This window comes from Vibrio sp. 10N.261.52.C11 (assembly GCF_041471405.1).
Lineage (GTDB): Bacteria > Pseudomonadota > Gammaproteobacteria > Enterobacterales > Vibrionaceae > Vibrio > Vibrio crassostreae_C.
Genome location: NZ_JBFROI010000035.1, coordinates 59287 through 116957 on the forward strand (window position 1 = coordinate 59287; position 57671 = coordinate 116957).

Genomic DNA, 57671 nt, shown 5'->3' on the forward strand with positions numbered 1-57671 from the left:
TGCGAGATGCGAGATGCGAGATTGATGTGCTTGTGTAGTAAAAAGCTCAGGCAATAAAAAACGGAGCCTTAAGCTCCGCTTCTTATTGTATTCGCTAATTAAAAATTAACGAGCACGGAAGACGATGCGGCCTTTAGAAAGGTCGTATGGAGTCATCTCAACAGTTACTTTATCACCAGTAAGAATACGGATGTAGTTCTTACGCATTTTACCAGAGATGTGTGCTGTCACTACGTGACCGTTTTCAAGCTCAACACGGAACATTGTGTTTGGTAGAGTATCAAGGACAGTGCCTTGCATCTCGATTACGTCTTCTTTAGCCATCTAATCCTCTTTCGAAATTTGGCGGTTTTCAACGGCTTGATTGTGCCGTTAAAATCAAAATATGTAAAGTTGTCGCGTATTCTACCCTTGCCACCGCTGATTTACTAGCCTTTGATGACGTTGAAATCGTACTTTATAGTTCATCGCAGGGCATTCATCGATTTGATAACCCAAATATAACCATTGTTTTTGTTCTTTCTGGGCATGTTGGATCTGAAATAGAACGCCAAGTGTTCCCATCGAAATGTCTATATCAGGAGCGAAGAAGGTATAAAACGCGCTCGTACAGTGAGCCATGATGTCGGTTACGGCGATACCAACCAACTTGTTCTCATCATAGATGTGCATGAACTTTGTAGTAAGCCACTCATTTTTAGAGAATTGTAGAAACTCTTCTTTCTTGGGTGGGTACATGGTTCCCGAACGGTGACGAGCGGTGATATAGCGACTGTATAAGTCAAACCAGTTGTCATCCATCTCATCTTTCAGTTCCCAACGTAGTGATTTTCCTTTGTTAAGGATCCGTCGTTGGCTTTTGGAAAGCTTAACCTCAGGAATTGAAAGCCGAATCGCTTGGCATGCTGAGCAATTATCGCAATGTGGCTTATAAATGGTTGAACCACTGCGGCGAAATCCATTCGCAAGCAGAACTTCATAGTTATCTGAGGTGTGCATGTGTTCGTCAAGCGTGACCGCCACTCTCTCTTCGAAGTGAGGTAAGTAGCTGCAAGCGTGATTGTCTGTTAATCCAATTCTGATTTGTTGTAAATCTGGATTCATTAAGGCATTTCCTTTAGCCATTGGGTTTTAAAGCATGCATCGTCAACGGAGAACTCTTTGAGTAATTGCAGAGAGCCTAGGAATTCATCCCTATCAACCTCGATAGCGCCCAAGGATTCCAAGTGAGGGTTCATGACTTGGCAATCAATCAGTTGTCCGCCGAATCGGGTAAAGTGTTTACAAAAGTACCACAGCGCAATTTTAGAGGCATTGGTCTTTAGGCTGAACATCGATTCACCGCAAAAGACTTGGCCTCTTTGTAAGCCGTAAAGTCCACCGATCAGTTCATCATCTTGCCAAACCTCAACCGAGTGGCAGAAACCTAATGAAGCGAGTTTGCGGTAGGCTGACTGCATGTCGCTGTTTAGCCAGGTTTCTTCTTCGGGTCTTAGTGAAGAGCAATAACCAATTACTCTGTCCGTCGCTTGGTTGATGCTGACTCGGTAATTGTGCTTTCTTTGAAACTTTTTAAGACTTTTTGACGGTTCGAATGTCTTAGGATTAAATACCGCTCGCGGTGCAGGGCTCCACCAAAGTATAGGCTCACCTGGGCCATACCATGGAAATATACCTTGGCTATAAGCGTTTAAAATTCGCATTGGTGATAAATCACCACCGAAGGCGAGCAGACCGTTGGGGTCATCAAGCGCGTCGAAAGGCGAAGGAAACTCTATACTAGTAGTATCAAGTTCGGTTAGGTATATAGTCATAAGTACCGCATTACAGATTAATCACTGACCAAGAGGTCTTTAGGAGTTTTACCATGAAGAAGTTGCTTTGGATTTTACTTGTTTTGCCCATGTTGGCAAATGCAGCTTACAACAGAAACCAAGCTCGACCAGTAAACGAGGTGGTTTATGGTGAGATTGATACGGTCAGATACATCACTCAGCAAGAGATCGTTGAGTCGAAAGCGAATGGTTGGGAAACCTTGTTAGGTGCGGCGATTGGTGGCTTGATTGGTAACCAGTTTGGCGGCGGCACTGGTAAAGAAGTGGCGACAGCTGTAGGTGCAGTAGCAGGTGCGGGTATTGCTCGTAACCGAGGTAACACACAATATAAAGTAGAGTACAAACTGGTCGAGTTATTGGTCAAAACCAAAGACGACAAGTTGGTCAACATTATCCAAGATGTCGATAACTCGATGCTGTTCAACCGAGGCGATGATGTACGAATTCTCTATTTTTCAGATGGTGTTCGAGTTGATCTCGTGTACTAGTATATAAATACGATTGATTGGCTAATTAATCACCGGTTTGGGCCGGATTAGCTCTGGAGTTCGTTGGAAAAGTTCGTTAGTCTGCAAGTACGAAGAATTATTCATCACCCGAAAATAAATACGCACCAGTGACTTCGGGTGGTACAAGGACTATAAGATTTAATGGAAAGCCTTACGTTACAACCAATTCAAAAAGTGAACGGGGAAGTTAACCTACCTGGTTCAAAAAGCGTTTCCAACCGTGCACTTCTTTTGGCTGCACTTTCTACGGGAACCACTCGCCTAACAAACTTGCTAGACAGTGATGATATTCGTCATATGTTGAATGCATTGACTCAGTTAGGTGTTGATTATCAGTTGTCTGCAGACAAAACCGTTTGTGAAGTGACAGGTGTTGGTGGTGCATTCTCAAGTGACAAAGCCCTAGAGCTTTTCTTAGGTAACGCGGGTACGGCGATGCGTCCGTTGGCGGCTGCACTATGTTTAGGTCGCGGTGAATACGTTCTTACTGGTGAGCCTCGCATGAAAGAGCGCCCAATTGGCCACTTAGTAACAGCACTACGAGAAGCCGGTGCCGACGTTGAATATTTAGAGAACGAAAACTACCCGCCATTGAAGATCACAGGTACCGGTTTGAAGAGCGGTACGGTTTCTATCGACGGTTCGATCTCTAGTCAATTTTTGACGGCATTTTTGATGGCTGCGCCTTTAGCTGAAGGTGAAGTGACCATTAAAATTGATGGTGAATTGGTTTCTAAACCTTACATCGATATTACGCTGCACATCATGAAGCAATTTGGTGTGGACGTGATCAATAATGATTACCAAGAGTTTGTGATTCCTACCGGGCAATCTTACTCGGCACCGGGTGATTTCTTGGTTGAAGGTGATGCATCATCTGCGTCATATTTCCTTGCAGCCGCTGCTATCAAAGGTGGTGAGATTAAGGTCACTGGTATTGGTAAAAACAGTATCCAAGGTGATATCCAATTCGCTGATGCGCTTGAGAAAATGGGTGCGGAAATCGAATGGGGTGACGACTACGTTATTTCTCGTTGTGGCGAGCTGAAAGGCATTGATATGGACTATAACCATATCCCAGATGCTGCGATGACTATCGCGACAACCGCATTGTTTGCGAAAGGCACAACGGCAATCCGTAATGTCTACAACTGGCGTGTGAAAGAGACAGACCGCTTGGCTGCAATGGCAACAGAGCTACGCAAAGTCGGCGCTGAAGTGGAAGAGGGTGAAGATTACATTATTGTTAACCCTGTGGCTGAACTGACTCATGCGGCGATTGATACTTACGATGATCACCGTATGGCGATGTGTTTCTCGCTGGTTGCTTTGAGCGATACGCCTGTGACGATTAATGATCCAGGTTGTACGTCAAAGACATTCCCTGATTATTTCGACAAGCTGAAAATGCTAAGTCTATAAAAATGCTTAGTATGTAAAGGTTTAGGAACAAAAAAGCTTGCCTAAGTGGCAAGCTTTTTAATTATTGCTGAATTGTAAATTCTTTCGAAAGGTGGTGCGCTAAGTATTTAAACATGTTAAATACCGCGGTTGTATTCTCTGTCGGCATTCCATTGCTGTCTAAGAAGTATTCACCTTTGAAGACGAGTACATCGTCTTTTTCTACTACGCTGTTTGCGCGCATGCCTTCAATGTAGTCATCATGTGATTGGATAATTTGGTTTGCGATAAGCAGTAAATCAAATTCTGCTATTACTTTCTTTGTCATGAGTTTATCTCTGATAACTGAATATAACGTTGAGTTTATGGTGTCGAACTAGAAATTCAATGATTTCACAACCGATTAAGAGAGTCTTTTCAAACATCCACAATTTATTTTGTGATTTACGGCAAAAATAATTGAATGGGGCTCGCGTTAGATTCGCGGACAAGCTTAGTATGAGCCCGTTTAGACGTAATGCCTGATGAATAGGCTCTTGCAAGTATTCTTAGTGAGTACTTTATAGCTTCTTTATATTGTGACCCTTTTATCTATGAGTCGTCGAATTGTCGAGCGATCAGATCCAATTTTGAAAAAAGCGGTTGATCTTCTAGTAATCTCGCACAATAGTAAAAAAAGAAGCAATGAATTTAGAATATCATGCGTAAAAGCCCACAAGCTAAATTGTTGGTGCTGAAGCATCGTGATTAAGGACGTTAGAGTCAATATGGGTAAATCGCTCGTTATAGTGGAGTCGCCAGCCAAGGCTAAAACTATCAATAAATATCTTGGCAAAGACTTTGTCGTTAAGTCGAGTGTAGGTCACGTACGTGATTTACCAACGGCAGGTCAAAGTACTGGTCAAAAGGCTGCTGCAGTTTCAACCAAGGGTATGAGCCCAGAAGACAAAGCTCGTATCAAGAAAGAAAAAGATCGCAAAGCTCTTATCAAAAAGATGGGTATCAACCCGTATAAAGAGTGGGAAGCGAACTACCAAATCCTACCTGGTAAAGAGAAAGTCGTCGCTGAATTGCAAAAACTGGCTGAGAACGCAGACCATGTTTATCTCGCAACCGATTTGGACCGCGAAGGAGAAGCTATCGCATGGCACCTTCGTGAGATCATCGGTGGCGATGAAACGCGATACAAGCGAGTGGTTTTTAACGAAATCACCAAGAATGCTATTCAACAAGCTTTCGAAACTCCAGGTGAGCTAAATATTGATGGCGTAAACGCACAACAAGCACGACGTTTTATGGACCGTGTTGTTGGCTTTATGGTGTCACCTCTGCTTTGGAAAAAAGTAGCACGAGGCCTGTCCGCTGGCCGTGTTCAATCAGTAGCGGTAAAACTACTGGTAGAGCGTGAGCGCGAGATCAACGCCTTTATCCCTGAAGAGTTCTGGGATGTGCATGCTGATACTAAAACAGCAGAGAAAACCGACTTTAGACTGCAAGTTGCACAGAAAGACGGTGTTGCGTTTAAACCTGAAAATGAAGCGCAAACACAAGCTGCTGTTAGCGTTTTAGAAAAAGCGCAATACGAAGTATGTAAACGTGAAGACCGCCCAACAAAGAGTAAGCCGTCTGCACCTTACATCACGTCGACGCTGCAACAAGCGGCGAGTACGCGTCTTGGTTATGGCGTAAAGAAAACCATGATGCTGGCTCAACGCCTGTATGAAGCGGGTTACATCACTTATATGCGTACTGATTCAACCAACTTGAGTTCAGAAGCTGTAGAAGCCGCTCGTGAATACATTGGTTCTGAGTACGGCGCGCAATACCTTCCACCTAAAGCTCTTGCATACGGCAGCAAAGAGGGCGCTCAAGAGGCCCACGAAGCGATTCGTCCTTCAAGTGTAGATGTTAAGTCGGAAGATCTAAACGGCGTAGACGCAGACGCACACAAGCTTTACTCGCTAATTTGGAATCAATTCGTAGCGTGTCAAATGACGCCAGCTCAATACGATTCAACGACAGTAAGCGTTAAAGCAGATGAGTACACGTTGAAAGCGAAAGGTCGTATCCTTAAATTTGATGGTTGGACTCGTGTTCAGCGTCCAATGGGCAAGAACGAAGATACGATCCTTCCAGCAGTACAGATCGGCGATAAGCTTGATCTGATTGCGCTAGACCCTAAACAGCACTTCACTAAGCCACCGGCTCGTTTCACTGAAGCGGCGCTAGTTAAAGAGCTTGAGAAGCGTGGTATTGGTCGTCCTTCAACATACGCATCTATCATCTCGACGATTCAAGATCGTGGTTATGTAAAAGTTGAACAGCGTCGTTTCTATGCTGAGAAGATGGGTGAAATTGTTACTGACCGTCTAGACGGCAGCTTCAACGACCTAATGAACTACGACTTCACTGCTCGTATGGAGCAGAAGTTGGACCAAATCGCAGAAGGCGAAGCAAGCTGGAAAGGCGTGCTAGATAACTTCTTCGAAGACTTTACTGGCGATTTGGAAAAAGCAGATTTAGACGAAGACGCTGGTGGCATGAAGCCAAATCATATCGTGGAAACCGATATTGAGTGTCCGACTTGTAGTCGTAAAATGGGTATTCGTACTGCTTCGACAGGCGTATTCCTTGGTTGTTCTGGCTATGCACTTCCACCAAAAGAGCGTTGTAAGACAACAATCAACCTTGGTGATGAAGAAGGCATTATCAACGTGCTTGAAGAAGACGTTGAAACAGCAGCACTTCGAGCTAAAAAGCGTTGTCCTATTTGTGAAACGGCAATGGATGCTTATCTAATCGATGATAAGCGTAAGATGCACGTATGTGGTAACAACCCGAACTGTGAAGGTTATGTGGTTGAGCACGGCGAATTTAAAGTGAAAGGCTATGATGGTCCACTTGTTGAGTGTGACAAGTGTGGTTCTGACATGGTTCTGAAGAACGGTCGTTTTGGTAAATACATGGATTGTACCAATGACGATTGTAAGAACACTCGTAAGATTCTAAAAAATGGCGAAGTTGCGCCACCGAAAGAAGACCCGGTACATTTCCCTGAACTTCCATGTGAAAATTCAGACGCGTACTTTGTTCTTCGTGATGGTGCTTCTGGTCTATTTATGGCTGCGAGCAACTTCCCTAAATCACGTGAAACACGTGCACCATTAGTGGAAGAGTTGGTTCGTTTTAAAGACCGTATCTCACCTAAGTTCCAATACCTAGCATCAGCGCCAGTTGCTGACCCTGATGGTAAGCCGACAGTGGTTCGTTTTAGTCGTAAGACTAAAGAAAACTACGTTCGTACTGAAGTAGATGGAAAACCGTCCGGTTGGACTGCGTTGTACATCGACGGTAAGTGGGAAGTTACGGATAAGCGTAAAAAGCCTAAAGAGAAGTAACTGAACGTTATTGATGAAAAAGCAGCCTAATGGCTGCTTTTTTTTGATCTCAATATGACTAATTATGCAACTTGTTGACCTGGTGTTTCGTCGGTGGGGATTTATTAAATTCAAACCGCGAAATTAATGGCGGCAATTAATCATATCTTCTTATGCAACTTTAACGAAAATGTAACTTAATTAAAATATTGTAACTCACAGATCAGCGTTTAGTTGTATACCTGATGTGTGTCGGGTGTTAATGTAATGTTTCGTCTGGACGGTGTAGTGTGAGCTGCTTTAAGTCTTAGGAAAGCAATCAGCTTACGTACCACAGAATGGCGTATTAAAAATTGAATTCGGCCGAAAAGTCGATAACGTATATAAAACCAAGTGCAAAGAATAGTGCACACATAACAACGTTTGGCTTAGGATATTGTCACTGTATGTGAATGGATATTCGCTAAATACCGAAATAAGTGTTGGTGCTCATCCCCCAGAGGAAGATACCTCTACGAGTACTAACATCGACAAGCTATAGATATATGGAGAATAAAATGGCTGGTGTATTGGGAATGATTCTTGCTGGTGGTGAAGGCTCTCGCTTAAGACCTTTAACTGAATCTCGCAGCAAACCCTCGGTTCCTTTCGGTGGTAGTTACCGCTTAATTGATTTCGCTTTGAACAACTTCGTTAATGCTGATCTAATGAAGATCTACGTATTAACACAATTTAAGTCACAGTCACTGTTCCACCATATGAAAAAAGGCTGGAATATCAGTGGCATAACAGACCGTTTTATCGACCCAATTCCTGCGCAAATGCGTAAAGGAAAGCGTTGGTATGAAGGCACAGCAGATGCTATCTACCAAAACATGGGCTTTATGGAGTTGGAAGAACCTGATCAAGTATGTATTTTTGGTTCAGACCATATCTATAAGATGGACATCAAACAGATGCTTGATTTCCATAAAGAGAAGAAAGCGGCTCTAACAGTATCAGCATTGCGCATGCCGCTAGCTGAAGCATCAGAATTCGGTGTTATTGAGGTTGATGCTGACGGCCGTATGATTGGCTTTGAAGAGAAACCTGCAAATCCGAAGTCGATCCCGGGCGATCCAGAATCAGCGCTCGTTTCAATGGGCAACTACGTGTTCGAAGCGAAAGAGCTTTTTGCCGAACTAACGGAAGATGCTGATAGAGAAGGTTCGACACACGATTTCGGCAAAGACATTATTCCAAACATGTTCCCACGTGGTGATGTGTTTGTTTATGATTTCAGCACCAACCGTATTACTGGTGAGAAAGAAGAAGTTTACTGGCGCGATGTAGGTACGATTGACGCGTACTGGCAAGCGCACATGGACCTTCTTAAGAAAGATGCGCCATTCTCGCTATACAACCGTAAATGGCCTCTACACACTTATTACCCGCCACTACCACCAGCTACGTTTACTGATTCGGCAAATGGTCGAATTCAGATCATTGATAGCCTTGTGTGTAGCGGTAGTTATGTACGTGGTTCGCGTATTGAAAAGAGTGTATTGGGCTTCCGCAGCAATATCGCATCAGCGTGTGATATCAGCGAAAGTATCTTACTCGGTGATGTAAAAGTGGGTGAGGGTTGTATCTTGCGCCGCGTTATCATTGATAAAGATGCAGACATCGCACCGGGTACACAGATTGGTGTGAATCTGACAGAAGACAAAAAGCATTACCACGTATCTGACGATGGTGTTGTAGTGATTTCTAAAGGAGCACGAGTTGGTTACTAAGACTCTCTCGGTACTTTTTGTAGCGTCTGAAGTTGAAGGCTTGATTAAAAGTGGTGGCTTGGCTGATGTAGCCAAGGCACTGCCGAAAGCGTTGCAAACACTCGAACAGGACGTTCGAGTGACTATCCCCGCATATAGAAACATTCCAAACATTGATTCAGCAGAAGTTATTTTATCGACTGAACTCGATCATTGGCCTCATACGGCTTATCAAGTTAAAAAACTGAGCGTAGAAGGCGTTCCAGTTTTTGGTATTGAATGTGCCAAGTATTTCGACCGCCCGGAAATGTACGCAGAAAACAATCAAGCTTATGCTGATAACGGAGAGCGCTTCTCGTTCTTTAGTGCAGCCTGTCTTGATATGCTTCCTAAGCTTGGTTTTCAACCGGATATCATTCATGCAAATGACTGGCATACTGGTTTCGTTCCTTTCTTGCTTAAATCGCGTTATCAAGAACACGATTTCTTTGAAAATACGCGCAGTGTTATCTCGATCCACAATGCGGTTTTCAAAGGTGTGTTCGCATACGATGAACTTCAATTCCTGCCAGAGATGCACAGTTACCATGCGCCTGAAGCTTCAGTGAGTGACACTCATGTCACTATGCTAAGAGCTGGTGTGATGTGCGCGGATAAAGTGAACGCAGTAAGTCCTACCTATGCAGAAGAGTTGAAAACGGAATTAGGTAGCCACGGTATGGCTGCAGAATTCCAACACAGATCGGCTGATCTGTTCGGCATTTTGAATGGGTGTGATTACGGGGCTTGGAATCCGGAAACTGATGCTTTCCTGCCTCGTAAATACAAAGCGACCAAGCACAGCATGGCTCGCGGAAAATCAGCTTGTAAGCAAAAACTGCAACAAGATGTAGGTTTACCCGTTGCCGACTGCGCGGTTTATGGCATGGTTTGTCGCTTGACGAATCAAAAAGGTGTTCATTACTTACTGCCTATCATCGAACAGTTTTTGAAAAATGATCTGCAGATCGTGATTGTCGGTACTGGCGATCCGGTTTTAGCGAGTCAATTGAAAGAGCTATCAGCGCTTCACTCAGATAAGTTCTCGTTCGTGGAAGCGTACAATAATGAACTTGCGCACTTGGTTGAAGCAGGCTCTGATTTCTTCTTGATGCCTTCGGAATTTGAACCGTGTGGCTTAAACCAAATCTACAGCATGGCTTACGGTACTTTGCCGATTGTTCGTTCTGTGGGAGGTTTAAAAGACAGTGTGAATGATTACGATGAGGATCCTGAAGTCGCGACTGGGTTTGCTTTTGAAGAGCCAACACCGCAGGCGTTATTGGCTGTGTTACATCGTTCATTACTGCTTTACGCACAAAACCCATCTGAAATTAAGCGTGCTCAGCTTTATGCTATGCAGCAAGATTTTAGTTGGGAAGATGCGGCTAAAGAATACTTGGATATGTACCATTCAGCACTTTAACTTGTTGACTTAGTCTTAAAATTAGCTGGCGAGCAACAACCGCTCGTAATAAATGAAGGCGCTCTAATTGTAGAGTGCCTTTTTGTTTCCTGGTCAGAGCACATCACGTTTACGAAGACAAAGCTTGCAAACTCATTTTAGTCAGGTAGAAAAGGTGAGGTAGGTATTCACATGACTAATGATAGGTTTGACACTATTATCACTTAAAGTTCTTAATAGCGTGATATCCTTAGTCATCGCCTCGTGATGAGGCATAGCTCCATTCCAATAATTAAAGCGATAGGTATGTCTGAGAGTTTACTATTTCATAAAACATTTACTCACCCTACGAGCGATGAGTGGGTTGTATTTGTGCATGGCGCAGGAGGCAGTTCCTCCATCTGGTTCAAGCAGATCAAAGCGTATAAACAGCATTTCAACTTACTTCTCATTGATCTGAGAGGGCACGGTAAATCAGACAATATACTTAAAGGGCTGATTTCGAATCGCTATACGTTCAAATCGGTGACGCTTGATATTCTTAAAGTGTTAGACCATCTTAAAATCCGTTCTGCACATTTCGTTGGCATGTCTTTGGGCACGATTATTGTGCGTAACGTTGCGGAACTAGCGGCTGGCCGTGTACGTTCAATGGTACTGGGTGGCGCTGTCACCAAGCTAAATACTCGCTCTCAAGTGTTAATCAAGTTGGGTAACCTCAGCAAGCACATCATTCCTTACATGTGGTTATACAGCCTTTTTGCTTATGTTGTGATGCCACAAAAGAGCCAAAAAGAGTCTCGTCATCTTTTTATCCGCGAAGCTAAAAAGCTGTGTCAAAAAGAGTTTAAGCGTTGGTTTATCTTAACGGCTGATGTAAACCCATTGATGAAGTATTTCAAAGACAGAGAATTGCCGATCCCAACCCTTTATTTAATGGGAGAACGTGACTACATGTTCATCAAGCCTGTAAAAGAAATGGTCGCAGCGCATGAGTCGAGTGAGCTAGTAGAAATTCCGAATTGTGGACACGTGTGTAACGTGGAAAACCCTGAAGAGTTTAATCAGCGTTCGATTGCGTTTATTCAAAAACAAATTCAGTGATTTTCTAGGCGTGAAATCAAAGATGATGAGTTAATCGAATTGAAATAAAAACGGGAAGCTAACTTTAGCTTCCCGTTTTTAATTGGAGGAGGTATCTGACCGAATCGTTCTATCAGGTCACTGAAACCCTGCTATTCAGGTGAGGCAGCACCGCACTGCCAGCAAGAGCCGAATTGCGCTTCGTTGACTTCATGACACTCACCACAACGCCACTCTTCATAGATGATCGAATCTTGCTGCTTTTGGTAGTCATTGACAAGCATGCGAGCTTTACTGGCCAATTCTGGCTCATATAACCATACGTAAGGGTCAGTTTCTTCAGTGAATGGGATTTCCCCTTTCAATCCGAACAACCCCTCGCCACGGACTTCACAGGCAATATTCTCGCTTTCTAACAACCCACAGATGATATGAGCTTCTGTCGGATTCGATGCACTGAAGATTTTCATTGAATTAGAACCTTATTCGGCTATCTGTGTTATTTAGTTATTATAAATTATTCAGCTACGGGCGCTGAACGAAACTTACCCATCAACCATTTAGCCACTATTGGGAATATACCCAATAACGCAAATGACAATAGTACTGAAGGGGAGACGATGCCCGAAAGTGAATCAATTTCTGCGAGCTGAGTACCAGCATTCAAGAAAACCGCCGTCCCCGGTAACATCCCGATTTGACTCGTAAGGTAGTAACGACTCACTGACATGGGTGTTAGACCCATCAATAGGTTGATAAGGAAAAATGGGAATACAGGAATCAGACGCAGAGAAAACAGGTAAAATGCGCCGTCTTTTTCAACCCCCTTGTTAATCGTCGCCAATTTGTCACCAAACTTGGTTTGAATCCAGTCACGCAACAGGTAACGGCTACTTAAGAAGGCTAAGGTCGCACCGATCGCACTTGCGAAAGATACCAGCAGCAAGCTGTTCCAGAAGCCAAATAGCGCGGCCCCTAATAGGGTCACAACAGCGGCACCGGGAATGGAGAAAGCTGTAATCATTACATACGCGACAAAATAGATAGCGGCAGCCGCAATAAAGTTGCTGTCAATGTAGTCATTTAACACAGCTTGTTGGGCCTTAGCATTTTCAAGCGTTAAGTACTGGCCGAAATTGATGCCTAACAAGACGATGGTTACGACCAACACAATACCCAATATCATTTTCTTACTCATTGATACTTCCTCTAAATTTTCAATGCATACCGATAGTATAGATAGACAGGCAAAGCATAGATTAACTTTCAGCAGATATAAAAAAAGCCGCAGTAAATGCGGCTTAGTTATGTATATAGATTGCACTGACAATGTTAATTGACGCGATTGATAAGCTCTTCGCGACGCTGCTGCGGTATAACAGACCAATGTGTACCATTAATCGCGCCTTCTAGCGCCCAAAGTAGTTCAATACTGACAGAAGACGCATGCGATTCTTTGATGGCGTTAAATGCGTTTACAGAGCCAGATTCATATAAACGTTCTACAGAATCGATCCCTGCCTTTTTCAACATACGCTCGGTAGCGAGTCGAAGATTAGGCAGATCTTTGAGTCGGGTCGGCTTAGCAGAAGACTGCTCAGCTTTTTCTTCTTTAGCAAAACCTAGAGACGTGGTTGCAAGCTGCAAGATTTTCTCTTGGTCTTGCCAGAGGCCTTCAGGTAAAGCGAAATATTTAGTAACGACAGGGAAACCACGTTTTTTGTAGACGTACGGTTGAAACCCTTGTTGTTCGAATTGTTTCGTTGTGCCTTTGTCTGCGCGTATGTGCAACTGGTCATTTACAACCAGAGCAAACATAGTGTCATCAGCAAAAAGACCGAAGCCACCAAACATTGAGCGTGATTTTATTTTTCCTAGGGACTCAAATAACTTCATCGAGTCCTTTAGTATCGGTTTATCCATGTTATTTATCTCGGTGTATTTGAACTACGCCACCAAATAAGCAGGTCCGAGAGATTAGCAAAATGTTGCAATTAAATTGTCAATAAGCCGTAAATTACTAAATTATTAGTAGTTACTGCATTTTGCCATCGGTAACCCCGCTACCATACCAACGAGTGGTTTAGGCCGGAAGCTTTGCGTCTCACTCTTTCGAGTGGTTTGCCCTGTGCGTGACTGATTGGATAGAATAAAGTTTTTGTTGAATGAAGCTCACAGTTGATATTTCAAAATGTGACATTGCTTCAATTAATGATCTTTCATTTATGCATAAGGGTTCATTATAGTTGCTGATAAAAAAAGCGCACCTAAAGGTGCGCTTGATGAAATTAAACTCGAATTATCAACTAATTTAACGTTTTAACTGTACTTCGTTCAACAATTTCAGGGTGCATTTCGAAGACGCGTTTTTCGTGGTCTTTGTCTTTGATGCGCTCTAATAGAATTTCGAATGCATTCTTACCAACACGACGTTTTGGTTGGTGAACGGTCGTTAGCGGCGGAGAGAAGTATTCAGCCAGTTCGATGTTGTCGTAACCTATCACTGAGATATCTTCTGGAATGCGAATGCCTTTTTCTTGCAGGCGGCTCATTAAGCCGAGTGCCATTGTATCGTTAAAGCAGAATACCGCTGTTGGACGATCTTCCATCTCAACGATTTGTTCTGCAGCAAGAACAGCCGTATCACACTCAAAGTTGCCTTCGATGATCATATTTTCATCAGCAGCAATCTTTGCTTCGTTGAGTGCGCGCTTGTAACCGGCAATACGTTCAACACATGCTGCTTTGTCTAAGTGGCCACTTAAACATGCAATCTTAGAGTGACCGCGTTCAATAAGGTATTTGGTCGCTAGGTAGCCACCTTCTTCTGAGTTATCGATGATCTTATCAGCCTGAGAGCTCTCAGGGCCCCAGTCCATGATAACTTTAGGGATGTCAGCGTGACGGTCTAACATCTCTCTTAGTTCTTCAGTTAGGTCTGAACACATAACTAAGATGCCATCTACACGTTTCTCTGCAAGCATTCGAATGTAGTCACGTTGCTTCTCATAGATACCGCCCGTATTACACAGGATCAAAGTGTAACCTTGACGGTAGCAGTAGCTCTCAACACCATCGATAACTTCAGAGAAGAATAGGTTAGTTGATTGAGTCACTAGCATGCCGATGGTGCGTGTTGTATTACACTTCAAACTACGAGCAACAGCACTTGGTGCATAGTTCAGTTCATCTACGGCTTTGTTTACTTTTTCTTGAGTTGCTTCTGCAACAAAGCGAGTTTTGTTGATTACGTGAGAAACGGTTGTTGTTGATACGCCGGCTAAGCGAGCGACATCTTTTATAGTGGCCATGGTTTTATCCTATTAGAAGCTACTTTCCCAAAGTACGGAATAAAGTAGCCGTTAAGCTACCTAACTAAGAGCTTAAATTTGTAGGGCTCTTTGGGTACTAAAGTGCTAAAAAACAAAAAACCGCTATTGAGCGGCTTGTCTTAACACCGAAATGCTCTGAACTTTAATAAGCATAGCATTTCGTGAATGTTTCATATTTTATCGTTTGCGGTCACAATTTTAGACTGACTAGAAATTACTCGCAATAAAATTCACCCAGAAATCCGGGTGAATTGTCACATTCTACTGAATTTATTTACCTAGTCATCCAAGAAGCTATTCACCAGCTAAATATTGAGTGTCTAATTGACAGAATGCGAGTAGCAAAGATGAGACACTAGCGTAGAAACCGAATTCATCAACGTCATGACATTTTACGTTGAACTTTGGTACCCAAGTCAGCAGTTGTTGTTCGATAAACTGCTGTTGAACGGCAAATAATTTCTCTAGCTCTTCTTCAATATCTGTTTCGTTTGAACGAATGATCAAGTTACCAAGGAAATCGAGTTCAATAGCAATGTGGTCTGCTGGCTCTTTTAGATCTTGGTTCACGATTAAGTTGTGCTTAGCCATGATCTCTTCCATATCTTTTGCTGGCTTATCATTCAAAAGGCCAGTTTCGCCGATATACATAGAAGCGTAAGGAAGAGCGCCGTGCTTATCTGTCTTTAAGAAAAGATCGCAAAAGTCTGCAGACAGTTCTAGCTGAGCATCTTCACGAGTTTGTAGGCGGTTCAGCGCATCCACTAACTTATCAATCGCTGGCTTTAGTGTCTCATTTTCGCCTAAACCAGTTAGGAAAGAACGAATTTCAACAGAGTGGTAGTGATCGAGTTCTTCTTGAGTGAGCTCTTTGGCAAATAAGCTTGATAGCCACCAGTATATTTCTGCTCTTTGCTCGTTGAACGCTTTCGTATCTTTCATTTGTTAGATCCTGACTTAGTCTTGTGATGTTGCTTATATGCATCTTGAAGTCACTTGGGCATAAGCACACCAAGGCTGAATAACAAGGTTATTTGCGAAACGCAAAGTTACTCGTTAGTAGTAATGCCTATATTGAATTGCGATGGACGATAAATAGCAAGGTTTAAGATTGTCTTGTATCAAAAAAAATCCATGTTTCTGGCTTTTATCTTCTGTACCACTAGAATTGTTACTAGTTATGAATAGAATAGTCACTGAAACTATTAAATAAGAAAAGTGGTGTAGATGAGCTATCACGTATTAGTCGTAGAAGATGATGTGGTAACCCGCAGTAAACTGGTTGGATACTTCCAGAACGAGGGTTACACAGTGAGCGAAGCAGAAAGCGGCGCTCAAATGAGAAACGTGTTAGAAGAAAACAACGTTGACCTCATTATGCTGGACATCAACTTACCAGGCGAAGATGGATTGATGCTAACTCGCGAATTACGCAGTCAATCAGACATTGGAATTATTTTAGTTACTGGACGCACGGATAGCATCGACAAGATCGTAGGCCTTGAAATGGGCGCTGACGATTACGTTACTAAACCCTTCGAACTTCGCGAGTTATTAGTTCGAGTTAAAAACCTACTTTGGCGTATCTCTGCTGCTCGTAAAACAGCAGCGGGCGCTGTAGAAGAAACATCAGATGAGTCTGTGGTTCGTTTTGGTGAGTGGACATTTGATATCCCTCGTCGTGCGTTAAGCAAGAACGGCGAACCAGTGAAACTGACCAAAGCAGAATACGAACTGCTAGTGGCTTTGTCTTCTTACCCTAATCAAGTATTAAGCCGCGAACGTATTTTGAATATGATTAGCCACCGAGTGGACGCGCCTAATGACCGTACTATCGACGTGCTGATTCGTCGTATGCGTGCAAAAATGGAGTTCGATCCTAAGAACCCACAAATCTTTGTGACGGTTCACGGTGAAGGTTACATGTTCGCTGGTGATTGATTTCCTTCGGGAGTGATTAATTAACAACGACATTTAAACGTAAAAAGCCGAGACATCATTGATGTCTCGGCTTTTTTATTACTCAGCTTTTACTGTTAACAACCAGAGAATCTACAAATACTTGGCGACTCTGTATGCTTAAGATGAGTTTAAAGATTCAATGGGCTTATTGAGGCTGAGCCGCGGAAACTTCACCGTCATCTTCAATTAAGCTGGAAGCTTCTGGAATAACAGGCTCTTCAACAATGTCATTGCTTGTATCTAGCCAATCACGCAGGCTTTGCCAAACCAATCCCATGGTTTCGTGCCAGTAACGCTCAGTCTGCTCAAGGTATAGCGCTTTCGGCATGTACTTTTCCCACGGCTCAACTATACCTTCTTGTGCAAGGTAGTTAGTTGGTGCCGGCAGTGGTTTCATTCCAGCAGCATTGAATTCGTTCAGTGCGCGAGTCATATGGCTCGCTGAAGTCACCAACACCATTCTTTTATTCTTAACGAACGCAGCGGCTTGGCGGGCTTCTTCCCAAGTGTCTTTTGCGGTTTCAAGCAGAATGATGTCGGGCTTTGCTACGCCAAGTGCTAAAGCCACTTTAGCCATCATTCTTGCGTTACTTACTTCAGTGCCTGCGCCATAGCCAGACAAAATGAGTTTTGCACCAGGGTAGAGGCGTAGAATACGAATCCCTTCACTTAAACGCATCAGGCCGGTGCGGCTAAGTTCTGATGTCGGTGGAATTTGGTCGTCTACGACGTGACCACTTCCAAGAACCATCACGTAATCGACGGTTTCATCGACAGGTAAAAATGCGGTGTGTTGCCTTTCCATTGGCATTAAAAGTTGACTAGAAACTGGCTGGAAAGCGATTAGGAAAATACCACATAGGGCTGAGAGGGTGATTAGGCAACCAGTCTTCCTTTTGGTAGTAAACATCACTAGGGCTAAACCCAGAAAAGCGAGAATTAACATTGCTGGCAGTGGCATCAATAGCGAAGACACTACTTTTTTCAGCTCAAACATATCCGAATAGTCCGAAAAAACATCACTTAGTAGTAAAAAGAGACATCGCCTCTTTATTCCTGAAATTCCTGTGACAGAATAGCAGGCACGATAGGACATAATAACTCAAGTAGCCGTGACTGAAGACCGTAATTTCGACGATATTGCCCACAAATTTGCAAAAAATATTTACGGCTCTGACAAAGGAGAGATCCGTCAGATCATCGTATGGGAAGATTTAGAACAAGCTTTGAGCAAGTTTGAGCAATCAGCTTCGCCGCTGCATGTGCTTGATGCTGGAGGCGGCCTTGCGCAGATGTCGCAAAAAATTGCGTCGCTTGGGCATAACGTTTCTCTGTGTGATCTCTCTTCTGAAATGCTGAAGCTCGCCGAAGAAAGTATCAGCGAAGCGGGTTTGCTAGAGCAATATCGATTTATTCATTCACCGGTACAAAAAGTCGCAGAACATCTCGATGAGAAAGTCGATTTTGTGATGTTTCATGCCGTAATGGAATGGTTAGCCGATCCTAAAGAGGCGCTTGATTTATTGCTTGAACAAGTTAAGCCAGGTGGTGTTGCCTCGATAATGTTTTACAACCACCACGGATTAGTCCTGAAAAATGTGATTTGTGGCAACATTCCTCATGTATTGAATGGGATGCCACATCGAAAACGGTTTAAGCTGCAACCACAAAAAGGCTTGAAGCCGGAAGAGGTTTATCAATGGATAGAAGACGCTGGTCTAGAAATCTGTGGTAAATCAGGCATTCGCTCTTTCAGTGACTACATAGGTAATATGGAGTACATGGGCGATTACCAATTTGAAGATGTATTGGAACTGGAAAAACAGCTATGTCGTCAAGAGCCATATCTGTCACTAGGCCGTTATATTCACGTTTGGGCTCAAAAACCTGCGCAATAACAGCGGTGAATGTGGTAAAAGAAGCCACAACATGCGCTATGCAATCGTAAGAAGCCCGCGTCATAAAGAAATAGGCGTCATATCTAATACATTCGATATGACGAAGAACAGTAACAGGAACCACAATGAGTGAAATGACTCAAACTGCCGAAGAGCAGCCAATTGATGAGTTGGTGGGCTGGGTCAAGCAGCATGATTTTTCATTAAACTTGCCACCAGAGCGCTTAGCATTTTTGATTGCTATCGCAGTACTAAGCAATGAAAGGTTCGATGAAGAGTTGGGCGAGGGTGAACTGCACGATGCATTTACCATCGTCACTCGACTGTTTGAAGATACTGGCGAAGCGTCCGCGTTTCGTGCCAACAATGCCATCAACGAGTTAGTTAAACAGAAGTTGATTAGCCGCTTTACCAGCGAAATCACCGATGGTGCGAGTATTTATCGCTTATCACCATTGGCGATTGGTATTTCAGATTATTACTTACGCCACCGTCAGTTCTCTAAGTTAAAACTGTCTATCCAGCTTTCTATGGTTGCGGACGAGATGGCAAAAGCCATTGAAGCAGCACAAAAAGGCGGAACTCCAGGACATTGGAGAAAGAATGTTTACGGCGTGCTCAAGTATTCTGTTGGTGAAATTTTCGATCAGATTGATCTTAACCAACGTGTTATGGATGAGCAGCAGCAAACCGTTAAACAGCAAATTGCCGACCTTTTAAACAAGGATTGGCGAGAGGCGATTAACAACTGTGAAACCTTGCTTTCAGAAACCTCGTCCACACTAAAAGAATTGCAAGACACCTTGCAAGCGGCGGGGGATGAACTGCAAACACAGATCCTCGATATTCAAGAAATTGTTTACGGTGACGATGAACTCGAGTTCGTTGGCGAAACCCTGTTCGGCTTGCAGATGAAGCTAGACCGAATCACCAGTTGGGGCCAACAAGCCATCGATTTATGGATCGGCTACGACCGCCATGTTCACAAGTTCATCCGTACCGCGATTGATATGGATAAAAACCGCGCCTTTAGCCAGCGCTTGCGTCAGTCAGTCACTGACTACTTTGATGCGCCTTGGTTATTGACCTACGCCGATGCTGAGAAGCTGACGGATCTTCGTGATGAAGCGCTCGTGCTTCGTGATGACGAAGTGATGGGACAAGCACCAATCGACGTAGAGTACGAAGAATTTGAGCAAGTAAATGACCTGCTTTCAGATCGAATTGCAGAGATGTTAAAAGCTCACAAACAGCAAGGCGCGCCAATTGATCTTGGCCTTGTGTTACGCGATTACCTCGCTGCACACCCTCGCACACACCATTTTGATTTAGCCAGAATTGTTGTCGACCAAGCCGTGCGCTTAGGTTACTCAGAGTCTGACTATCAGGCTATTCAGCCAGATTGGCAGGCAATTAACGATTTCGGTGCAAAGGTACAAGCAAATGTCATTAACAAGTACTGATGATTACATGCCAGAGAAACTGGTAAAAGCGATAGCGAACCCACTGTTCCCTGCGCTAGATAGCATGCTGCGTTCAGGTAAGCATGTTTCAACAGAAGACCTAGATAACCACGCGTTGCTGTCTGATTTTGAAGTTGAGCTTCAGCATTTCTATCAACGCTACAATACGGAATTGGTAAAAGCGCCGGAAGGTTTCTATTACCTGCGTCCGCGTTCTACGTCTCTGATTGGTCGTAGTGTGTTGTCTGAGCTCGACATGTTGGTTGGAAAGGTGTTGTGTTTCTTATACCTAAGCCCAGAACGTCTTGCTCATGAAGGTATCTTCACCAACCAAGAACTGTTTGATGAGTTGATGTCGTTAGCGGATGAGAAAAAACTCATGAAGCTAGCAACCAACCGTGCGTCTGGTTCTGACCTAGATAAAGAAAAGCTGTTCGAAAAAGTACGTACTTCTCTACGTCGTTTACGCCGTATCGGCATGCTGATTGCGATTGGTGAAACCGGCAAGTTCCGTATCAGCGAAGCGGTATTCCGTTTTGGCGCTGACGTTCGTGTTGGCGATGATATGAAAGAAGCGCAGTTACGTCTTATCCGTGATGGTGAAGCTGTGGTGCATACCCAAGAGCCTAACCAAGGTAGCTTGTTGAATGAAGAACAAGCGGAAGCCACATCAGAAGTAGATGCAGACGTAGACGAAAACGGTCAACAAGACATTTTTAACGATCAAGCTGACTTTGACCTTGAGTCAAATGCTGGCGAACAAACAAAAGTAGAAGGTGAAGCATGATTGAAAGAGGTAAGTATCAATCATTAACCATGGTCAACTGGAACGGCTTCTTTGCGCGTACTTTTGATATTGATGGATTGGTTACAACGCTTTCTGGCGGTAACGGTGCGGGTAAGTCGACCACAATGGCGGCATTCATCACAGCACTGATCCCTGACCAAAGCCTTCTGCATTTCCGTAACACAACGGAAGCGGGTAGCTCACAGTCATCTCGTGATAAAGGCCTTTACGGTAAGCTTCAGCCAGGCGCATGTTATGCCGCACTAGATGTTGTGAACTCTCGTAATCAGCGTCTATTGTTTGCAGTAAAACTGCAGCAAGTCGCGGGTCGTGATAAGAAAGTCGACATTAAACCGTTCGTTATCCAAGGCCTTCCAAGCCATGTGAAACCAACGGATGTGTTGATTCAGAACGTTTCAGACAGCCACGCTCGCGTATGTCAGTTGAACGACGTGAAAGCGGCGGTTGCACAATACGAAGGCACGCATTTTAAGGCCTTCTCTTCGATTGTTGATTACCACTCGCAAATGTTTGAATACGGTGTGGTACCGAAGAAACTACGTAACAGCAGCGACCGTTCTAAGTTCTACCGCCTAATTGAAGCATCACTTTACGGTGGTATCTCAAGTGCGATTACGCGTTCTCTGCGTGATTATCTGTTACCGCAAAATGGTGGTGTGAAGAAAGCGTTCCAAGACATGGAATCAGCACTACGCGAAAACCGTATGACGCTAGAAGCGATCAAAACGACTCAGTCGGATCGTGATTTGTTTAAGCACTTGATCACTGAATCTACGAACTACGTGGCAGCAGATTACATGCGCCATGCTAACGATCGTCGCAACAAGCTTGATCAAACCATGAAGTTCCGTGGTGAGCTGTTTGGTTCTCGTGAAACCTTGCTTGATCAAAACAACTTGTTGAACCGCGTTCAAGAAGAACTAGAGTTACTTGTCGATCAAGAATCAGCACTAGAGCAAGATTACCAAGCGGCTTCGGATCATCTGCAATTAGTTCAAACTGCACTTCGTCAGCAAGAGAAAATTGCCCGCTACAGCGAAGATCTAGAAGAGCTGAATGAGCGTCTAGAAGAGCAGATTATGGTGGTTGAAGAAGCTCAAGAACGAGTACTTCTTGCTGAAGAGCAGGCAACCATCACTGAAGAAGAAGTGGATAGCCTGAAAACTCAGCTTGCTGATTACCAACAAGCATTGGATGTTCAGCAGACTCGTGCACTTCAATACCAGCAAGCGGTTCAAGCATTAGAGAAAACTAAGCAGCTACTTGGTGATGAGTCTATTACGGCAGAAAGCGCACTAACTCTGGTTTCTGAGCTAAAAGCACAAGAAGAATCAAGCACTCAAACGCTGCTGTCTACTAAACATAAACTAGACATGTCTTCTGCTGCTTCTGCGCAGTTCGACAAAGCGCTCGCTCTTGTTAAAAGTATTGTGGGTGACGTTGAGCGTAAAGAAGCGTCTCAAAGCGCTAAGCAAGCTTTAGAAAAAGGCCGTAACGCAAAACACGTTGTTGAAAATGAACAGCAGTGGCGTGCTCAGCACCGCGATATGGCTCGTGATGTGGCTCAGCAGCGTCAAGCAAAAGAGCTAGCGACTGAATACCAAAAGCAACACAACATCTCACTGACTGACGAAGCGGTTTTCGATGAAGAACGTGAACGTCATGCTATGCAGATCGAGTCTCTTGAGTACGCTCAAGAAGAGCTGCGTGAAGCGAAGAGTGAGCAACGTCGTGTACAACAAAACCACGATCAAGAGATTCAAAAACTTGAGTCTATTGCTCCAGCATGGATCACGGCAAACGATGCGCTTGAAGCATTAAGAGATCAAACCGACGCTGAGCTAGAAGATAGCCAAGCGGTGATGACTCAAATGCAACAAGTGCTTGAAGATGAGAAATCTCAAGCGGTAGCAAAAGATCAGTTGGCTACGCGCCGAGCTGAACTTGAGCACGAAATTGAGCGTTTAGCGTCTCCAGGTGGTTCTAACGATCCTCGCCTCAAAGGCCTAGCGGATACGCTTGGTGGCGTGCTGCTTTCTGAGATCTACGATGATATCACTATTGGTGATGCGCCGTACTTCAGTGCGATGTACGGCCCGGCTCGTCACGCAATTGTGGTTTCTGATCTTGATGGTATTAAAGAGAAGCTGGTGGATCTTGATGATTGTCCAGAAGACCTTTACATCCTAGAAGGCGATGTCGACGCGTTTGATGACAGTTCATTCAATGCCGATGAGCTTGAAGGCGCAGTGTGTGTTCAGCTGAACGATCGCCAAATGCGTTACTCTCGTTTCCCTGAGATCCCACTGTTTGGCCGTGCGGCTCGTGAACAACGTCTAGAGAAATTGCGCGAAGAGCGTGACGTTGTGGTTGAAAACCACGCGAAGGCAGCGTTTGACTCTCAAAAACTGAATCGCCTATACCAAGCATTCAACAGCTTTGTTGCGAAGCACCTGCACGTTGCGTTTAACGCAGACCCAGAGCAAGCACTTGCTGCGATTCGTGATAAGCGTAATCAAATTGTTCGTTCTCTGGCTGAGCTTAACTCTAAAGAGCAGCAGCAACGCAGTCAGCTTCTACAAAGCAAGCAGGCACTTGGTGCGCTAGATAAATTAGCACCAATGGTTCGTATTTTAGAAGACGAAACATTGGCTGAGCGTTTAGCTGAATTAGAAGCGCAACTAGAGCGTTTAAGTGAAGCGAAATCTTACTTGAATACGCACGGCAAGGCGCTTACTTCTCTAGAACAGTTCGTATCTGCACTAGACGCTGACCCAGAGCAATTCGAAGCTTTGGAAGCAGAGTACCGTCAAGCAGACAACGCGCTACAAACGCTAAAAGGCAAAGTGTTCGCACTGTCTGATCTGATTGAGCGTCGTCATTACTTTGCTTACGCGGATTCTGTTGATTTGCTTAATAAGAGCAGTGAACTGAGCGAGCAACTGAAAGCGAAGTTGGTTCAAGCTGAACAAGCAAGAACCAAAGGCCGCGATGGCTTGAAGCAAGCTCGCGAACAGATGAACCAATACAACCAAGTATTGGCGGCACTGAAGAGCTCACATCAAGCGAAGCAAGAGACGGTTCAAGAGTTCAAACAAGAGCTACAAGAGTTCGGCGTAAACGCTGACGAAGGCGCTGAAGAGCGTGCTGTACGTCGTCGTGATGAACTTCAAGAACGTCTGCACACATCTCGCAGCCGTAAGAGCGAATACGAGCGAACGATTACGTCAACAGAACTTGAGATGAAAGCCTTGGCTAAGCGTCTTAAGAAAGTTCAGAAAGAGTACACAGAGCTTCGTACTTTCGTTGTTGCAGCAAAAGCAGGCTGGTGTTCAGTACTTCGCTTAGCTCGTGAAAATGATGTTGAACGTCGTCTTCATAAGCGTGAACTGGCTTACCTAACGGCGGGCGAGCTTCGTTCTATGTCGGATAAATCACTGGGTGCTTTACGTCTAGCTGTAGCTGACAATGACGACCTACGTGATTCGCTGCGTCTATCTGAAGACAACGCACATCCAGAGCGTAAGGTTCTGTTCTATATTGCGGTTTACCAACATCTTCGCGAGCGTATTCGCCAAGACATCATTCATACGGATGATCCGGTAGAAGCAATCGAAGAGATGGAAGTTGAGCTAGCCCGACTAACAGAAGAACTGACGCAGCGTGAAAACCGCTTGGCGATCAGCTCTGAGTCGGTAGCAAGCATCATCAAGAAAACGATTCAGCGCGAGCAGAACCGTATTCGTATGCTGAACCAAGGTTTGTCGAACATCTACTTTGGTCAGGTTAAGGGCGTACGTCTGAACGTTAAGATTCGTGAAAGTCACGAGATCTTGCTATCAGGTCTAGCGACTCAGCAAGAGCAACACAAAGACTTGTTTGAATCAACGCGCTTTACCTTCTCAGAAGCGATGGCGAAGTTGTTCCAACGTGTTAACCCACATATCGATATGGGTCAACGTTCTCCACAAGTTCTAGGTGAAGAGCTACTGGATTACCGTAACTACCTAGAGCTGAGTGTTGAAGTTAACCGTGGTTCAGATGGTTGGTTACAAGCTGAATCGGGCGCATTGTCTACGGGTGAGGCGATCGGTACGGGTCAGTCAATCCTATTGATGGTTATTCAGAGCTGGGAAGAGGAATCTCGTCGACTTCGCAGTAAAGACATCGTTCCATGTCGTTTGTTGTTCCTTGATGAAGCAGCACGTTTGGATTCTAAGTCTATCTCTACGCTGTTTGAACTGTGTGACCGTTTGGGTATGCAACTTCTGATTGCAGCACCTGAAAACATTAGCCCAGAGAAAGGTACAACCTACAAACTGGTTCGTAAGGTCTTCAAAGACCACGAACACGTACATGTTGTTGGCCTGCGCGGTTTTGCTCAAAACAAACCAGCATCTCCGGTGCAAGAGCTTATCGAAGAAACTGAGCAATAACTTTGATAGCCGAATTATAATCTTGATAGCCGAGCAATAACCTTGATAGCTTAGCTATAAGCTCGAAAGCGACTCAATGATATTTGTTCAAAGCCCCTAATCATTAGGGGCTTTTTTGTACCTTGAATCTAATTTCTTATTTCTTACTTCTTACTTCTTACTTCTTACTTCTTACTTCTTACTTCTACAGCAGAACCCCTCCCGCTTAATCCTTTCGTCGACACTGATAAGACCACTCATACATTATGGTTATTATCAATGGAACTTGTTTGAGGTCACACGCACAAAACCACAAATAATGTATGGTAATGACATAGATTTAATAATATTAATAATATTGTATTACTTAAATTTTAATTGTTGATAACTCGCGTGTGCGAAAGGTAAAGGTAGGACTTAGGTATGATTCAAATCGTTATTGATGGGAAATATCGAATCGTCGAGCAAGGACAAACCGTTCTTGAAGCGGCAAAAACATGTGGTTTGGAAATCCCATCTTTATGTGGTTTGAATAAAACAGCGGATAAAGTGCCGTGTGATTTGTGTGTTGTGGAAGTTGATGGCGTTGGTGTTACTCGCTCTTGTGAGCTTGAAGTGTCTAATGGGCTGAATATTACCACTCAGTCAAAACAGTTAACGAATCATCGACAAGAAGCGTTGAATCGCATCATGACCGATCACTACGCTGACTGTGAGGCGCCATGCCAAACAGCCTGTCCTGCTGGGGTCGACATCCAATCTTACCTGCACCATATTGCTCAAAATGATCACATTAAAGCGATTGAAGTGATCAAAAAGACATTGCCAATGCCGCTTTCAATTGGTCGTGTGTGTCCTGCTTTCTGTGAAACCGAATGTCGTCGTAACTTGGTCGATGAATCCATTGCGATTCGCCAACTCAAACGACACGCTGCCGATGCGGATCTAGCGGCTCAAGAGAGCTACATGCCAGCGAAGAAACCAAATAAAGGCAAGAGCATTGCTATTGTTGGTAGTGGCCCCGGTGGGCTTACGGCGGGTTATTACCTATCTAACGAAGGCTATGAAGTCAGTGTCTATGAGTCGATGCCCAAAGCGGGTGGTTGGCTGCGTTACGGTATCCCTGAATATCGCTTACCTAAGTCGATTCTAGATAAAGAAATCGAGTTGATGTGTCGCAACGGAATGGTGGTTGAGTGCGGTAAAAAACTCGGTGTTGATTTTACACTGTCTGATTTAAGTAACGATTTTGATGCGGTTTGTTTAGCCGTTGGCGCATCACAAGCGGTTGAAATGAATTACCCGGGTAGTGAACTCGGCGGTTGTTATTTGGGTGTCGATTATCTGAAAGATTACGTGACCGATCAGCAGTATGTCACAGGTAAAAAGGTCGCAGTAATTGGTGGCGGTAATACCGCGATTGACTGCGCTCGAACAGCGGTGCGTGATGGCGCGGATACTACGCTGATTTATCGTCGTACTCGAGATGAGATGCCTGCAGAAGATTACGAAATCGAAGAAGCTGAGCATGAAGGTGTGAAGTTCCATTTCTTAACCAACCCGGCAGCAAACATAGCCGATGAAAATGGTCATGTATCAGAAATACGATTAGAGCGTATGGCTTTGGGTCCGGCTGATGCTTCAGGTCGTCGCAGCCCTAAACCAACGGGCGAGTTCTTTGTTGAAGCGTTTGATACGGTTATTGCTGCCGTGTCACAAAAGCCTGATCTGAGTTTTATGGACAATGAAGCAATTGATATTCCTCTTACTCGTTGGAATACCGCAGATGCTAATCCACAAACCATGCATACCGGAACCGGAAATATTTTCAGTATTGGTGATTTCCGACGCGGCCCTGCAACTGCAGTCGAAGCGGTTGGGGATGGGCGTATTGCTGCACAAGCGATCGATCGCTTCTTCCATGGTGATATGGAAAATATTCCGGCTAAACCGTTTAACTCAAGAAAGCACAAACAGCTCAAAGCGGTGGATCCTGAGCAATACAAATCTATACAACGCATGGCGCGCAAGATCATGCCTGAGCTAACGCCCGAACAGCGTGAACAAAGCTTCGATGAAGTAGAAACAGGGTTTGATAATGCCGATGCAATCGCTGAAGCTGCAAGATGTCTAGAGTGTGGCTGCCAAGCTAATACAGATTGCGACCTACGAGACTACTCGACTGAATACAAAGCAACGCAAACCCATCCTGAATACAAAATCGATGTGGCTTCGAATGAGAGTTGGCAGGCGATTCGTGCTGAAGAAGCGAAGGTCGGGTTAACAAGACAAAAATTTTCGGTCGATGACAGTTCTGAGTTCATTATCTTTGACGCTAACCGCTGTATTAGTTGTGGCCAGTGTATCCAAGCGTGTCGAGAACAGAATGTTCATGGCGTTCTAAGCTTCATGAACCAATCGGATGGCAAACCTGCATCAAGACCAGAATGTCGTCCTAACTTTGGGGCGGACAAGACCTTAATGGGCGACTCAAACTGCGTTCAATGCGGATCGTGTATTCAGGCGTGTCCAACCGGTGCAATGGTCGATGCTCGCGACAGAAAGCAGGGAGACACAGACGTACTCAAGAAAGTCGATACCATCTGCACTTATTGCGGTGTGGGTTGTAAGTTAACCATGCATATCGATGAGCAGAAAAACAAAATTCGCTATATCGAAGGCGGAGACTCTCCGGTTAATGAAGGCATGTTGTGTGTTAAGGGACGATTTGGCTTCGATTTTGTGGGCAGCGATGCGCGTTTAACCACACCATTAATTCGTAAAGATGGCTGGTTGCAACCTGCAAGTTGGGATGAGGCAGTTAAGCTTATTGCCGAGAAGTTTACTGCGATTAAGCAAGGCTTTGGCAGTAACGCTTTAGCGGGGTTCTCGTCGGCGAAAACCACCAATGAAGATAACTATGCCTTCCAAAAATTCATACGTCGTGAACTCGGTACCAATAACGTCGATCACTGTGCGCGCCTTTGTCACGCATCTACTGTTACTGGTTTAGAGGCTTCGCTAGGTAGCGGGGCGATGACCAATGATATTCCAAGCATCAAGCACTCAGATGTGATCTTTATTATTGGCTCCGACACCACGTCAGCACACCCAATTATTGGCTCGCATATCAAGCAAGCTGTGAGACATGGTGGAGCGAGATTGATCGTTGCCGATCCAAAACGAATCGATATTGCTGACCATGCTGAACTTTATTTAGCGCACCGACCGGGTACTGATGTAATGTTGATCAATGGTGTGATGCAGCAAATCATCAAACACGGTTGGTACGACCAAGAGTATATCGAAGACCGTGTGGATGGCTTTGATACCTTGCTTCAAGAGGTAATGTCACCAAGTTATTCACTAGACAAAGTGGAGCTGGTAACTGGCGTTAAAGCGGAAGACATCTTCGCAATGGCGCGATTGATTGGTACTGCAGAGCGTACAGCGGTGTACTACTCGATGGGCATTACGCAACATACCACTGGTCACGATAACGTTCGATCAATCGCTAACCTACAGCTCTTGTGTGGCAATATCGGAATTGAAGGCGGCGGTATCAACCCATTACGTGGTCAATCCAATGTTCAGGGTGCGTGTGACATGGGCGCATTGCCAAATAACTTGCCGGGTTATCAGAAAGTGTACAACCCAATGGTTCGTCAAAAGTTTGCGATGGAGTGGGGCGTTGCTGATTTGCCTGCTGAAACAGGGTTAACGCTGACCGAGATTATTGATGGGGCGTGTAATCGAGATGTGCGTGGTTTATATGTGATGGGTGAAAATCCTGTACTAAGCGATCCGAATCAAGCACACGTGATTGAAGGGCTTGAAGCGTTAGATTTCCTTGTGGTGCAAGACATCTTCTTAACCGAAACGGCGCAGTATGCCGATGTGGTTCTACCGTCTTGCTCGTTCGCCGAGAAGTCTGGTCACTTTACCAATACCGAGCGACGCGTTCAGCGTATCAACCCTGCGGTATTACCTCCAGGTGAAGCGAAAGAGGATTGGGTGATTATCCAGTTACTTGCGAATGCAATGGGTGGTGGTTGGAGCTACGATTCGGTTGCGGACATTACCAATGAGATTGCTCGCGTCACGCCACAATATGGTGGTTTACGTTGGGAAAACATCACGGTTAATGGCGTGCAATGGCCAAGCAATAAAAACAATCCTGATGGCACTCGTATTATGCACCAGACTCAGTTCACTCGTGGACGTGGTCAGATGGAAGCGATTCCGTTTCGATATGCAGCAGAGCTTCCGGATGAAGAGTATCCGTTAGTATTAACGACTGGGCGTATTCTAGAGCAGTTCCATACCGGAACCATGACGCGTAAAACTAAAGGGCTGGATAACTTAGCTGGGCCACGTGCGATGGTCAGTGTTCATGATGCTGAAGCGTTAGGGATCTCGAATGGTCAGATGCTTAAGGTCTCAACACGTCGTGGTGAAATCGAAATCGCGGCCTTTGTGACTAAACGAATGCAAAAGGGTGTGGTATTTATTCCATTCCATTTTGTTGAATCACCAGTTAACCGTTTGACTACCACAGCGACTGATCCACACGCGAAGATCCCTGAATTTAAGGTGGCGGCTGTGCGTATTGATCCTATTCGTGAGCCTGAGAGTGAAGTAACAGAGGCTTAATCATATTAGCTCGGTGAAGACGGCTGGCATTAAAAAGCCGCGTAACTCTCAGAGTTATGCGGCCTTTTTATCGAGCTAGATTCAGTATCAATAACTGAGTCGTTTCGCTTTAATTTAGATGAGCTTAGTTTTGAACAATTTCGCTACCGTGAACACCAAATTGCTTAGCAGCGTAGGCAACGCGCTCTGCTGGTTTTGGGTATTCAGCCGGTGTGCCCAGGTTTTCAATATGATGCAAGCGAGGTAATAAACCTGCGCCGTTTGCAATCTGTATTGCTAATCCAGGGCGAGCGTTTAGCTCCAGTACCATCGGGCCTTCTTCTTGGTCTAAAACCATGTCCGTACCCATGTAACCAAGGCCTGTCATTTCCCAAGCACTTGATGCCAGTGTTAGCAGTTTTTCCCAATGCGGCACTTGAAGTAGCGCCAACTCTTTACCCGTATCTGGGTGGTGAGTGACTGGGTGGTCAAACTGAACCGCACGAACGGCTTTACCCGTCGCAATACAAATACCTACACCTACAGCCCCTTGGTGCAAGTTAGCCTTGCCGTCTGAAGCTGAAGTAGATAAGCGCATCATCGCCATTACAGGGTAGCCCTTGAATACGATGATTCGTACATCTGGCACACCTTCGTAACTGAAGCCATCGAAACACTCATCAAACTTAATGAGGTTTTCAACTACCGCTACATCGTTCTTACCACCAAGTGAGAAAAGGCCTGCAAGAGCGTTACTGATGTGACGCTCTACGTCTTCTTCATTGATAGTCGAACCTGATGGCTTGGTATAAACCCCATCCTTGTGAGATGTCACAACAAGGATACCTTTACCACCACTACCTTGAGCTGGCTTGATTACGAAACCCGGCCACTCTTTTACCATCTTGTGGATTGTTTTTACTTCAGCTTGATGACCAATCACGCCAATCAGTTTTGGTACAGTAGCACCAGCCTGTTCAGCAATGATCTTCGTCTTAAGCTTGTCATCAACGAGTGGATACTTGGAACGATCATTGTAGCGACCAATATAACTATGGTTACGCTTGTTCATTCCCATTATGCCTTTGTCTTTCAACCTAAACGGTGAAGTAAACTGATCAAACATAACTTAGTCCTCCGCTAGCGGTTTAAAGCGACGAAGCTCGGTTAGACGGTATCCTGTGTAGTTACCTAGTAGCAAGATGGTCGCTAGAATAACAAGCTGTAAACCAATAAAGTTAAACGTTAAGTGCTGAATGAACGGGTTAGTCATGCCTAAGTAAACAAGAACCGCAGTGAATAGAGAACCACCACCTTGTAGCATTACTTCTTTCGCGCCTTCTTCTTCCCATAGGATAGACATACGTTCGATAGTCCAAGATAGGATGATCATTGGGAAGAACGTAATAGATAGACCTTCAGTCAGACCGACTTTAAACGCGACCACGGTAAACACGGAGATAATCATGATTACCGTAATGATTACGGCGGATATCCTGGCTACCAGTAGCAAGTTGAGTTTGGATAAGTAACTTCGAATAATAAGACCCGTACCGACGATCAGTAGGAAGCCAACAATACCCGTTACCAGTTGTGTTTGAACAAAGGCCACCGCAATCAGAACTGGCATGAAGGTACCAGACGTTTTCAAACCGATGATGACACGCAAGAACACAACAATAAGTGCACCGATAGGAATCAGCATGATGGTTTTAAACATCGCTTGCTCTTCTAGCGGTAGGCTATGAATCGATAGGTTTAACAGCTGGTCAGCCGAGACTTTACTGTTGGTTGCTTCAGTTGGTGAAACCTCTTGAGCAATCATAGAGAAGTGAACTTTACTGTTTTGACCGCCAACTACATCCAGTAGAGAAACGTTTGACTCGTCCCAGATAAGTAGGTTTGGTTGAACTTGCTGTTCGCTGGACTCAGGAGAGAATAGGATCCACTCATCGTTATCCCAAATCTGAATCATGTTCTGAATTGATTGACGACGACGGCCATCTTCTAGCTCGATAACACCAACCACTTTGTTGTGTATTTTCGCTGCTGAAAGTAGCTTGTGTGTCGCTTCCACTTTGGTCATGTTGTTCAGAATCAGCGCAGAGTTTTGACTGTCTGGATCATTAAGTGTTTTGATGAGCTCACGAGTGAACGTTAGATTGTCTGCAGAACGCTTTGTTGCTCTGTCAATAAGAGCTAGAGACGCCGCTTCTTCCGGGCCGTCGAAGCTTGGTTGAACCACTTCACCTTCTGGTGGTGTGTCGTTCACTTTAGCTTGGTTGTCGACTAGGAATTGTGTCTTGTAGTAGATGGTTTGAGGGCCATCTGCGTAACGAATAGACCACTCTGCACGACGACCTGACTCAGTATTTAAGTAAGAAATACCGTAACCTGGTGATGAAGCCGATTCGCCGATAAGTGTGTAGTTAGACTGAGTATGAGGAGCCGCTAAGGAAACTTTTGCTTCTTTGCCTACTGCGTTGAACTCAATACGAGCTTCAACGTCCCAAACCTGCCTGGTTTCCCCTGGAGTCCAAGGTACACCGTAGGTCGTATGTCTGAACATACTCAGTGTTATGCCTGCCACGATAAGCAGGAATATAGAGATATAAAATGGAATTCTTGACGTCATAGCTTACCCTACTATTGTTATTTAACTTCCGTTTGTACGTACTTTTTACTTACATCTACTAGCGCTATGTCTTTGATAAATTCGCGCCCTAGTAATACAGGGTGACTCATTTGAGAGCGATCCGCCAATGTAAATTGCGCTTTTTCATGGATTTTTCCAACTTTAACCCATAATTCAATCACAGCTCGACGTTCTGTCTGATCATTCGTTGATTGGCGGATTTTCACATAACGTACAACAGGCGCTTCAATCCATTTCTGGTCTTCTTTAGCTTGGGCTTTGTCGTCTAGGTGAAATTTAACCCAGTTCTTACCATTTCGTTCGAATTCTTTAATATCGACGGCATTCAAAGAAGAGGTTGTTGCGCCGGTATCCACTCGCGCATCAAAGCTTTGTTTGATTGAGTCGATAGACACTTTTTCGATTCCGCCAAGGATAGTCGGTTGTGAGGTAGGAGCGATAGGAGCCGCTGCAACTGCCACGGGTTCTTCTTCCTCTAGCTCTTCAATGACTTTGTGTTCCATGCTTGTTAGATGAACATCTAACTGATTTGAAAGGGTGATGATTTCGTCTTCTAAGCTTTCAATGTAATCACTTTGATTACTGACTTGCAGTTCAAGATTTTGAACCTTATTTGCGATGTTTGTCTCTGAGCGGGCAATAGCATCGAGAGTTTCTTGGTGGTAGGCAGCACCGTTAGTAAGGGTACAACCAGAGAGCAAACCAACCGCCACAATAGGCGATAATCGCTTAAACATAAAAAAACCTTTGGAAATTAGAGAATAGTTCAGACTATTTAGAAGTTTAGCCCACAAAAAAGGATGCGTGAAGCATCCTATTGTAAGAGTCTGGTCATATTGAATCGCAATGTGAGCGCTACGCCAATTATTGTAATTTTAAATAGCTCACTTATTAAGCATAAGTCAATTTTTGTTCAATTTGCGCGCATTTTTGTGAAAGCTCACAGCGAAGCAAAAGGTGGCGCTGTAGCCACCAAAAAGCCATTACTCTGTTATCGGCTAAATAATGGCTTTCGGGCATCACATTTATGGCTTGGTCGCCACAAGAATGGCACGTCTTGGTGCTGGGTGACCTTCAACCGTTTTACTTGGATCATTCGGGTCTAAGTAATCTGGTAGAGAGTTGTGTGTCATCCATTCTGTCGTGCGTTGCTCGCCGATTGTCGTGACATTCTCATCCACGATGCGCACGTCTTCAAAGCCGACCTGTTCAAGCCAGCGTTTCAGAGCTCGAGCAGAGGGGAAGAAGTACACGTTTCTCATCTGCGCGTAACGGTCAACAGGAACCAGAACTGCATTTTCATCGCCTTCAATCACTAAGGTTTCAAGCACTAATTCACCGCCAGACACCAATTGGTCTTTCAGTTGAATCAAGTGATCAAGCGGAGAGCGACGGTGGTATAGCACGCCCATGCTGAATACAGTGTCGTACGCTTCCAGTTTTGGTAGTTGTTCAATACCTAGAGGTAAAAGGTGCGCACGTTGGTCATCGCCCATCAACTTACGGATCGCTTCAAACTGAACCAAGAAAAGGTGAGAAGGGTCGATACCTACTGTAAGACGAGCGCCTTGGCCAAGCATGCGCCACATGTGGTAACCATTGCCACAACCTACATCGAGCACAGAACGGTTTTTAAGTGGTGAGATATGTGGAAGCACACGATCCCATTTCCAGTCACTGCGCCATTCTGTATCGATATGAATGTCGTGAACCGTGTAAGGACCTTTTCTCCACGGGTGGAAAGTCTTCAATAAGCTTTCTAGCTTTTTCAGTTCGCCTGTGTGGTATGGCGTAGAACTACCAATCGTCACTGAATTTTTCAGGTCAACTTGATCTGGCACGTCTTGTGGAATCTTGTTTAGTGCACGTAGCCAGCGGTCAAAGTCACCGTGCTCTGCATTTTGCCAATCGGTCAGTTGCTGTGGCAGGACATTTAGCCACGGCTGAAGGCGAGTATCTTGGGCAATAAGTTGATAAAAATTGGCAAAATTAAACATAGGTTTTCACTGAGTTGGTGGTGTAGAAATTAAATTTGTCACTCCATTAAGAGTGTGGACAAACATGCTAGGGAATCTCGTTTATCGTGTTTGATAAGAGATCCCCAATTCGTTTGTTCCTCGCTCTTGAGGATGACATTTTAGTACGTGCTAACGGTGTCGCGACGGTTACGTAATCTAAAATGTTTACTTTATCGCGAACATTGAACCAAAGTTGAAACATTGGAACCAGACTTCGCTGCTTGAGAAGCCAATCTTATCAAATCGCTCTCTGTGAACAGGGATCGAATCCGGGCGCATCACGTTTTCAATTGCGCTACGTTTCTGACTTACTTCTAGCTCGCTGTACCCGTTAGCACGTTTGAAATCATGGTGCAGGTCGATAAGCAGTTCATTTGAGCTTTCATCTTCGAATACGTATTTTTCTGACAGGATTAAGATCCCGCCTGGGCGCAAGCCAGCATGAATTTTCTCAAGCAGAGCGTATCGATCGTCTGGAGAAAGAAATTGCAGCGTAAAGTTAAGCACCACAACAGAAGCGTCTTTGATTTCCACTTCACGGATGTCGGCTTCAATCACTTCTACCGGTGTGTCACTGCGGTAAGCATTTACGTGCAATTTGCAGCGCTCAACCATGGCTTCTGAATTATCGATCGCGAAAATCGTGCAGCCTTCTTGCTGAATGTGACGACGCATAGAAAGTGTCGCAGCACCAAGCGAGCAGCCAAGGTCGTAAATATTTGAGTGTGGCTTTACAAAGCGCTCAGCCAGCATGCCGATTGCAGAGATGATATTGCTATAGCCAGGCACCGAACGTTGAATCATATCCGGAAATACTTCAGCAACCCTTGCATCAAAGGTGAAGTCTCCAATTTTATCAATAGGAGCGGAAAAGATATTGTCTGTGTTGCTCATAGCATTTTCTCTCGACAGTCAGCGTAATTGGCACAAAATTCGTACCAAATAAAAGGGGGCGTATTTTACGTAAAAAAAACGCCACTGTCACGAAAACTGAGATTTAGCTCAAGGTTCGAAGCTACTTACAAGTGAGAGGTTAAAACATCGAGATTTGGTGATTGCCTTTTTGAGCTGGAAACTGAGCCAGTTCGGGCAGTAATAATGATGTATTTTCAGATACTTGCTTTTGTAGCCTCTTATAAATAGCAATCGCAAGTTCAGGTGCGTGGTTATTGTCTGGGGTGTGGATCATTAAATAGGGCTGCTTGCCTTCATTAAGCCAGTTTGGGATTTTGGCAAACCAAGGCTTAAAAAACTCAATATTAGGTTCTTGGTCTGGGTGACCAATAAATCGAATCATCGGGTTATTGGCGGTAGCAATTGCATGAACAGGAACACGCGGTTTTTTCTGATGCGCATCGATCACCGCTTCTGTGGTGGGTGGCGCAGAGAAAACGGGGCGGCTGTCCATGATGATGCGATTGATGCCTTCCTCAACCAGCCATTGGTTGAAGCGTTTTTCCGCATCGCCCTTATCAAAGAAACCTAAGTGTCGAACTTCGACGCCAAGCTGCATATCTTTTGGGAATAAGGTGCAAAACTTTTGTAGGGCAGGCAGCATGCTGGGCTCAAAACTGTGCGGCAGCTGAATCGTCCATTGACCAATACGGTCATGCAGTGGCGACATCGTCATCAAGAACTCTTTGAGTTCGGCTTGGCAGTGTCTCAGTTGTTGCTGGTGGGTGATGAATTTGGGCAATTTGAAGGTGAACTTGAAATCATCGTGACTGGCGGCTTTCCAATTGTGAACGGTAGACATACTTGGCGTAGCGTAAAAGGTGGTGTTGCCCTCAACGGTATGGAAAACTTGGGTGTATTTTTCCAAGCGTTCGGCAGGCTTGGTGCCTTTACCGTAGAACTGACTTTGCCACTCAGAATGAGACCACATAGTTAATCCAAGTCTTAGAGGTAAAGTTTCTGTTGTTATTACACGATTATCCATCTATTACACCGTTATCCATCACGCCATCAGTCATTACAAAAAGTTTTTGGGTTGAAACGAAAATCTACTTTACGAGAGTTTTGCTGATTAAGGTACTTTCGAGATATAATTATCGCAATTTTTTCGGTTTTGATGAATCTTTGCGCACTTGATGGGCTAAAAAGCAGCAAAGCCAGATAAAACACAATAAATTCGAATGTGGAAGGTCGATTTTAAGCGAGTTTCCGCGTATAAATGTTCCTTTGCTCTGTTGTGTGGAATGACCACTGACAGCTTGGAAATTAGTAAATAATTAAGAGATTGGGAAATTCATTATGCGTACCCATTACTGTGGTAACCTGAACAAGTCCCTGGCGGGACAAACTGTAGAATTGTGCGGCTGGGTAAACCGTCGCCGTGATTTAGGCGGTCTTATCTTTATTGATATGCGTGATCGTGAAGGCATCGTTCAGGTTGTTGTCGATCCAGATATGAAAGATATCTTCCCGATCGCTAACCAACTGCGTAATGAATTCTGTATCAAGTTTACTGGTGAAGTACGAGTTCGTCCGGACAGCCAAGTAAATAAAGACATGGCTACTGGTGAAGTAGAACTTTACGCGACGGGTCTAGAGATCATTAACCGTTCAGAAGCGCTTCCACTAGACTTCAACCAAACGAACTCTGAAGAGCAGCGTCTTAAGTACCGTTACATCGATCTTCGTCGTCCAGAAATGAGCGACCGTATTAAGCTTCGTGCACGTGCTTCTAGCTTCGTTCGTCGTTTCCTAGATGAGAACTTATTCCTAGACATCGAAACGCCAGTACTAACGAAAGCGACACCAGAAGGTGCTCGTGACTACCTAGTACCAAGCCGTGTTCACAAAGGTAGCTTCTACGCACTTCCTCAATCTCCTCAGCTTTTCAAGCAACTGCTGATGATGTCTGGTTTTGACCGTTACTACCAAATCGTTAAATGTTTCCGTGATGAAGATTTACGTGCTGACCGTCAGCCTGAATTTACTCAAATCGATATCGAAACATCTTTCATGACTTCTCAAGAAGTACGTAACGTGACTGAGAAGCTTGTTCACGATATGTGGAAAGAACTTCTAGATGTTGAACTAGGTCAATTCCCAGTAATGCCTTTCTCTGAAGCGATTCGTCGTTTCGGTTCTGATAAGCCAGATCTACGTAACCCACTAGAGCTAGTGGACGTTGCTGACTTGGTTAAAGATGTTGAATTCAAGGTATTCTCTGGCCCAGCTAACGACGAAAAAGGTCGCGTAGCAGTTATCCGTGTTCCAGGTGGTGCTAAGCTAACTCGTAAGCAAATCGACGGCTACGCTGAACACGTAAACATCTACGGCGCGAAAGGCCTAGCTTGGATGAAGGTTAACGACCGTGCTGCAGGCATGGAAGGTATTCAATCTCCAGTTGCTAAATTCCTAAGCGAAGACGTAATCAACGGTATTCTAGATCGTACTCAAGCTGAATCTGGCGATATCATTCTGTTCGGCGCAGACAAAGCGGGCATCGTTGCTGAAGCAATGGGCGCACTTCGTCTTAAACTAGGTACGGATCTAGAGCTAACAGACACATCTGCATGGGCTCCACTGTGGGTTGTTGACTTCCCAATGTTCGAAGAAGACGGCGAAGGTAACCTACACGCAATGCACCACCCATTCACATCACCACTAGGTGTGAACGCGGAAGAGCTAAAAGCGAACCCAGCAGCAGCAAATTCTGATGCATACGACATGGTAATCAACGGCTACGAAGTAGGCGGCGGTTCTGTACGTATCCACAACGCAGAAATGCAAACAGCGGTATTTGGTATCCTAGGTATCGAAGCACAAGAGCAACAAGAGAAGTTCGGCTTCCTACTTGAAGCGCTTAAGTACGGCACGCCACCGCACGCTGGTCTAGCATTCGGTCTTGACCGTCTAGCAATGCTGCTTTGTGGTACTGAGAACATCCGTGACGTTATCGCATTTCCGAAAACAACAGCTGCAGCATGTCTACTAACAGACGCGCCAAGCCTAGCGAACCCAGCATCACTGGAAGAGCTAGCAATCGCAGTTAAACTAGCGAAGAAAGAAGACTAATCAAGCGATTAGCCTAACTTTCTACTGAAGCTTTGAGTTTTCGATAGAGCTAAATTTTGTAGTAGAACAATAAAATGCCCGTTAATTTGACGGGCATTTTTTTTTGCGTTCGATATACTAAGCTCATAAAGCATGTATAAATAATCAGTATTTGAAGTTATGTCTATTATCTTAGGGATTGACCCTGGCTCACGCATTACCGGTTACGGTGTTATTCATCAAAATGGCCGCCACCTATATTACTTAGGGAGTGGTTGCATTCGCACCTCAGAAAAAGAGTTGCCGGGTCGACTCAAGCAGATCTATGCAGGTGTGAGCGAAATTATTACTCAGTTCCAACCGGATGTGTTTGCGATAGAGCAGGTCTTCATGGCTAAGAATGCAGACTCAGCGCTTAAGCTTGGGCAAGCTAGGGGCAGCGCGATCGTAGCGGCTGTAAATGCGGATTTGCCTGTTCATGAATACGCGGCTCGTTTAATTAAGCAAGCAGTGACGGGTAATGGTGGTGCGGACAAGTCTATGGTTCAGAACATGGTGATGAGCATGCTTAAGTTACCCGCTAAACCACAGGCCGATGCTGCCGATGCTCTAGGCGTAGCGATCACTCACGCCAACACCAATAAAACTTTGATAGCGCTTGCGGGTAAAGCAACAGGAGCAAGAAAAGGGCGTTACCGATAACCATAGGCTATGGCGTTTCTGAAGACAGAATCATTCGGTTTCTTAAGCCAAACAAGCGTAAATAAATCACCCGAATAAACACAAAGAACTGGATAAGCATCCAGTTCTTTTATATTCTGTCCCTCAAATTATATTCCACCAAGAGAGTGAATTGTGATCGGACGTCTACGCGGTACATTAATAGAAAAACAGCCACCAGAGTTATTAATTGAAGTGAGTGGCGTTGGCTATGAAGTTCAAATGCCAATGAGCTGTTTTTATGAATTACCAAACGTTGGCGAAGAGGCAATTATCTACACTCACTTTGTTGTTCGTGAAGATGCACAACTGCTTTACGGCTTCAACACAGTTAAAGAACGCGCGCTGTTCCGTGAAGTCATTAAAGCGAATGGTGTTGGTCCTAAGCTTGGCCTTGGTATCCTTTCAGGTATGACGGCAAGTCAGTTTGTTCAGAGTGTTGAACGTGAAGATATTTCTACACTAGTGAAACTACCGGGTGTCGGTAAGAAAACCGCAGAACGTCTTGTTGTTGAAATGAAAGACCGCCTGAAAGGATGGGGCGCAGGAGACTTGTTTACGCCTGCAACGGATGCAGCACCGATTGACTCTATGCCAACGGTTCATGACGCTGAAGAAGAAGCGGTAAGTGCACTACTTGCATTAGGCTACAAGCCCACTCAAGCTTCTAAGGTTGTTTCTCAAGTGGCTAAAGATGGCATGACCAGCGAACAGTTGATTCGCGAAGCTCTGAAATCGATGGTTTAATACCCAATATACTTGTTCGACAAAATAGACTCATTCACTTTGCCTTTACACAGAGTCAAGAAGCGCAGAGTCAACAAGAGCATAGTTAGGAATAGCAGAATTTATGATTGAAGCCGATCGCCTTATTGCACCGGATAACCCAGTATTCAAAGATGAAGATGTCATTGATCGTGCAATACGCCCTAAAGCACTGGCTGACTATCAAGGTCAGGATCACGTTCGTGGCCAGATGGAGATTTTCATCAAAGCGGCACAACTGCGTAACGAGGCGCTCGACCATCTGTTGATATTTGGCCCTCCAGGCTTGGGTAAAACCACGTTGGCGAACATTGTTGCCAATGAGATGGATGTCAACATTCGTACGACTTCAGGCCCTGTTCTAGAAAAAGCAGGCGACCTAGCGGCGTTACTGACCAATCTCGAAGAAAATGATGTCCTGTTCATTGATGAGATTCACCGTTTAAGCCCTGTGGTTGAAGAGGTGTTGTACCCTGCAATGGAAGACTACCAATTAGATATCATGATTGGTGAAGGCCCAGCGGCACGCTCTATCAAGATTGACCTTCCTCCTTTTACTTTGATTGGCGCAACCACTCGTGCTGGCTCACTGACATCGCCGTTACGTGACCGTTTTGGTATTACTCAGCGTCTTGAGTACTACAAGGTTGAAGATCTACAAAACATCGTTCAGCGCAGTGCAGATTGCCTTGGTCTTTCTATGGAGTCCGAAGGGGCGCTAGAAGTTGCTCGCCGAGCTCGTGGTACGCCACGTATTGCTAACCGTCTACTGCGCCGTGTTCGTGATTATGCGGAAGTAAAAGGCGACGGGCATATTTGTCCGGAGGTTGCTGACAAAGCGCTAAACATGTTGGATGTCGATGCTAAAGGTTTCGACTACATGGATAGAAAGCTTCTGCTGGCGATTATGGAGAAGTTTGGTGGTGGTCCGGTAGGTATCGACAACATGGCTGCCGCGATTGGTGAAGAGAGAGACACTATTGAAGATGTGTTAGAACCTTACTTGATTCAACAAGGTTACCTACAAAGGACGCCAAGAGGTCGAATCGCGACCGACAGAGCGTATTTACACTTTGGAATAGATAAACCCTCCAATCGTTAAATTATTCATTTTTAAAGATCCCAGTTGCATAAGCGCTGGTTTTTTTTGCTTTTTACTGAATAACAACTCTTTGAGCGAGTCGATAAAAAGATCGAAAAGGGAGCTTCAAAAATGGAAACTTTGATTTCAGGTTTGATTTAGATAACAGGAAATGAAATAAGTTGTCATATTTTTTGTTAATACTTTATAGGTAGTTGTAATTCGGATGTTGAGGCGGTGCTGAGCATTTGTCACAGATATCATGCGCTGTTATTAAGACAAGCATAATTGGTGTGATTTTAATCATAATTGTACAAAAATAACTCTAATTTGCTCAAATAAATTTGATACAAATCAACGCAGGGTTCTCCCATAAACCTTTTGAAACATACTGATTTTACCAGTAATATTAGCGCCAGCTATATTAGCTCATGCTTAACAATAATCTAACTATAACGGTACGTTTTTGCTACAAATTTCAATTTGTAATAACAATTACATAAATTGTTTTAACATGGATTTTTGCGGTGAATAATCACACAAGTGTCATTCAGCCGACACAAAGGAGTTACCATGATTGATGTTGTTGATCTGTCGCGATTGCAGTTTGCATTTACAGCGATGTATCACTTCCTATTTGTTCCACTGACTTTAGGTATGGCATTTCTACTTGCCATTATGGAGTCAGTTTATGTAATGACTGGCAAGCAAATTTACAAGGACATGACCAAGTTCTGGGGTAAATTGTTTGGTATTAACTTTGCTCTTGGTGTAGCGACAGGCTTAACCATGGAGTTCCAGTTTGGTACTAACTGGTCTTACTATTCTCACTATGTTGGCGACATTTTTGGTGCTCCGCTAGCTATCGAAGCGCTTGTTGCATTCTTCCTAGAGTCTACTTTTGTTGGCCTATTCTTCTTCGGTTGGGACAGACTGTCAAAGCGTCAGCACTTAGCGGTAACTTGGTTAGTAGCACTTGGCTCTAACTTCTCTGCGCTTTGGATCTTGGTAGCAAACGGCTGGATGCAAAACCCAGTGGGTGCGGAATTTAACTTTGAAACTATGCGTATGGAAATGGTGAGCTTCGCTGAAGTTGTACTAAATCCAGTAGCACAAGTTAAATTCGTACACACAGTAGCGTCTGGTTACACAACGGGTGCAATGTTCATCCTTGGTATCAGCTCATACTACATTCTTAAAGGTCGTGACCTTGCCTTTGCTCGTCGCTCTTTCGCGATTGCAGCGTCTTTCGGTATGGCGGCGATCTTGTCAGTAATCGTACTAGGTGATGAATCTGGTTACGAGCTTGGTGAAGTTCAAAAAGTGAAGCTCGCTGCTGTAGAAGCGGAATGGCACACTGAAGAAGCACCAGCCGCATTTACTGTTTTTGGTATTCCAAACCAAGAGACAATGAATACTGACTACGCAATTAAAATTCCTTACGTAATGGGTATCATCGCAACGCGTTCGCTTGATACTGAAGTAACGGGCCTACGTGACCTACGTGATGACCACGTTGATCGTATCCGTACTGGTATGTACGCGTACGAGCTGCTTGAAAAGCTACGTGCAGGCGATAAGTCTGAAGAAAACATGGCTGCGTTCGACGAAGTGAAAGGTGACCTAGGTTACGGCTTGCTTCTTAAGCGCTACACAGACGACGTTGTTGATGCAACTGAAGACCAAATCCAAATGGCTGCGGATGATTCTATCCCAACAGTTTGGCCTCTATTCTGGTCATTCCGTCTGATGGTTGCTTGTGGCTTCATCATGCTGTTTGTATTCGGTGCTGCGTTTGTTCAAACGTGTCGTCAGAAAATCGAACAGAAACCATGGGTACTTAAAGCTGCGCTATTCTCAATCCCACTTCCTTGGATTGCGATTGAAGCAGGTTGGTTCGTTGCTGAGTTTGGTCGTCAACCATGGGCGGTTGGTGAAATCCTACCGGTTAACGTTGCTGCATCAGCACTGACTATTGAACAGCTTTGGACTTCTCTATTCGCTATCCTGGCACTTTACACAGTGTTCTTGATTGCTGAAGTTTACCTAATGCTGAAATTCGCACGTAAAGGTCCAAGTAGCTTGAAGACAGGCCGTTACCACTTCGAACAAAACGATAACTCTGTTGAAGACAAAGTTAGCCGTTCAGTTGAAGTATAAGTGAGGGAATATTATGTTTGATTACGAAAGCTTACGACTTATTTGGTGGGTATTGATCGGTGTTCTACTGGTTGGTTTCGCCGTAACTGATGGCTTTGATATGGGTGTTGCCGCTCTGTCACCTGTTATCGGTAAGAGCGACACTGAACGTCGTATTATGCTAAACACGATTGCCCCTCACTGGGATGGTAACCAAGTTTGGCTTATCACTGCGGGTGGTGCATTGTTTGCTGCATGGCCACTGGTTTACGCGACGTCTTTCTCTGGTTTTTACTTCGCAATGTACGTAACGCTAGCTGCACTTTGGTTACGTCCACTTGCTCTTGACTACCGTTCAAAGATCGAAGATCCAAAATGGCGCAAAACTTGGGACTACGCACTTTGCTTTAGTGGCGCAGTACCACCAATCATTTTCGGTGTGGCATTTGGTAACCTACTACAAGGTGTTCCATTTGAACTGAACGAATTTATGATGTCTAAGTACCATGGTACGTTCTTCGCTCTGCTTAACCCATTTGCATTGCTTTGTGGTGTGTTGGCTCTGATGTTGTTCGTGATGCAAGGTGCAACATGGCTTCAAATGAAGACAACAGAAGCGCTGCACGCTCGTGCTCGTAACGTTGCTCAGATCACTGGCCTAATTGCTATTGCTCTATTCGTTATTGGTGGTTTCTGGGTTCAATCTATCGAAGGCTATGTAATTACGAGCACTATCGATACGTTTGCTGACTCAAACCCACTAAACAAAGAAGTATCACTTCAAGTGGGTGCTTGGATGACAAACTTCGAAACTTATCCAGCAATGTGGGCTGCGCCGATCCTTGGTGTAGCAATGCCACTGCTTGCTGTGATTGCATCTCGCTTTGAGCGTGGTGGTTTCGCATTCTTGTTCTCAAGCCTATCGAACGCTGGTGTTATTCTAACGGCTGGTTTTGCAATGTTCCCATTCGTAATGCCATCAAGCCTGAACCCTAACCAAAGCTTGACTATGTGGGATTCAACAGCGAGTGAGCTAACGCTTGGTCTTATGACTGTCGTTGCGGCGGTAATGGTTCCTGTGATTCTTGGCTACACAACTTGGACATACTACAAAATGTTCGGTCGTCTAGATAAGAAACACATCGAAGATAACGACGTTTCAGCTTACTAAGCTAGAAGTTAAATAACTTAGGAGAAATTTTATGTGGTATTTCGCATGGATTTTGGGTGTACTTCTAGCATGTGCATTCGGCATCATCAATGCTCTATGGCTAGAGCATTCAGAAATGATGGACAAAGACAGTGAGTAATCTCGCAGAGCAAATCGCTAAGCTGCATCAACCAATGGATAAGACTCTGCTTAGAGCCTTATCCCTAGTATTGGGTTTCATGCATGTGGGTTTAGTGATGTGGGATCCTGAAGCGTATGCGACAAGCATCGGTGGCTTTAACGCGATCATCGGGCCAATGTTCATTTGGGCAGTATGCTCAAGCATGGTTTACGGTATCGGATTTAAGCCAAGAGCTTGGATGTGGCAGCTACTGTTTAGCCCATATGTTTCACTCACAATTTTGCTCTACCTAACGACGCTGCGCCTTCTATAAAAGGCAAAGGATTTAGGTTCATAACAACGTGAGCCTTTATACTTGTTGGGTTTTTAGCCAAAAAGAGGTCATCTTATACAGATGGCCTTTTTTTTCGTCTCTCAAATCAAAAAATTCACAGCGATATACTATTAATGATAAGGAGTTAGGTTATAGTGAGATCTTTATCGTTTTGGATTGTGGTAGCAAATTGCAGGGATTATCTAAGCTATTTACGTGGCCAGTGACTGTGTATTACGAAGACACCGATGCGGGTGGCGTTGTATACCATTCAAACTATCTTAAGTTTTTCGAACGCGCTCGAACTGAGATGTTGCGCTCAATTGGCGTTTCTCAGCAAGTATTGTTAGAACAAAACATCGGTTTTGTAGTCCGACATATGGACATTGATTTTATTCAAGGCGCGCGTCTTGATGATTCTTTACAAGTCATTACAAATATTTACGAGTTGAAACGAGCTACCTTGGTCTTCTGTCAAGAGATCGTAAATCCTGATGGCAAGGCATTGTGTAAAGCAATGGTTAAGGTAGCATGTATCGATAATCAAAAAATGAAACCCAAAGCAATGCCAACATTTATTCTCACGGAGCTAACGAATAGTGACTGCTGAAATCTCAATCTTAGGCCTAATTTTAGAAGCTAGTTTACTAGTTAAGATGGTCATGCTGACTCTTATGGGCATGTCTGTTGTTTCTTGGGCGATGATCATAAAAAGAAGTAAAGTGTTATCTCAAGCTTCTAAACAAACAGAAGTGTTTGAAGACAAATTTTGGTCAGGCGTTGATCTTGCAAAACTGTACCAAGAGAGCAACAAACGCAAAGACGAGCTTTCTGGTACTGAAGAAATTTTCTACGCAGGCTTTACTGAGTTCGCTCGCCTTCGTAAATCGAATGCAACATCACCTGACTTCATTATGGAAGGCACTGGCCGTGCGATGCGCGTTGCCGTTGCTCGTGAGATTGATGAACTAGAAACTAACTTACCTTTCTTGGCGACCGTTGGCTCTATCAGCCCATACATCGGCCTATTTGGTACGGTTTGGGGCATCATGCACTCATTCATCGCATTAGGTGAAGTGAAGCAAGCGACGCTCGCAATGGTTGCTCCTGGTATTGCAGAAGCACTGATCGCAACAGCAATGGGTCTATTCGCTGCGATTCCAGCGGTAATGGCGTACAACCGCTTCAGCAGCCGAGTAGGCAAGCTAGAACACAACTACGCGACTTTCTCTGAAGAGTTTCACAGTATTCTTCACCGTCAAGCGATGGCTGGCAGGGAATAATAGATGGCTGGATACCAACCTAAAAAACGCAAAATGACAGCAGAGATTAACGTTGTACCTTACATCGACGTTATGCTTGTTTTGCTGATCATTTTTATGGTGACTTCGCCGTTTGTTACTCAAGGTGTCGACGTTGAATTGCCTCAGGCTTCAACGGCTAAATCGGCACAAGACCTACTGGGTGACGACAACGCGAGCTTTATTATCGTTGAAGTGAACAAAGACGGTGAGCTTGGTTTGAGCGTGAATGACGAAGAAGTACAACGTGGCTTATCCATGGAAGATATTATCGTCCGAGTAAAAGCTGAGTTGTCTTTGAAGCCGAATTCTCCAGTGGCGGTTGGCGGTGATGCCGCAACGCCATACGCTGAAGTGGTTTTATTACTTGATGAATTAAGCCGTGCAGGTGTGCCAAAGGTTGGCCTTTTAACGGATATAAGGGAATAGCTCCGTAGCATTCATGAAAGCGAATAATAAAAAATCCAATAATTTCAGATCACCGCTTCTTATTTCTCTTGGGCTGCACGTCATTTTATTCGTTGCGCTCATTTGGGGGGCGGATTTCACGATGTCAGAGCCAAAGCCTACAGGGCAGATGGTTCAAGCAGTGGTGATTGATCCTCAGTTGGTTCGCCAGCAAGCTCAACAGATTCGTCAACAAAGAGAAGCGGCAAGCAAGAAAGAGCAAGAGCGTCTTGACAAACTAAGACGTGAAAGCGAACGACTTGAAAAGAATCGTAAAGCTGAAGAAGAAAATATTCGCAAGCTAAAAGAACAGCAAGCGAAAGAAGCTAAAGCAACTCGTGAAGCTGAAAAGCGTCGAGTTGAGAAAGAGAAACAACGCAAAGCTGAAGAAGCGCGTTTACAGCAAGAGCAAAAGAAAGCCGCTAAAGCCGAAGCTGACCGTAAGCTAAAAGAAGCTGCGTTAGTGAAAGCCGAGAACGAGCGTAAAGCCAAAGAAGCGGCAATCGCAAAAGCTGAACAAGAACGCGTGGCAAAAGAAAAAGCAGCGAAAGAGGCAGCAGACAAAGCTCGTAAAGAGAAAGAAGCCGCTGAACTCGCGGAAAAGCAACGCATAGCGAAAGAGAAAGAAGCGGCAGCCGCAGCAGAGAAAGCCCGTAAGGCAAAAGAAGCTGCAGCAAAAGCAGAAAAAGAGCGTAAACAACAAGAAGCCGCATTGAACGATATCTTTGCTGGGCTTGAAACGGAAGCGACTCAAAACTCTTCAGCAAGACAACAATTTATCACTGATGAAGCGCAACGTTACGGGGCTATCTATACCCAACTGATTCAACAGAACCTGTTGTTAGAAGACAGCTATCGAGGACGCTCATGTCGAGTGAACCTTAAGCTGATTCCAACGGGCTCTAACGCGATATTGGGTAGTTTGAGTATCTTAGATGGCGATAGCCGTTTATGTGCAGCAACCAAGCGTGCGGTGGCACAAGTACAATCTTACCCGTTGCCTAAAGACCCAGACATTGTGAACTCACTGAAAGACATTAACTTAACTGTATCACCAGAGTAAAAGGACGAACTTGTGTTAAAGAAACTATTACTGAGTTTTGTTTTCTTAATAGCTACAAGCAGCCAGTTTGCACATGCAGCGCTGGAGCTGGTTATTACAGACGGTATTAACTCTGCAAGACCTATCGCTATTGTACCTTTCCGTTGGGAAGGCTCAGAGCCATTGCCACACGATGTATCAGCGGTTATCGCTTCTGACTTACAGCGCAGTGGTAAATTCAGCCCAGTTGCGACAAGCAAAATGCCTCAAACGCCTTACAGCGAAACTGAGGTTAACTTTGATGCTTGGACTAACCTAGGTGTTGACTCATTGCTTACCGGTAGTATCACTAAAAATGCCGAAGGGCAGTATGTGGTGAATTACCAATTGATCGACATTGTTCGTGGTCAACTGACCAAAGGACAAAGTCGTGCGCTGAGTGATGAAGGCCAATTAGTGCTTTCTAAAGATCACGTTCTATTCAATAAGAAGGCTACGGTTCCTGGTAATCGCTTGAGAGAGTACGCACACCGTATCTCAGACCTAGTGTATGAAGAGCTAACTGGTGAGAAAGGCGCGTTCTTAACTCGTATCTCTTACGTGGTAGTGAACGATAAAGACAAGTACCCGTATCAACTTCGTGTTGCTGACTACGATGGCTTTAACGAGCGTTTAGTACTTCGTTCTAAGCAGCCTCTCATGTCTCCAGCATGGTCACCAGACGGCAAAAAGCTAGCTTATGTGAGCTTCCAGAATGGCCAAGCTGAAATATTCATCATGAATATTTACACGGGTGAACGTGAGAAAGTGACGTCATACCCTCGTCACAATGGTGCGCCAAGATTCTCGCCAGATGGTAAAACATTGGCATTGGTATTGTCGAAAACGGGCAGCCTTCAGGTGTACACACTTGACCTTGCTAGCCGTAAGCTGACTCAAATTACCCGCGGCCGTTCGAATAATACTGAACCATTCTGGCACCCAGATGGCAAGTCTCTTATTTTCACATCGGATCGTGGTGGTAAACCACAGATTTATAATGTAAATTTGTCCAATAATTCGACTTCTCGTATTACTTGGCAAGGTAGCCAAAACTTAGGTGGCCAGATCACTCCTGATGGTCGATTCATGATCATGGTGAATCGCAGCAACTCAGGTTTTAACTTGGCTAAGCAAGATTTGGAAACCGGTGCGGTTCAGGTACTAACAAAAACATTGTTAGATGAGTCTCCAAGTATTGCACCGAATGGAGGTATGGTTATCTATAGCTCTATTTACAACAAAACAAATGTACTATCGATGGTTTCTATCGATGGACGTTTTAAAGCTAGATTACCGGCAACTAACGGACGCGTAAGAGCGCCTGCATGGTCACCGTTCCTCTAGGGAAAATTACATATTCTTTTAGCTATTGATAGTGTTAACTATTGTGGCATTTAACTATCTATAGCACTCTTAGTCGCTGTAGAAACTAAGTTTGATAACGTAAGGAAAAAAAGATGCAACTTAACAAAGTTCTTAAAGGCTTGATGATTGCACTACCAGTGATGGCAGTAACGGCATGTAGCTCAACTGATGAAGCAACATCTGCAACATCTGGTACTGAAAGCAACCAAACAACTTCAGGTTCAGAAGGCAATGTAGACACAACTGTTGTAACGCCAATTGACGCTAACGGTCAACTGTCTGAGCAAGAGCTTAAAGAGCAAGCGCTACGTGAAACTCAAACAATCTACTTCGCATTCGATAACTCTACTATCGCTGGCGATTACGAAGAAATGCTAGCAGCTCACGCAGCATACCTAGTTAAGAACGTTGACATGAACGTTACTATCGAAGGTCACGCTGATGAGCGCGGTACTCCTGAGTACAACATCGCACTTGGCGAGCGTCGTGCACAAGCTGTAGCGAAATACCTACAAGCTCTAGGTGTTCAAGCTGACCAAATCTCTATCGTAAGCTACGGTGAAGAGAAGCCACTTCTTCTAGGTCAATCTGAAGATGTGTACGCTAAAAACCGTCGCGCAGTACTAGTTTACTAATTTTAGTAGACTATATAATTGAGGAATTGCCTCATGTTCAGTAACACAAAGCGAGTCATTTTGCTTTCGTTACTGGCAAGTGCAGCGAACACCGCGTTCGCTGCACCAGCTCCAGTATCCGATCTCAATAGCACCGCAACCAATTCATCATCTTCCTCTCGATCAGCATCTAACGAATCAGATATTGAGCGTTTAGAGCGCCTGCTTCAAAATCGCAATCTCGTTCAGCTTCAAATGCAACAGCAAATCGACGGCATGGCACTGGAGATCAGTGAACTTCGTGGTGAGCTGGAACGAAACAGCTACGATATGAAGCAAATGCTAGAGCGTCAGCGTGAACTGTTCATTGAACTGGATCGCGTAAGAGGCGAGGTGAAAGCAGCAGGAACAGCAACGGTAGCAGTGGCGGCGAGCGAAGGCTCTAAAGACGCTTCTGGTACGTTCAGTACTGATGTGGATGAGCAAACTGCTTATCAAAATGCTGTAGATATGATTCTAAAGCAACGAGACTACACGGGTGCTATCGCTGCATTCCAAAAGTTTCAAAAAGACTTCCCAGATTCTACCTTCACACCTAACTCACATTACTGGTTAGGTCAGCTTTATTTCGCTAAGAAGCAAGATAAAGAAGCCGTGAAGAGCTTCGCTGCTGTTGTGTCGTACAAAGACTCAAACAAGCGAGCAGATGCACTGGTTAAGCTTGGTGACATAGCAGCGCGCAACAACAACGCGACGCAAGCTAAGAAATATTACCAACAAGTCGTAACCGAGCACCCAAACAGTGCTTCGGCTAAAGTGGCCAAAACCCACTTATAACCAAAATAGGGGTGCTTAGGCGCCTCTTTTTTATACCTGTTCACTTCCGTTTAGTGTTTACTTCTCTTGCTAGTGATGACAACACATCGCCTTGTTTATGCGTTTTAAGCATTAGCTAGTCACCGCTTGCAACCAATCCTTTTTGATCCCAATCGCTGTCCTGTGTAGAATACTCGGATTCTCGGAAGAAGTTGCGTAGAGCAAGAGCAATGAGTCATATACTAGATAAAATCGATACAGTTTACCCGTTTCCGCCTAAGCCAGTTCCATTGAGCGACGCTCAGAAACAGGCCCACATCGCAAACATCAAAAAACTACTTCAAGAAAAAGATGCAGTTCTAATTGCACACTACTACACCGATCCTGAAATTCAGGCTCTGGCAGAAGAAACTGGTGGTTTCGTTGGCGATTCATTAGAGATGGCTAAGTTCGGTAACCGTCACTCAGCAAGCACTTTGATCATCGCTGGTGTTCGTTTCATGGGTGAGTCTGCAAAGATTCTTACTCCTGAAAAACGCATTTTAATGCCAACACTTGAAGCTGAATGTTCGCTTGATCTTGGCTGCCCAGCTGACAAATTTACAGAATTTTGTGATGCTCACCCTGACCACACTGTGGTTGTATACGCGAACACCTCTGCAGCTGTTAAAGCTCGTGCAGACTGGGTAGTTACGTCGAGCATCGCTTTAGAAATCGTTGAAAGCCTAGACGCTGAAGGCAAACCCATTATTTGGGGGCCAGACCGTCACCTAGGTTCTTACATTGCAAATCAAACTGGCGCTGACATGTTGCTTTGGCAAGGTGAGTGTATCGTTCATGATGAGTTCTCAGCTGATGCTTTGAAGAAAATGAAATCGGTATACCCAGAAGCGGCTATCTTGGTTCACCCAGAATCACCAGCAAGCGTGGTTGAACTGGCTGACGCTGTAGGCTCAACAAGCCAACTGATCAAGAAAGCAAAAGAGCTGCCTCATCCACAGATGATTGTTGCGACAGACAAAGGCATCTTCTTCAAGATGCAGCAATTGGTTCCTGAAAAAGAGCTGATTGAAGCGCCGACAGCGGGTGTTGGTGCAACGTGTCGTAGCTGCGCACACTGTCCTTGGATGGCAATGAACGGCCTTGAAGCGATTGAAAACGCGCTTGAGAATGGTGGTGAGCAACACGAAATCTTCGTTTCTGACGAATTACGCGTGAAGTCTCTTATTCCATTGAACCGCATGCTAGATTTTGCAGAGCAGTTAAATGTGCAGGTAAAAGGTAACGCGTAAGTCGTTCTTTTATCTAACCAATAAAAAAACCAGCCAATAGTGCTGGTTTTTTGTATCTGCGTATAGGCCGCCAATATCAATCTTGTGGTCATGTATCTTTTTCTGATGATACATCTTGTTGATATCGCGTATTTTTTCTAGCATGTAAGTAAGAGGAAAAGATTAGAGGCTCGAATGATAATCTGGTTACAACTCAAACGCTGGATCAAAGCAAACATCTTTGTTTTGAATGGCAAAAACTTACTGTTCACTTTTCTTGGCTACATCGCTTTATCGTGGTCGATGCTGTATTTGGCGGGTGAAACAGATTTAACCAGTTCGGTTACCGTATTCGCTTACTACTTGGTGGTGACGGCTTCTACGGTTGGTTATGGTGATTTATCACCGACCACGGTAGCGGGGCAGTGGATCGTTATTCTATTTGTGATTCCAGGCGGGTTGAGCCTTTTTGCCGCGTTGCTCGGTAAAGTGGCGACAGAAGGTGTTGAATATTGGCGAGCGGGCTTGCTAGGAAAAAGGAGAGTTAGAGTGGACAACCACATTTTGATGTTGGGGTGGAATGAGCAAAGAACCATTCATCTCATCCGCATGCTACAACACGAAGAAACGGGTAAACGACCAATCGTGCTATGTACGCGTTCAGATATCGAGAACCCGTTACCCGGTGAAATCAATTTCGTCAAAGTAAACAGCTACACCGATGGCAAAGAGATGGAGAAAACGGGCATTGAGTCTGCAAGTTGCATCCTGATTGATAACCCAGAAGACGACATTACGTTATCTGCGGCGCTTTACTGTGCCAACCGAAACCCTAAAGCGCACCTTCTTGTTTACTTTAAAGATGAAGCGCTGAGCGATTTGTTACACAAGCATTGCCCTAACTCAGAATGTATTCCAGCGGTGGGTGCTGAGATGCTAGCAAAGGCTGCGGTAGACCCAGGTTCCAGTGCGCTTCACCAAGAATTATTGAGCTCAACAAGAGGCATGACACAGTATTCAACGTATTTCCCTGAAGACGCTGAGTCTGTCACCGTCGCGCCTATTTTCTCAGTGTTTAAAGAGAAGTATCAAGCAACTCTGATCGCCATTGATACGGGGAGCGGTATTGAACTCAACCCAGAGTTAGATCAAGTGGTCAGCAGTGGCACTAAGCTGTTTTATATTGCTGATGAGCGAATTGATGACTTCGATTGGAAAGGCTTCTAAAGCGACTATTTTATTTCGTCTGAAAACTAAAAAAGGCCTCATAATGAGGCCTTTTGGCTTGTATAAAGCTAACTGTTATTGAGCTTCAGCCAGTGCAATGCCACGCTGCGTTAGTCCGCAAAGCATCACAGGAACAGCGTTAAAGATCTCTTCGAACTGCTCTAGGCCTTCGATGCCTTGCTCTGCAAGCGTAGCAATTGACGTTTCTGGATCGTAAAGCATGCTCAGTGACAGCAGGACACCGCCAACGAGTGCGTTATCTTCGCTCTCTTCAGGCATTAGTGTTTCCCAATCGTCGCGAGCAATCTGCCAGCCTTGAAGCAAGCCTTCACAAAAATCACGAGCGGCAGTGTTCACCACTTCTTCGTCGTCTAATTGACAAGCTTCAGGCCAAACCCAAGTCCCTTCAATCAGTTCTGGGCGGGTTTTATTCCAAAGCTCGATGATAACTTCAATGTAGCTTTCTAGCTGTTCACCATCCGTAAAAGGTGCGACTTCTTCGCCACCCCATAAGAACGGTAGCCACTCATGCGGGGTTAACACATTCGGTGCCGCTGCCATTGCAGTGACAAAGCCCATTGTTTTGTGTTCTGTGATTAGCTTTCCTTCCAACTCTGGAAGCGCAAGAATATCTTGTAAAGTCAAAGTGAGGTACCGTAAAAGGGAACATATTTGCGCTTATAGTACCAATGAACTTGTGCCAATCAAGCTTCAATCTAAAAAGGCTTGATGTCATGGATGATAAACACTAGGTTTAACAGAAAAGAAAACAATAAAAGAATTATGCAGATACGGTCGTCTTTAAAGAAAAAAAGCATGGTAGCGCTTGGATTATACCTTGCGATGTTTATTGCCATTGTCGGTAGTGTGACGTATTACGTCGTAGAATCCCCTGTGCGCGCCAAATTACAACAAAACCTCGACTTGCGTACGCAACTGTTATCCGCATTGATTACAGAGCCACTCAGTAGTTCTCGAGGCTTCGTAGACAGTCTCGTTGGGTTTGCTCAAGCGCATCGTAACGGTGATGATGTTATTCCGCTCTTTAAGTCCATGTTGGCGGCGAGCGACGATACGATTGTCAGTGCCGGTATTTGGCCCGAACCTTATGCGCTTGATTCTAAAAAGCTTCTCAACAGTTACTTTTTTAATAAAGCCGACGATGGAATAATCGACCAGATATATTCTTACAACAACCCCCAAAATGCCCCTTATCAAGAAGAGTATTGGTACACCTCTGTCGTCAACCAAAAACAAGGCACGATCTCTTGGAGCGATGTGTATATCGATCCATACACACACGTTCGAATGATTACGGCGTCTTCCCCTTATTATTACGACGGTACTTTTGCCGGTGTTGCCACGGTGGATCTCTCGCTCGAAGAGCTGCTTGGTTTTATCAAGAACCACGCCGAAGAATACAACCTTGGCATTACGCTCAGAGATAAGCTTAACCAAGTGTTGGTTTCGCATAACTTTAATCTCGTTGAAGGCATTTACATCAGTAGCAATCAATTTGGTGATTTCGGCTGGCAAGTGGATGTGGTGAACTCCAAATCACGAGTAGAAGACGAAGTGTTTCGTCAGGTGATGAGCATTGAAGGCGGTATTGTTCCGCTATTGCTACTTTGTGTCATGGCGGGGTATTACTTATTGAACCGTTATTTGATTAGTCCAATCACAAGGATTGCAGCACAGGTTGATAGCTCGAAAGCCGGCGAAATCATTGATGTGGATTACCCGAGTGATGACGAAATCGGCCATTTGATTAAAACCTTCAACGAAAAGACCATTTATCTCGAAGCGGAAAAGGTTAAAGCTCAGGCATCCACCAATGCAAAAACCGCTTTCCTTGCGACCTTGTCACATGAAATTCGCACTCCGATGAATGGGGTATTGGGTACCGCTCAAATCCTATTAAAAACGCCTCTAAATTCTGAACAAGAGAAGCATCTTAAGAGCTTGTATGAGTCGGGCGATCATATGATGACTCTACTCAACGAGATCTTAGACTTCTCGAAGATCGAGCAGGGCAGGTTGGATCTTGATGAAACGCGTTTCCCGCTTGATTCGATCATCGGCAGTATTAACAGTGTTTACTACACATTGTCTTCCGAGAAAGGGCTTCAATTCAAAGTGTACTCTGAGGTGACTTCGGGTCGTTGGTACTTCTCAGATAAAGCTCGCCTTCGCCAAATTTTGTTTAATCTATTGAACAACGCGGTGAAGTTCACCTCCAGAGGCTTTGTTGAGGTGTACCTGAAAGAAGTTGTAGAGGGGAGTGACACCTATCTGAGCATTCGAGTTCGTGATACCGGAATTGGTATTTCTAAAGAAGCTCAGAAGCGTATTTTTAAACCGTTTGAACAAGCGGAGTCTTCGACCACAAGGTGTTTTGGCGGTACTGGCCTTGGCCTCGCGATTGTGAAGAAAATTGCCCAGTTGATGGATGGCAGTATTACCGTCACCAGTGAAGAAGGGATAGGCACGAGTTTTGATGTTCGCTTGAAGATTCAGCCATGTCAGCCAGGAGAAATCGAGAGTTTGCCACATAAGAAGTTGGACTACTCTGGCTTAAAGGTACTGATCGTCGAGGACAACCGAACTAACACGGTGATCATTGAAGCCTTCATGAGCAGTAAAGGCTTTACCTGTAAGAGCGTCGAAAACGGTGAACTTGCGATACAAGCCGTGGTTGCTGAGCGCTTTGATTTGGTGCTCATGGATAACCATATGCCTGTGATGGATGGCGTTGAATCAACCACTGCTATTCGTGCTTTGATAGGCGATGTGTCATCGGTATTGGTGTTTGGTTGTACGGCTGATGTCTTTAAAGAGACTCGTGAGCGTATGTTGGGGGCAGGTGTGGATTATATTATTGCTAAGCCGATTGACGAGCGTGAACTGGATGATGCCTTGTTCCGCTATTCAAATAAGCTTTATCAATACCATGAAGTAAAAGCGGATGAGCTCGAAAGCCAAGACGTAAAACCACACGATTCGAAAAGTAAAAGCGAGTCACTGCCTAAACCTGATCTTCGCAACAAAGATAACACTGAAGAGCTGTTAGTGACGTTGTATGTGGCGCTAGAAGACAACAACCTAGAACTGATTCAATTTGCACTAGAGAGCCTACGTGTCCACGTTGAAGCTATGAACAACGCGGAACTTACTGAACAAGTCGATAAAGCGTTAGAGCAGGTTGCTTTAGGATCACCACCTACACAAGATGTCATTAATATCATTACTGTAAATCTACCTATGGCTTAAATGTTGTTTAATTACGGTAAGTAAATGACGAACTGTCCAATATTTGACCTTGGTTGGATTTTTTGGTGAAAGTGACTGCTTTTAAAGTGGTTTTTGGTTGTTAATTTACAACTTGATTTTTAATTTGGAGTGTATGACTACTAATCTTGTGATTTAATAGCGACATTATCTGGTGAGGTGCAAATGTGCCTTGTTTATATGTTACTAAATCACTAATTAAGCAGTGATATATTTTAGGTTTGTCGTCAATGAAGTCTCGTGGTCCATTTTGTATTCGAAACGCAGCTGCGGATACATTTGCTATGGTCGTTTTCTGTTTTATTTCTGGCATGATCGTAGAAGTGTTTATTTCTGGTATGACGTTTGAGCAATCTCTTGCTTCTCGAACGTTATCTATTCCTGTAAACATTGCTATCGCTTGGCCTTATGGCGTTTTTCGTGATTGGTTCTTACGCAATGGTGCAAAACTTTCAGAAAGCTCATTGATGAAAAACTTGTCTGATTTGATGGCATACGTGTTATTCCAGTCTCCAGTGTATGCGGGTATTTTGTTGGCAGTGGGTGCTTCAGGCGACCAGATCGTTACGGCTGTCACCAGTAATGCAGTTATCTCGTGCGGTATGGGCGTACTTTACGGCTACTTCCTCGATATGTGTCGTAAATGGTTTCGAGTTCCTGGCTACTATCAACAAGCTTAAGAAAAGCAACAAGCGTAAGTGCAGCGAAAGAATGAAATTTGGTTTGTTTTTGATCTAATGAGTTAATTTGTAATCGAACAAACCGAAAAAGGCACTTTTTTTGAGAATGCCCCTTGACCAAAGCAAGCAGAATCAATAAAGTAGCGCCTCGTTGAGTGACATGCTCAACACACAATTTGTGGAAGGATGGCTGAGTGGCTTAAGGCGCTCGCCTGGAAAGCGAGTATACGTTTATAGCGTATCTGGGGTTCAAATCCCCATCCTTCCACCACTATTCAAAACCCTAGCAGAAATGCTGGGGTTTTCTCGTTTTAGAGCCTCTATATCCCACCTCATCTGTATACCTCCCTAATATCCGTTCCTTTAATCATTGCTTTATAGTTATAATCTCTATTAATACCGTCGCAGAATTAACCATATTAGGTGTTTTTATCATAGATAATCGCTTGATTTTTTGGCGTGAACCTAGATTATTAATAGTACGCAATATTATGAATAATCTAACTATTAGGAATCCATAACCTCATGACAGAAACCCTAGTTTCTCCAATGCTCTCTTTTACGATCGCGATTTCATTACTGTTTATCGGTAAAGGTTTGATCGAGCGATCTGAAGTATTAAGAAAGTATTCACTGCCAGAGCCTGTGATTGGTGGCTTTGTCTGCGCAGCGACCG

49 protein-coding genes, 1 tRNA gene and 1 riboswitch (1 of these 51 running past the window's edge) are annotated in these 57671 nt (G+C 44.5%); of the genes, 33 read left to right on the plus strand and 17 right to left on the minus strand.

From position 1 onward, the window contains the following. Positions 1–105: 105 nt before the first annotated feature. The 3 genes from infA to aat all read right to left on the minus strand — a co-directional run bounded on the left by infA (position 106) and on the right by aat (position 1814). Entirely contained in the window at positions 106–324 is a 219-nt protein-coding gene (infA, locus tag AB4323_RS14405; RefSeq protein ID WP_001040192.1) for a translation initiation factor IF-1, read from the minus strand. An 81-nt stretch (positions 325–405) separates the two neighbouring features. Continuing rightward, positions 406–1104 carry an arginyltransferase gene (locus AB4323_RS14410; protein WP_017062107.1) on the minus strand — a complete coding sequence of 233 codons (699 nt, stop codon included), beginning with the start codon at positions 1102–1104 and terminating at the stop codon, positions 406–408. Next, positions 1104–1814 carry a leucyl/phenylalanyl-tRNA--protein transferase gene (gene aat, locus AB4323_RS14415; RefSeq protein ID WP_017063504.1) on the minus strand — a complete coding sequence of 237 codons (711 nt, stop codon included), beginning with the start codon at positions 1812–1814 and terminating at the stop codon, positions 1104–1106. Before aat ends, AB4323_RS14410 begins: the two co-directional genes overlap by 1 nt. Before the next feature lie 53 nt (positions 1815–1867). On the opposite strand from aat, the gene AB4323_RS14420 reads away from it, so the two are divergent. Together AB4323_RS14420 and aroA are read left to right on the plus strand one after the other, a co-directional pair. Next, positions 1868–2323: a glycine zipper 2TM domain-containing protein gene (locus tag AB4323_RS14420; protein ID WP_004736438.1), complete on the plus strand. Its 456-nt coding sequence runs from the start codon at positions 1868–1870 to the stop codon at positions 2321–2323. Positions 2324–2485: 162 nt separating this feature from the next. After that, the gene (gene aroA, locus AB4323_RS14425; protein ID WP_017062105.1) at positions 2486–3766 is read left to right on the plus strand and encodes a 3-phosphoshikimate 1-carboxyvinyltransferase; all 1281 of its coding nucleotides are present in this window, start codon (positions 2486–2488) and stop codon (positions 3764–3766) included. Positions 3767–3827: 61 nt separating this feature from the next. On the opposite strand, the gene AB4323_RS14430 is transcribed toward aroA, so the two are convergent. After that, a complete protein-coding gene (locus AB4323_RS14430) occupies positions 3828–4073 on the minus strand; it encodes a YciN family protein (protein ID WP_017062104.1) in 246 nt (81 codons plus the stop codon). 439 nt (positions 4074–4512) lie between these two features. Between AB4323_RS14430 and topA the strand changes: the two genes are divergently transcribed. The 4 genes from topA (at position 4513) to AB4323_RS14450 (ending at position 11424) form a co-directional block, all read left to right on the plus strand. Beyond that, a complete protein-coding gene (topA, locus tag AB4323_RS14435; protein WP_050643790.1) occupies positions 4513–7143 on the plus strand; it encodes a type I DNA topoisomerase in 2631 nt (876 codons plus the stop codon). Between the two features lie 524 nt (positions 7144–7667). Beyond that, entirely contained in the window at positions 7668–8897 is a 1230-nt protein-coding gene (gene glgC, locus AB4323_RS14440) for a glucose-1-phosphate adenylyltransferase (protein WP_080582251.1), read from the plus strand. Beyond that, positions 8887–10341 (plus strand): glycogen synthase GlgA, encoded by a 1455-nt coding sequence (gene glgA, locus AB4323_RS14445; protein WP_102332491.1) that lies wholly within the window; start codon positions 8887–8889, stop codon positions 10339–10341. Before glgC ends, glgA begins: the two co-directional genes overlap by 11 nt. Before the next feature lie 285 nt (positions 10342–10626). Further along, positions 10627–11424: an alpha/beta fold hydrolase gene (locus tag AB4323_RS14450; RefSeq protein ID WP_017062100.1), complete on the plus strand. Its 798-nt coding sequence runs from the start codon at positions 10627–10629 to the stop codon at positions 11422–11424. Between the two features lie 131 nt (positions 11425–11555). On the opposite strand, the gene AB4323_RS14455 is transcribed toward AB4323_RS14450, so the two are convergent. From AB4323_RS14455 to torD, 5 genes are all read right to left on the minus strand, one after another. Next, on the minus strand, positions 11556–11873 hold the full coding sequence (locus tag AB4323_RS14455) for a DUF2007 domain-containing protein (protein ID WP_017062099.1): 318 nt from the start codon (positions 11871–11873) through the stop codon (positions 11556–11558). Between the two features lie 47 nt (positions 11874–11920). Further along, positions 11921–12601: a TVP38/TMEM64 family protein gene (locus AB4323_RS14460; RefSeq protein WP_059020315.1), complete on the minus strand. Its 681-nt coding sequence runs from the start codon at positions 12599–12601 to the stop codon at positions 11921–11923. Positions 12602–12735: 134 nt separating this feature from the next. Continuing rightward, entirely contained in the window at positions 12736–13326 is a 591-nt protein-coding gene (locus AB4323_RS14465) for a TfoX/Sxy family DNA transformation protein (RefSeq protein ID WP_019820997.1), read from the minus strand. Between the two features lie 127 nt (positions 13327–13453). Further along, positions 13454–13539, minus strand: a riboswitch (cyclic di-GMP riboswitch). Positions 13540–13709: 170 nt separating this feature from the next. Continuing rightward, the gene (gene purR, locus AB4323_RS14470; protein WP_102332489.1) at positions 13710–14714 is read right to left on the minus strand and encodes an HTH-type transcriptional repressor PurR; all 1005 of its coding nucleotides are present in this window, start codon (positions 14712–14714) and stop codon (positions 13710–13712) included. A 315-nt stretch (positions 14715–15029) separates the two neighbouring features. Further along, positions 15030–15677, minus strand: coding sequence for a molecular chaperone TorD (torD, locus tag AB4323_RS14475; protein WP_102332488.1), 648 nt, complete (start codon positions 15675–15677; stop codon positions 15030–15032). A gap of 285 nt (positions 15678–15962) precedes the next feature. Here torD and torR point away from each other — a divergent pair, with 285 nt between their 5' ends. Further along, positions 15963–16676 carry a two-component system response regulator TorR gene (gene torR, locus AB4323_RS14480; protein WP_017067841.1) on the plus strand — a complete coding sequence of 238 codons (714 nt, stop codon included), beginning with the start codon at positions 15963–15965 and terminating at the stop codon, positions 16674–16676. A 166-nt stretch (positions 16677–16842) separates the two neighbouring features. Here the strand turns inward: torR and elyC are convergent, their stop codons facing one another. Next, positions 16843–17694 (minus strand): envelope biogenesis factor ElyC, encoded by an 852-nt coding sequence (gene elyC / locus AB4323_RS14485; RefSeq protein WP_102332487.1) that lies wholly within the window; start codon positions 17692–17694, stop codon positions 16843–16845. A gap of 115 nt (positions 17695–17809) precedes the next feature. Here elyC and cmoM point away from each other — a divergent pair, with 115 nt between their 5' ends. The 5 genes from cmoM to fdhF all read left to right on the plus strand — a co-directional run bounded on the left by cmoM (position 17810) and on the right by fdhF (position 29934). Then, complete coding sequence (cmoM, locus tag AB4323_RS14490) at positions 17810–18595, plus strand: tRNA uridine 5-oxyacetic acid(34) methyltransferase CmoM (protein WP_017063509.1); 786 nt, start codon at positions 17810–17812, stop codon at positions 18593–18595. 125 nt (positions 18596–18720) lie between these two features. Continuing rightward, entirely contained in the window at positions 18721–20058 is a 1338-nt protein-coding gene (mukF, locus tag AB4323_RS14495; protein ID WP_017055049.1) for a chromosome partition protein MukF, read from the plus strand. Further along, a complete protein-coding gene (mukE, locus tag AB4323_RS14500) occupies positions 20039–20845 on the plus strand; it encodes a chromosome partition protein MukE (RefSeq protein ID WP_017067527.1) in 807 nt (268 codons plus the stop codon). The genes mukF and mukE overlap by 20 nt, the downstream gene beginning before the upstream one ends. Further along, on the plus strand, positions 20842–25302 hold the full coding sequence (gene mukB, locus AB4323_RS14505) for a chromosome partition protein MukB (protein ID WP_372152778.1): 4461 nt from the start codon (positions 20842–20844) through the stop codon (positions 25300–25302). Before mukE ends, mukB begins: the two co-directional genes overlap by 4 nt. Positions 25303–25704: 402 nt before the next feature. Further along, a complete protein-coding gene (gene fdhF / locus AB4323_RS14510; RefSeq protein ID WP_372152779.1) occupies positions 25705–29934 on the plus strand; it encodes a formate dehydrogenase subunit alpha in 4230 nt (1409 codons plus the stop codon). A 124-nt stretch (positions 29935–30058) separates the two neighbouring features. On the opposite strand, the gene AB4323_RS14515 is transcribed toward fdhF, so the two are convergent. From AB4323_RS14515 to AB4323_RS14540, 6 genes are all read right to left on the minus strand, one after another. Continuing rightward, entirely contained in the window at positions 30059–31039 is a 981-nt protein-coding gene (locus AB4323_RS14515; protein WP_029235672.1) for an alpha-L-glutamate ligase-like protein, read from the minus strand. A 3-nt stretch (positions 31040–31042) separates the two neighbouring features. Continuing rightward, on the minus strand, positions 31043–32548 hold the full coding sequence (locus AB4323_RS14520; protein WP_065585128.1) for an inactive transglutaminase family protein: 1506 nt from the start codon (positions 32546–32548) through the stop codon (positions 31043–31045). 17 nt (positions 32549–32565) lie between these two features. Then, positions 32566–33306 (minus strand): ATP-dependent zinc protease, encoded by a 741-nt coding sequence (locus AB4323_RS14525; RefSeq protein WP_372102519.1) that lies wholly within the window; start codon positions 33304–33306, stop codon positions 32566–32568. A gap of 288 nt (positions 33307–33594) precedes the next feature. Further along, positions 33595–34566: a tRNA 5-methoxyuridine(34)/uridine 5-oxyacetic acid(34) synthase CmoB gene (cmoB, locus tag AB4323_RS14530; protein WP_372102521.1), complete on the minus strand. Its 972-nt coding sequence runs from the start codon at positions 34564–34566 to the stop codon at positions 33595–33597. A gap of 186 nt (positions 34567–34752) precedes the next feature. Continuing rightward, positions 34753–35481, minus strand: a complete 729-nt coding sequence (cmoA, locus tag AB4323_RS14535; protein WP_017062083.1) for a carboxy-S-adenosyl-L-methionine synthase CmoA — start codon at positions 35479–35481, stop codon at positions 34753–34755. 139 nt (positions 35482–35620) lie between these two features. Continuing rightward, the gene (locus AB4323_RS14540) at positions 35621–36526 is read right to left on the minus strand and encodes a DUF72 domain-containing protein (protein ID WP_029235140.1); all 906 of its coding nucleotides are present in this window, start codon (positions 36524–36526) and stop codon (positions 35621–35623) included. Positions 36527–36840: 314 nt separating this feature from the next. Between AB4323_RS14540 and aspS the strand changes: the two genes are divergently transcribed. The 17 genes from aspS (at position 36841) to AB4323_RS14625 (ending at position 53027) form a co-directional block, all read left to right on the plus strand. After that, the gene (gene aspS, locus AB4323_RS14545) at positions 36841–38613 is read left to right on the plus strand and encodes an aspartate--tRNA ligase (protein WP_065585130.1); all 1773 of its coding nucleotides are present in this window, start codon (positions 36841–36843) and stop codon (positions 38611–38613) included. A 159-nt stretch (positions 38614–38772) separates the two neighbouring features. After that, positions 38773–39294 carry a crossover junction endodeoxyribonuclease RuvC gene (gene ruvC, locus AB4323_RS14550; RefSeq protein WP_372102524.1) on the plus strand — a complete coding sequence of 174 codons (522 nt, stop codon included), beginning with the start codon at positions 38773–38775 and terminating at the stop codon, positions 39292–39294. A 153-nt stretch (positions 39295–39447) separates the two neighbouring features. Next, complete coding sequence (ruvA, locus tag AB4323_RS14555; RefSeq protein ID WP_017062079.1) at positions 39448–40059, plus strand: Holliday junction branch migration protein RuvA; 612 nt, start codon at positions 39448–39450, stop codon at positions 40057–40059. A 103-nt stretch (positions 40060–40162) separates the two neighbouring features. Next, positions 40163–41179 (plus strand): Holliday junction branch migration DNA helicase RuvB, encoded by a 1017-nt coding sequence (gene ruvB / locus AB4323_RS14560; protein WP_017062078.1) that lies wholly within the window; start codon positions 40163–40165, stop codon positions 41177–41179. Positions 41180–41731: 552 nt separating this feature from the next. Further along, complete coding sequence (gene cydA / locus AB4323_RS14565) at positions 41732–43318, plus strand: cytochrome ubiquinol oxidase subunit I (protein WP_017062077.1); 1587 nt, start codon at positions 41732–41734, stop codon at positions 43316–43318. A 13-nt stretch (positions 43319–43331) separates the two neighbouring features. Continuing rightward, the gene (gene cydB, locus AB4323_RS14570; RefSeq protein ID WP_017062076.1) at positions 43332–44468 is read left to right on the plus strand and encodes a cytochrome d ubiquinol oxidase subunit II; all 1137 of its coding nucleotides are present in this window, start codon (positions 43332–43334) and stop codon (positions 44466–44468) included. A gap of 31 nt (positions 44469–44499) precedes the next feature. Continuing rightward, positions 44500–44607, plus strand: a complete 108-nt coding sequence (gene cydX / locus AB4323_RS14575; protein ID WP_000270284.1) for a cytochrome bd-I oxidase subunit CydX — start codon at positions 44500–44502, stop codon at positions 44605–44607. Next, the gene (gene ybgE / locus AB4323_RS14580) at positions 44600–44902 is read left to right on the plus strand and encodes a cyd operon protein YbgE (RefSeq protein WP_017067532.1); all 303 of its coding nucleotides are present in this window, start codon (positions 44600–44602) and stop codon (positions 44900–44902) included. The genes cydX and ybgE overlap by 8 nt, the downstream gene beginning before the upstream one ends. Positions 44903–45074: 172 nt before the next feature. Then, a complete protein-coding gene (ybgC, locus tag AB4323_RS14585; RefSeq protein ID WP_017062074.1) occupies positions 45075–45512 on the plus strand; it encodes a tol-pal system-associated acyl-CoA thioesterase in 438 nt (145 codons plus the stop codon). After that, positions 45502–46185, plus strand: a complete 684-nt coding sequence (gene tolQ / locus AB4323_RS14590; RefSeq protein WP_017063515.1) for a protein TolQ — start codon at positions 45502–45504, stop codon at positions 46183–46185. Before ybgC ends, tolQ begins: the two co-directional genes overlap by 11 nt. Positions 46186–46188: 3 nt before the next feature. After that, positions 46189–46632: a protein TolR gene (gene tolR, locus AB4323_RS14595; RefSeq protein WP_017062072.1), complete on the plus strand. Its 444-nt coding sequence runs from the start codon at positions 46189–46191 to the stop codon at positions 46630–46632. A 13-nt stretch (positions 46633–46645) separates the two neighbouring features. After that, complete coding sequence (tolA, locus tag AB4323_RS14600; RefSeq protein ID WP_017062071.1) at positions 46646–47713, plus strand: cell envelope integrity protein TolA; 1068 nt, start codon at positions 46646–46648, stop codon at positions 47711–47713. A gap of 12 nt (positions 47714–47725) precedes the next feature. Beyond that, on the plus strand, positions 47726–49078 hold the full coding sequence (tolB, locus tag AB4323_RS14605) for a Tol-Pal system beta propeller repeat protein TolB (protein WP_017062070.1): 1353 nt from the start codon (positions 47726–47728) through the stop codon (positions 49076–49078). Between the two features lie 113 nt (positions 49079–49191). Next, complete coding sequence (gene pal / locus AB4323_RS14610) at positions 49192–49734, plus strand: peptidoglycan-associated lipoprotein Pal (protein WP_017062069.1); 543 nt, start codon at positions 49192–49194, stop codon at positions 49732–49734. A gap of 33 nt (positions 49735–49767) precedes the next feature. Beyond that, the gene (gene ybgF, locus AB4323_RS14615; protein ID WP_372152781.1) at positions 49768–50550 is read left to right on the plus strand and encodes a tol-pal system protein YbgF; all 783 of its coding nucleotides are present in this window, start codon (positions 49768–49770) and stop codon (positions 50548–50550) included. Between the two features lie 209 nt (positions 50551–50759). After that, a complete protein-coding gene (gene nadA, locus AB4323_RS14620) occupies positions 50760–51821 on the plus strand; it encodes a quinolinate synthase NadA (protein ID WP_136973580.1) in 1062 nt (353 codons plus the stop codon). 174 nt (positions 51822–51995) lie between these two features. After that, entirely contained in the window at positions 51996–53027 is a 1032-nt protein-coding gene (locus tag AB4323_RS14625) for a potassium channel family protein (protein WP_017063519.1), read from the plus strand. A 75-nt stretch (positions 53028–53102) separates the two neighbouring features. On the opposite strand, the gene AB4323_RS14630 is transcribed toward AB4323_RS14625, so the two are convergent. After that, positions 53103–53672 carry a UPF0149 family protein gene (locus tag AB4323_RS14630; protein ID WP_017062064.1) on the minus strand — a complete coding sequence of 190 codons (570 nt, stop codon included), beginning with the start codon at positions 53670–53672 and terminating at the stop codon, positions 53103–53105. Between the two features lie 171 nt (positions 53673–53843). On the opposite strand from AB4323_RS14630, the gene AB4323_RS14635 reads away from it, so the two are divergent. From AB4323_RS14635 to gltS, 4 genes are all read left to right on the plus strand, one after another. Further along, positions 53844–56297 (plus strand): ATP-binding protein, encoded by a 2454-nt coding sequence (locus AB4323_RS14635; protein WP_372152782.1) that lies wholly within the window; start codon positions 53844–53846, stop codon positions 56295–56297. A 248-nt stretch (positions 56298–56545) separates the two neighbouring features. After that, on the plus strand, positions 56546–56995 hold the full coding sequence (locus tag AB4323_RS14640) for an L-alanine exporter AlaE (protein ID WP_017062062.1): 450 nt from the start codon (positions 56546–56548) through the stop codon (positions 56993–56995). 180 nt (positions 56996–57175) lie between these two features. Beyond that, positions 57176–57266, plus strand: a tRNA-Ser gene (locus AB4323_RS14645). Between the two features lie 254 nt (positions 57267–57520). Beyond that, positions 57521–57671 carry the 5' portion of a sodium/glutamate symporter gene (gene gltS, locus AB4323_RS14650; protein WP_372152784.1) on the plus strand. 1064 nt of this gene lie beyond the right edge of the window, so only the first 151 of its 1215 coding nucleotides appear in the window; the start codon lies at positions 57521–57523; its stop codon lies beyond the right edge, outside the window.

Bases quoted from the DNA above. Each gene is read 5' to 3' on its own strand.
- infA (WP_001040192.1), bottom strand. From the start codon at position 324: ATGGCTAAAGAAGACGTAATCGAGATGCAAGGCACTGTCCTTGATACT.
- AB4323_RS14410 (WP_017062107.1), bottom strand. From the start codon at position 1,104: ATGAATCCAGATTTACAACAAATCAGAATTGGATTAACAGACAATCAC.
- aat (WP_017063504.1), bottom strand. From the start codon at position 1,814: ATGACTATATACCTAACCGAACTTGATACTACTAGTATAGAGTTTCCT.
- AB4323_RS14420 (WP_004736438.1), top strand. From the start codon at position 1,868: ATGAAGAAGTTGCTTTGGATTTTACTTGTTTTGCCCATGTTGGCAAAT.
- aroA (WP_017062105.1), top strand. From the start codon at position 2,486: ATGGAAAGCCTTACGTTACAACCAATTCAAAAAGTGAACGGGGAAGTT.
- AB4323_RS14430 (WP_017062104.1), bottom strand. From the start codon at position 4,073: ATGACAAAGAAAGTAATAGCAGAATTTGATTTACTGCTTATCGCAAAC.
- topA (WP_050643790.1), top strand. From the start codon at position 4,513: ATGGGTAAATCGCTCGTTATAGTGGAGTCGCCAGCCAAGGCTAAAACT.
- glgC (WP_080582251.1), top strand. From the start codon at position 7,668: ATGGAGAATAAAATGGCTGGTGTATTGGGAATGATTCTTGCTGGTGGT.
- AB4323_RS14450 (WP_017062100.1), top strand. From the start codon at position 10,627: ATGTCTGAGAGTTTACTATTTCATAAAACATTTACTCACCCTACGAGC.
- AB4323_RS14455 (WP_017062099.1), bottom strand. From the start codon at position 11,873: ATGAAAATCTTCAGTGCATCGAATCCGACAGAAGCTCATATCATCTGT.
- AB4323_RS14460 (WP_059020315.1), bottom strand. From the start codon at position 12,601: ATGAGTAAGAAAATGATATTGGGTATTGTGTTGGTCGTAACCATCGTC.
- AB4323_RS14465 (WP_019820997.1), bottom strand. From the start codon at position 13,326: ATGGATAAACCGATACTAAAGGACTCGATGAAGTTATTTGAGTCCCTA.
- purR (WP_102332489.1), bottom strand. From the start codon at position 14,714: ATGGCCACTATAAAAGATGTCGCTCGCTTAGCCGGCGTATCAACAACA.
- torD (WP_102332488.1), bottom strand. From the start codon at position 15,677: ATGAAAGATACGAAAGCGTTCAACGAGCAAAGAGCAGAAATATACTGG.
- torR (WP_017067841.1), top strand. From the start codon at position 15,963: ATGAGCTATCACGTATTAGTCGTAGAAGATGATGTGGTAACCCGCAGT.
- elyC (WP_102332487.1), bottom strand. From the start codon at position 17,694: ATGTTTGAGCTGAAAAAAGTAGTGTCTTCGCTATTGATGCCACTGCCA.
- mukF (WP_017055049.1), top strand. From the start codon at position 18,721: ATGAGTGAAATGACTCAAACTGCCGAAGAGCAGCCAATTGATGAGTTG.
- mukE (WP_017067527.1), top strand. From the start codon at position 20,039: ATGTCATTAACAAGTACTGATGATTACATGCCAGAGAAACTGGTAAAA.
- mukB (WP_372152778.1), top strand. From the start codon at position 20,842: ATGATTGAAAGAGGTAAGTATCAATCATTAACCATGGTCAACTGGAAC.
- fdhF (WP_372152779.1), top strand. From the start codon at position 25,705: ATGATTCAAATCGTTATTGATGGGAAATATCGAATCGTCGAGCAAGGA.
- AB4323_RS14515 (WP_029235672.1), bottom strand. From the start codon at position 31,039: ATGTTTGATCAGTTTACTTCACCGTTTAGGTTGAAAGACAAAGGCATA.
- AB4323_RS14520 (WP_065585128.1), bottom strand. From the start codon at position 32,548: ATGACGTCAAGAATTCCATTTTATATCTCTATATTCCTGCTTATCGTG.
- AB4323_RS14525 (WP_372102519.1), bottom strand. From the start codon at position 33,306: ATGTTTAAGCGATTATCGCCTATTGTGGCGGTTGGTTTGCTCTCTGGT.
- cmoB (WP_372102521.1), bottom strand. From the start codon at position 34,566: ATGTTTAATTTTGCCAATTTTTATCAACTTATTGCCCAAGATACTCGC.
- cmoA (WP_017062083.1), bottom strand. From the start codon at position 35,481: ATGAGCAACACAGACAATATCTTTTCCGCTCCTATTGATAAAATTGGA.
- AB4323_RS14540 (WP_029235140.1), bottom strand. From the start codon at position 36,526: ATGGATAATCGTGTAATAACAACAGAAACTTTACCTCTAAGACTTGGA.
- aspS (WP_065585130.1), top strand. From the start codon at position 36,841: ATGCGTACCCATTACTGTGGTAACCTGAACAAGTCCCTGGCGGGACAA.
- ruvC (WP_372102524.1), top strand. From the start codon at position 38,773: ATGTCTATTATCTTAGGGATTGACCCTGGCTCACGCATTACCGGTTAC.
- ruvB (WP_017062078.1), top strand. From the start codon at position 40,163: ATGATTGAAGCCGATCGCCTTATTGCACCGGATAACCCAGTATTCAAA.
- cydA (WP_017062077.1), top strand. From the start codon at position 41,732: ATGATTGATGTTGTTGATCTGTCGCGATTGCAGTTTGCATTTACAGCG.
- cydB (WP_017062076.1), top strand. From the start codon at position 43,332: ATGTTTGATTACGAAAGCTTACGACTTATTTGGTGGGTATTGATCGGT.
- cydX (WP_000270284.1), top strand. From the start codon at position 44,500: ATGTGGTATTTCGCATGGATTTTGGGTGTACTTCTAGCATGTGCATTC.
- tolR (WP_017062072.1), top strand. From the start codon at position 46,189: ATGGCTGGATACCAACCTAAAAAACGCAAAATGACAGCAGAGATTAAC.
- tolA (WP_017062071.1), top strand. From the start codon at position 46,646: ATGAAAGCGAATAATAAAAAATCCAATAATTTCAGATCACCGCTTCTT.
- pal (WP_017062069.1), top strand. From the start codon at position 49,192: ATGCAACTTAACAAAGTTCTTAAAGGCTTGATGATTGCACTACCAGTG.
- ybgF (WP_372152781.1), top strand. From the start codon at position 49,768: ATGTTCAGTAACACAAAGCGAGTCATTTTGCTTTCGTTACTGGCAAGT.
- nadA (WP_136973580.1), top strand. From the start codon at position 50,760: ATGAGTCATATACTAGATAAAATCGATACAGTTTACCCGTTTCCGCCT.
- AB4323_RS14625 (WP_017063519.1), top strand. From the start codon at position 51,996: ATGATAATCTGGTTACAACTCAAACGCTGGATCAAAGCAAACATCTTT.
- AB4323_RS14635 (WP_372152782.1), top strand. From the start codon at position 53,844: ATGGTAGCGCTTGGATTATACCTTGCGATGTTTATTGCCATTGTCGGT.
- AB4323_RS14640 (WP_017062062.1), top strand. From the start codon at position 56,546: ATGAAGTCTCGTGGTCCATTTTGTATTCGAAACGCAGCTGCGGATACA.